Source organism: uncultured Methylibium sp. (genome assembly GCF_902826655.1).
GTDB lineage: Bacteria > Pseudomonadota > Gammaproteobacteria > Burkholderiales > Burkholderiaceae_C > Methylibium.
This window is the reverse complement of the sequence record NZ_CADEFR010000004.1, coordinates 112,888-163,290: the sequence shown is the minus strand read 5'-3', so window position 1 is coordinate 163,290 and position 50,403 is coordinate 112,888. Positions and strand designations below refer to the sequence as shown.

Here is a 50,403-nt window from a genome sequence, read left to right as displayed (position 1 = left end):
GTGCACGTCGCCGCAGTAGGCGTCGGGCAGCAGGGCGGGGGCGTGCAGGTTGATCTCGGTGCCGGTGTTGCCGGGGTTCAGCAGGTCGGCCACGTCGGCGCTGCGGCCGGCCTTGAGCTCGCGCACCGCGGTGGCCAGCATCTCGTTGTAGAGCTGGAAGCCGACCTCCATCATGTTGCCGCTCTGGTGCTCGCCCAGCACCTCGCCGGCGCCGCGGATCTCGAGGTCGTGCATCGCGAGGTAGAAGCCGGAGCCCAGTTCCTCCATCTGCTGGATGGCCTCGAGGCGCTGAGCGGCCTGCTTGGTGAGTCCCTCCACGTCGGGCACCAGCAGGTAGGCGTAGGCCTGGTGGTGCGAACGGCCGACGCGGCCGCGCAGCTGGTGCAGCTGGGCCAGGCCGAACTTGTCGGCGCGGCTCATCACGATGGTGTTGGCGGTCGGCACGTCAATGCCGGTCTCGATGATGGTCGAGCACAGCAGCAGGTTGTGCTTCTGGCCGACGAACTCGCGCATCACGCGCTCCAGCTCGCGCTCCGGCATCTGGCCGTGGGCGACCGCGATGCGCGCCTCGGGCAGAAGCTCGGCCAGCTTGCTGCGGCGGTTCTCGATGGTCTCGACCTCGTTGTGCAGGAAGTAGACCTGGCCGCCGCGCTTGAGCTCGCGCATCACCGCCTCGCGGATCACGCCGCTCATCTCGGTCCTGACGAAGGTCTTGATCGCCAGGCGGCGCTGCGGCGCGGTAGCGATCACGCTCAGGTCGCGCAGGCCTTCGAGCGCCATGCCCAGCGTGCGCGGGATCGGCGTGGCGGTCAGCGTCAGCACGTCGACCTCGGCGCGCAGCGCCTTCATCGCCTCCTTGTGGCGCACGCCGAAGCGATGCTCCTCGTCGATGATCAGCAGGCCGAGGTTCTTGAACTTCGTGTCCTGGCTCAGCAGCTTGTGGGTGCCGATGACGATGTCGATGCTGCCGTCGGCCAGCCCGGCCATCGCTGCCTTGATCTCCTTGGCGGAGCGGAAGCGCGACATCTCCGCGACCCGGACCGGCCACTTGGCGAAACGGTCGCTGATGGTCGAGAAGTGCTGCTCCGCCAACAGCGTGGTCGGCGCCAGCAGCGCGACCTGCTTGCCGCCGGTGACGGCCACGAAGGCAGCGCGCAGCGCGACCTCGGTCTTGCCGAAACCGACATCGCCGCACACCAGCCGATCCATGGGCCTGGGCGACACCATGTCCTGGATCACGGCGTGGATGGCGGCGCGCTGGTCGGGCGTCTCCTCGAAACCGAAGCTGGCCGCGAAGGCCTCGTAGTCCTGGGGCGAGAAGCGGAAGGCGTAGCCTTCGCGCGCCGCGCGTCGCGCATACAGGTTCAGCAGCTCGGCGGCCGTGTCGCGCACCTGTTCGGCGGCCTTGCGCCGGGCCTTCTCCCACTGGCCCGAGCCCAGGCGGTGCAGCGGGGCTTCCTCCGCGCTGACGCCGGTGTAGCGGCTGATCAGCTGCAGCTGCGCGACCGGCACGTAGAGCGTCGCCTGGTCGGCGTACTCGAGGTGCAGGAACTCGCTGGGACCCCCTTCGTCGTTCCCCAGGTCGATGTTCACCAGCCCCACGTAGCGTCCGATCCCGTGGTTCGCGTGCACCACCGGATCGCCGACCTTCAGCTCCGACAGGTCCTTGATCAGCGCATCGACATCGCTGGTGGCCTCCTGCTTGCGGCGCCGGCGCACGGTGGGCGCGCTGTCGAAGAGTTCGGTCTCGGTGACGAACTGGACATCGGATTCGATCCAGTGGAAGCCGGCTGCCAGCGGCGCCACGGTGATCGCGTAGCGGTGGTCGCCGGCCTCGAAGGCGGCCAGCGACTCCACGGCCGGCGGCTCGAGCCTGTGGTCACGCAGCAGCTCGAGCAGGCTCTCGCGGCGGCCGTCGCTCTCGGCCACCAGCAGCACGCGGTGCGCCGTCCTGGCGAGATGCTGCTCCAGCTTGCGCAGGGGGTCGGGCGTGTTGCGCTCGACGGCGAGGTCGGGCAGGGGGCGGGCCCACGCGTCGGCGGCGGCGCCCGGCTCGCCGCCGCGGATCGACAGCAGCGCCTGCTCGCCCGCGCGCGTGAAGAAGGCCTCGGGCGGCAGGTAGATCTCCTGCGGCGCCAGGATGGGGCGCTCGGGGTCGTGCTGCAGGAAGCGGTGGCGCTCGCGCGTCTCGGTCCAGAACTTCTGCAGGGCCGCGTCGACCTCGCCGTGCAGGACCACGGTCGCTGCGGCGCCGAGGTAGTCGAACACCGTCGCCGTCTGGTCGAAGAACAGCGGCAGGTAGAACTCGATGCCCGGGCTGGCGAGGCCCGCGCCGATGTCCTTGTAGACGCGCGACTTGCTGGGGTCGCCGTCCATCTTCTCGCGCCAGCGCGAGCGGAAGGCGGTGCGCGCCGCCTCGTCCATCGGGAACTCGCGCCCCGGCAGCAGCCGCACCTCGGGCACCGGGTAGAGGCTGCGCTGCGAGTCGGGGTCGAAGGTGCGGATCGAGTCGACCTCGTTGTCGAACAGGTCGACGCGGTAGGGCACGGCCGAACCCATCGGGAACAGGTCGATCAGTCCGCCGCGCACCGCGTACTCGCCCGGCGACACGACCTGGCTCACGTGCTGGTAGCCGGCGAGCGTCAGCTGCGCCTTGAGGCCGGCCTCGTCGAGCTTCTGCTTGTGCCGGAAGTCGAAGGTGTAGGCGGCGAGGAAGGACGGCGGTGCCAGCCGCACCAGCGCGGTGGTCGCGGGCATCAGCACCGCGTCGAGGTCGCCGTTCTTGTGCGCCTGCAGGATGCGCCACAGCGTCGCGAGCCGCTCCGAGATCAGGTCCTGGTGCGGCGAGAAGCTGTCGTAGGGCAGGGTCTCCCAGTCCGGGAACACCGCCACGCGCAGCCCGGGCGCAAAGAAGCCCAGCTCCTCGGGCAGCCTTTGCGCGTCGGCCGGGTCGGCCGTGACGACGGCGGTGAGCTGGCGTTCAGCCGCGCGCGCCTGCACGAAGCGCGCGAGCAGCAGCGCATCGGCCGAACCGAGCGGGCGGGGCAGCTGGAAGCGTTTGCCGGGGGCGAGGACAGGGAGGTGCATGGCGCCGGAGAAATGCAGATCGCCCCGCCGCGGGTGCAGGCGGGGCGATGAAGCAGGCGAATTCTAGAATCGGGCTTCGATGACCCTGGACTTGCCCTCGACCCCGCCGCGCTGTTATGCCCTCGTGCCCTGCGCCGGCGTCGGCGAGCGCGCCGGAGCCGGCGGCCCCAAGCAGTACCGCGAGATCGCAGGGCGCAGCGTCGTCGCGCACACCTTGTCGGCGCTGGCCCGCGTGCCGCGGCTCGCGGCGACGCTGGTCGTCGTGGCGCCGGACGACACCGTGTTCGAGCGGCATGTGCCGCAGGGACCGGCCTGGGTGGCCCGGGTCGGCGGCGCGAGCCGCGCCGCCACGGTCGCCAACGGCCTGGGCGTGCTGGTCGAGCGCGGTGCGCGCGACGACGACTGGGTGCTGGTGCACGATGCCGCGCGCTGCCTGCTGCAGCCGGCCGACGTCGAACGCCTGATCGTCGCCTGCGAGCACGACGCCGTCGGTGGCCTGCTGGCGCTGCCGGTGGCCGACACGCTGAAGCGCCAGGCCGACGACGACCGTATCGCCATCACCGTCGACCGCCGCGGCCTGTGGCAGGCGCAGACGCCGCAGATGTTCCGCCTGGGGCTGCTGCGGCGGGCGCTGGCCGAGGCGGGCGAAGGCGTGACCGACGAGGCCAGCGCCGTCGAGGCCCTGGGCCACGCGCCGCGGCTGGTGCCGGGCACGCTGGAGAACTTCAAGCTCACCTGGCCGGCCGACTTCGCGCTGGCTGAACGACTGCTGAGGACGCGCGCATGAGCACTGCGAAAGAGGGGCCCCGCTGCGCGGGGATCGAAGCTGTGCTCGTGCGGCCCAGCGCCGACGGCGCGGCAGTCGATGGTGCACGATCGCCCGGAGGCGCCACATGACGGCTCCGAACTTCCGCATCGGCGAGGGCTGGGACACGCACGCGCTGGTCGTCGGCCGCAAGCTGGTGCTGGGCGGCGTCGAGATCGCGCACAGCCACGGGCTGCTGGGCCACTCCGATGCCGATGCGCTGCTGCACGCCATCACCGACGCGGTGTTGGGCGCCGCCGGATTGGGCGACATCGGGCGGCTCTTTCCGGACACGGACCCGCGCCATGCCGGTGCGGATTCGCGCGTGCTGCTGGCCGAGGCGGTGCAGCGCGCGCATGCGGCCGGCTGGGTCGTCGGCAATGTCGACGCGACCATCGTCGCGCAGGCGCCGAAGATGGCACCGCACGTGCCGCGGATGGTCGAGTGCATCGCCGGCTGCCTGGGTGTGGCGCCGGCGCAGGTCAACGTCAAGGCCAAGACGGCCGAGAAGATGGGGCCGGTGGGCGAGGGGCGCGCCATCGAGGCGCGCGCGGTCTGCCTGTTGGTGGGCCGTGATCAGTGATCTGTGATCTGTGATCACGGCTCACTGATCACCGATCACTGCCCCGTCAAGGCGCCCGCTTCAGGCGGATGTGCGCGACCAGGCCGCCATCGCTGGCGTTGGCCAGCTCGAAGCTCCCGCCCATGCGCAGCACGGTCTTCTCGACGATCGCGAGGCCCAGGCCGGCACCGTTCGCAGCCGTGCGTGCCGCATCCCCACGGAAGAACGGCGTGGGCAGCTGCTTGAGCTTCTCCTGCGCGACGCCGGGGCCGTGGTCGCGCACGCTGACGATGACCCAGGGGCCGGTGCGCGCGTAGCTGACGACGACGCGCGCCCAGCCGGTGTCGGTGCCGCGGCCGTAGCGGCGCGCGTTCTCGAACAGGTTGCCGATGACGCGGCCGAGCTCGGTGTCGTCGGCCATCACGCGGGTGTCGATCGCGACGCGCGACTCGATGCGGATCTGCGTCGGGTCGCGGAAAGCGGCGATCTCGCGGTCGACCACGCTGGACAGGTGCACCGGCACCAGCTTGACCTCGCCGGGCCGCGCGTAGTCCATGAACTTGTCGATGATGGCGTCGAGCTGGTCGATGTCGGCCGCCATGTTGCGCTTGGCGTCTTCGTCGACGACGCTCATCTCGGTCTCGAGCCGCATCCGCGCCAGCGGCGTGCGCAGGTCGTGGCTGATGCCGGCCAGCATCACCGCGCGGTCTTCCTCCACCTTCGCGAGCTCGCGCGCCATGCGGTTGAAGCCCATGTTGACCTCGCGGATCTCGCTGGTCATCGTCAGCTCGTCGAGCTGTGATTCGTACTCGCCGTCCCGGATGCGGCTGGCCGCGAAGGACAGCTGCTTGAGCGGCCGGTTGATCAGGCCGGCGATCGCTGCCGAGCCCAGCGCCGTGGCCAGCAGCGCGATGCTGATCCACACGAAGTAGGTGCTGCCGGCCACCGCCTGCAGGCGCTTGGGGTCGGCCTGCAGCCAGTAGGGGTCGTTCTCGATCGTGAAGCCCACCCACAGCCCGGCGTTGCCGTTGACGCTGTTGGCGACGATGGTCTCGGGCCCCAGCCGCGAGCGCAGCGCCTGGCCGACGGCGCGGCTGAAGCGGTCGACCTCGAAGGGCTCGAACTGGTCCTTCGGCTCGCGCGGCACGACCTTGACGGCCTCCTGGTCGCTCATGGTCTTGACCACGGTGACGCGGTTGATCGCATCGGCGTAGCGCAGCGCGGCGCGCGACAGGTTCACCAGGCTGGCGATCTGCTGGGCCGATTGCACCGCGCGCGGCTCGAACTCCAGCGCCCGGAAGGTCTGCACCCAGGCGAACACGCCGCCGCCCAGCAGCAGGGCCAGCAGGATGAAGGTGCGCCAGAACAGGCTCATGGCAAAGCGCGGCAGGCGCAGCCGGAAGCGCTTCTTGCGCGGCCGCTGCGACACGTGCCGCGAGCTGCCGCGCGAGGCGCGGCGCACGCGCTCGCTCGATGTGGCCGAGTCGGCGGCCATCAGCTCATCTCATGGAGTGCGGAGTGGCGACGGCGCGTCAGGCCGCGCCGTCCGGCACGAACACGTAGCCCACGCCCCAGACGGTCTGGATGTAGCGCGGCTGGGCCGGGTCGGGCTCGATCATCTTGCGCAGGCGCGAGATCTGCACGTCCAGGCTGCGGTCGAAGGGCTCGAACTCGCGGCCGCGCGCCAGCTGCGCCAGCTTGTCGCGCGACAGCGGCTGGCGCGGGTGGCGCACCAGGGCCTTGAGCATCGAGAACTCGCCGGTGGTCAGCGCGATCTGCTCGCCGTCCTTGGTCAGGCGGCGCAGGGCGAGGTCGAACTCGAAGGGCCCGAAGCTGACGGTCTGCGGTTCCTTGGCGGGCGCGCCGGGCGCCTCCAGCGAGGGCCGGCGGCGCAGCACCGCGTGGATGCGCGCCAGCAGCTCGCGCGGATTGAAGGGCTTGGGCAGGTAGTCGTCGGCGCCGACCTCCAGGCCGACGATGCGATCGACGTCCTCGACCTTGGCGGTCAGCATGATGATGGGCGTGGTGTCGTTGTTGGCGCGCAGGCGGCGGCAGATCGACAGCCCGTCTTCGCCGGGGAGCATCAGGTCCAGCACGATCAGGTCGATGGTCTCGCGCGTCATCACGCGGTTCAGCGCCTTGGCGTCCTCGGCCAGCAGCACCTCGAAGCCTTCCTGCGTGAGGTAGCGGCGCAGCAGGTCGCGGATGCGGGCATCGTCGTCGACCACGACGATGCGGTCGGCGCGCTGGTTGTTGGCGGTGGCGTTCATCGCGACTCCATATTTGTAACAGCGGCGATTGTGCGCAGGGGTTTCGGGGTCCGCCGGGGGCTTTTCGCGTTGTTACATATCTTGCGCCCAGGCCTGGCGGGCTGTCGAGGGGGTGCTGCGGAGGGCTGTGCCACAGTGCCGGCCTCGTCCACGAACCCCGAAAGGATCCCCATGCCGAATGCAAGCCGCTCGTCGCTCGCCGGACTGGCCGCTGCGGCCGCGCTGACCTTGCCGCCCGTGCAGGCCGCCGAGCCGGCGCGCGAGAACCTGGTCAGCTTCAGCACCAGCGCCCAGATCGAGGTGACCAAGGACCTGCTCGGCATCACGCTGCAGGTCGTGCGCGACGGCAATGACTCCGCGGCGGTGCAGGCGCAGCTCAAGCAGGTGCTCGACGCCGCGCTGGCCGAGGCGAAGAAGGCCGCCGCGCCGGGCGCGATGGAGGTTCGAACCGGCGGCTTCTCGCTGTTCCCGCGCTATGGCAAGGACGGCAAGATCAACGGCTGGCAGGGCCAGGCCGAGCTGGTGCTGGAAGGCAAGGACAGCCAGCGCGTCGCGCAGACCGCCGGCAAGCTGGGCACGATGAACGTGACCAGCGTCGGCTACAGCATCTCGCGCGAGCTGGCCGAGAAGCACGAGGCCGAGGTCACCGCGCAGGCGATCCGGAAGTACCGCGCCAAGGCGCAGGAGTACGCGCAGCAGTTCGGCTTTGCGGGCTACCAGATCCGCGAAGTCAACGTGCAGGCCGCCGACCAGGGCGGCGGGCCGCAGCCCTACATGGTGCGTGCGAAGACGCAGATGTCGATGGCGAGCGACGCGCCGGTGCCGGTCGAGCCCGGCAAGGGCCTGATCACCGCGACCGTCAGCGGCAGCGTGCAGCTGACGAAGTAGCTACTGGGCGGTCCAGCCGCCGTCCACGGCCCAGGCCTGGCCGGTGACGTTGCCGCCGGCCGCCGAGCACAGGAAGGCGGCGAGTTCGCCCAGCTGCTCGGGCGTGGTGAAGCGCAGCGAGGGCTGCTTCTCGCCGAGCAGGTCCTTCTCGGCCTGTGCGACGGGGATGCCCTCGCGCGCGGCCCGGTCGTCGATCTGCTTCTGCACCAGCGGCGTCAGCACCCAGCCGGGGCAGATGGCGTTGGCGGTGATGCCGCTGGTGGCGGTCTCGAGCGCCACCGACTTGGTGAAGCCGACGATGCCGTGCTTGGCCGCCACGTAGGCCGACTTGTTGGCCGAGGCCACCAGGCCGTGCGCCGAGGCGATGTTGACGACGCGGCCCCAGGCCTTCCTGCGCATGCCGGGGATGGCCAGGCGCGTGGTGTGGAAGGCCGAGCTGAGGTTGATGGCGATGATCGCGTCCCACCTGGCGACCGGAAAGTCCTCGACCGGCGCGACGTGCTGGATGCCGGCGTTGTTGACGAGGACGTCGACGCCACCGAAGTCGCTGGCTGCGTAGGCCATCAGGGCCTCGATCTCGGCCGGCTTGCTCATGTCGGCGCCGTGGTAGCCGACCTTGATGCCGTGCGCCTTGCCGGCCGCCAGCACCTCGGCCTTCGGGCCCTCGGCGTCGCCGAAGCCGTTGAGCACCAGGTTCGCGCCCTGGCGCGCCAGCACCAGCGCGATCCCCAGGCCGATGCCGCTGGTGGAGCCGGTGACGAGGGCGGTCTTGCCTTTGAGCATGGAGTTCTCCGTTCCTTGGTTAGGATGATTATCGAATGGAGCCCCGACATGCATGAACCGCGCCTCGACTTCGTCCACTGCCTCGACGGACAGGGACTGCACCGCATGGCGTTCTGGGAATGGGGCGAGCGCGACAACCCCCGCGTGGTGGTCTGCGTCCACGGCCTGACGCGCCAGGGCCGGGACTTCGACACGCTGGCCCGTGCGCTGGCCGGCGACTGCCGCGTGGTCTGCCCCGATGTCGTCGGCCGCGGCCGGTCGGACTGGCTGGCCGACCCGATGGGCTACCAGGTGCCGGCCTACGTGGCCGACATGGTGAGCCTGCTGGCGCGGCTGGGGGTGCCGCAGGTCGACTGGGTCGGCACCTCGATGGGCGGCCTGATCGGCCTGGGCCTGGCCTCGCTGCGCGACCGCGAGGGCCGGTCGCCGGTGCGGCGGCTGGTGCTCAACGACGTGGGCCCGACGATCAACGCCGCGGCGGTGCAGCGCATCGGCGCCTACCTCGGCCTGCCGCGACGCTACGCCAACGTCGACGAGGCGGCCGACTATCTGTGGAGCATCTCGCAGGGCTTCGGGCCGCACACGCGCGAGCAATGGCTGGCGCTGACGCGGCCTCAGCTGCGCGCCGTGAAGGACGAGCAGGGCGAGGGCTTCGTCTCGGCCTACGACCCGCGCATCGGCCTGCCCTTCAAGGCCGTCACGCCCGAGATGGCCGCCGCCGGCGAGGCGCTGCTGTGGCAACGCTACGACGCGCTCGACTGCCCGACGCTGTTGCTGCGCGGCGCGCAGTCCGACCTGCTGTCGCCCGAGACCGCGCAGGCGATGACGCAGCGCGGTCCGAAGGCGCGCCTCGTCGAGCTGGCCGGCGTGGGTCACGCGCCGACCCTGGTGGCCGACGACCAGGTCGCGGTGGTGCGGGAGTTCCTGGGCGCGCCATGAAGACTGCGTTGGCGGAGTCGGCGCCGAACGCGGCTCCGATCGTCCTGCTGGCGGCCGGTGCCGCCGAGGGCTCGGGGCGGGACGACGACGTGCTGGCGCGCGCCCGCGCCTTCGCGGCGCCGCTGCTGGCCGGTGAGCGCTTCGACACCGGCGAGGACGCGCTGGCGCATGCCGACGGCGTCGCGGCGATCCTGCAGGCCGTCGGTGCGGCGCCGTCGATGCGCGCGGCGGCCTACCTCGTCTACGCCGGTGACTTCCTGACGCGGCCGGAGGAAGTGATCGCCAAGGCGTACGGCGAAAGCTACGCCAGCCTCGTCACGCACACGCGCAAGCTGGTGCAGGCGCAGCGCACCGCGCGCGAGGCGCTGGGCGATGCGCTGCTGGACGCCGCCCAGCAGGCGGCACAGGTGGAGCGCGTGCGCAAGATGCTGCTGGCCTTCTCGCGCGATCTGCGGGTGGTGCTGCTGCGGCTGGCCTCGCGGCTGCAGACCCTGCGTCACTATGCGGCCAGCAGGCAGCCGTGTCCGCAGGCGCTGGCGCGCGAATCGATGCAGGTGTTCGCGCCGCTGGCCAATCGCCTGGGCATCTGGCAGATCAAGTGGGAGCTCGAGGACCTCGCCTTCCGCTTCCAGCAGCCCGAGGACTACAAGCGCGTCGCCCGGCTTCTGGACGAGAAGCGCGTCGAGCGCGAGCAGGGCGTCGAGGCCGTGCGGGACCGCCTCGCGGCCGCGCTGACGGGGGCCGGGCTGCATGCCGAGGTGCAGGGCCGGCCCAAGCACCTCTACAGCATCTGGAAGAAGATGCAGGGCAAGCAGCTGAACTTCGAGCAGGTGCTGGACGTGCGCGCGCTGCGCGTCATCGTCGACGACGTGCCGGCCTGCTATGCCGCACTGGGCCGTGCGCACGAGCTGTGGCGGTCGCTGCCGGAGGAGTTCGACGACTACATCGCGCGGCCCAAGGCCAACGGCTACCAGTCGCTGCACACCGTCGTCTTCGACGAGCAGGGTCGCTCACTCGAGATCCAGATCCGCACGCGGGCGATGCACGACCACGCCGAGAGCGGCATCGCCGCCCACTGGGCCTACAAGGAAGCCGGCGCGCGCGGCTACGCCGGTGTGGCCGCGGCCGGCGACTTCGAGGAGCAGGTGGCGCAGGCGCGCAAGGCCGTGCTGCGCCAGCTGCTGGCCTGGGAGCGCGAGCTGGTCGAGCCGGGCGCCGCTGCGGGGCAGGGTCTCTTCGACGACCGGATCTACGTCTTCACGCCGCAGGCCGCGATCATCGAACTGCCGGCCGGCGCGACGGCGGTCGACTTCGCCTACAGCCTGCACACCGACCTGGGCCACCGCTGCCGCGGTGCGCGCGTCGACGGCGCGATGGTCACGCTGAGCACGCCGCTGCAGAGCGGGCAGACGGTCGAGATCGTCAGCGCGAAGGAGGGCGGCCCGTCGCTCGACTGGCTGAACGCCGAACTCGGCTACCTGAGGAGCTCGCGGGCCAAGGCCAAGGTGCGCGCCTGGTTCAACGCGCTGGCCCAGGCCCAGACGGTGGCGCGCGGCCGCGAGGCAGTCGAGAAGCTGCTGCAGCGCGAAGGCCGCACGTCGGTGAAGCTCGACGAGCTGGCCGAGCGGCTGGGGTTTCGCGATGCCGAGGCGCTGTTCGAGGTCGTCGGCAAGGACGAGTTCTCGCTGAGGCACATCGAGGCGTTGCTGCGCCCGGCCGAGCCGCCGCCCGACGCCGACGAGCTTCTGGCGCAGCGCCTGAGCCGCGGAGCCACGGCGGCGCCGGCGCGCGGTGGCGTGCTGGTGGTCGGCGTCGAATCCTTGCTGACCAGCATGGCGCGCTGCTGCAAGCCGGCACCGCCGGACGCGATCGGCGGCTACGTGACGCGCGGCAAGGGCGTCGCGATCCACCGCCGCGACTGCGCCAACTTCCGGCAGATGGCCGGGCGCGCGCCGGAACGCGTGATCGCGGTGGCCTGGGGCCGCGCCGGCGATGCCGTCTATCCGGTCGATGTGATCGTCGAGGCGGCCGACCGGCAAGGGCTGCTGCGCGACATCAGCGAGCTGTTCGCCAAGGAAAAGATGAACGTCGTCGGCGTGCAGTCGCAGAGCCTGCGCGGGACGGCGTCGATGGCCTTCACCGTCGAGGTCAACGACTCGGCCCGGCTGCAGTCGGTGCTGGCGGCGGTGTGCCGCATCGACGGCGTGCGCAGCGCGCGGCGCCGCTGAGGTCCGGCCATCGTCGCGTGCTAGACTGCGGCCCGCTTCAGGCGCGTAGCTCAGCTGGTTAGAGCACCACCTTGACATGGTGGGGGTCGTTGGTTCGAGTCCAATCGCGCCTACCAACACATGCGGTTGTCCGCGAGAGTGCCCACTAACAGGTGGGCATTCTTTTTTCCCAAATTCCCAAGTTCTTCCCAAAGTTGCTTTTGCCTGACCCCGGGCAGTGGCATCGCGAAACCGGTCGCGGAGCTGTGCCCAATTGGCGTTGCACAAGAGCGGGCTCTGTCGCGTGAGGTCGTGTCCCAGCGCATGGTGTAAGTCCACAGCCCCGGAGAGAGCTGAAGTGCGCGGTACTCAGCGAGCCACAGCGGACAGCCGAGCGGGAACAGTATCGCTTCTATGTGGACCCGGTAGTCAAGCCTCTTTCGGCGGCATCGATCAATGGAGCTTTATGTCGACCCCCCTCATGCAACGCGCGGTACCGTTCTGATCCATCCTGATTCGAGGTGGGGGTGTGATGAGCGTCGAGCCAGTGCTCGGACGAACTTCTATCCGTGCGGGTCGTGCAAGCCCCGCACCACATGCTGCATGCGCGTGAAGCGCACTGACAAACCCTGCTTACCGAGGCGCCCAATCTGAGGGGACGGTCACGCTCAGGTGACCCAACGATACTGCGGGCGCGTCGACCTTTGATCATGATGATTCGATCCAGTGCCGAGTGGTGTTCAGCCGCAGCTTCTCGATGGCTCAAGCGGCAAGCGGGTTGAGTTCGGCCCCAGCCGGGATCTCGCCGCGATCCAGGTAACGCCACAACGCGATCAGCAGCCGCCTGGCCAAGGCCACGATGCCCACGCGCCGCGAGCGCTTGCCGCTGCCTGCAAAGCGCTGGTTGAACCATTCACTCAGGGCGCTGTCGGGCTGGAAGCGCAGCCAGCTCCAGGCCAGCTCGACCAACAACGCCCGCACCCGCTTGTTGCCAGCCTTGCTTATGCCTTGCTCGACTTGGCTGTCGCCGCTGGCGTAAGGTGTGGGGGCCAACCCCACACAGCCCGCCAGCTCGCGCCGGTTGGCGAAGCGCCTCCAACCGAACAGCTCCTTGTCCAGCCGCCAAGCGCTCCTGACGCCGATCGCCCGCAGCCTGATGAGTTGCGCCACGATCGGCCGAACGCCGGCTTCGACTTCGTCATGCTGCGCGGCCACCAGTGCCTTGACCTGCTCCTGGACCAGCGCCAGCCGTGCGATCTCGCGCTCGATCTCGGCGCGAAGCGCCGGAGGCACCTGCATGCCTTGGGCGTCCCACCAACGTGCCCAGTCGCGCCCACCGATGACGGTATGCGAGCGCAGGTTGTGCAGCACGAGCAGAGACCCAATGCTTGTTGTGTGTTGCGTGCGCTCCTTCGATAGCCTGGCCAGTTCGCGGTCCCTGCGGCGCGCATCCTCCTGCTCGGCAGTGGGCTCACGCAGTACCGACCACACGCGCTCGCCGCGGCGGTGGCGCAGCAGCATCGCCACCAGCTTGAAGCCGTCGAGCCGGTCGGTCTTGGCACGCCTGGCACGGCGGTTCACTTCGATGCTGGCAGAGTCGACCACGATGTTGTCGATGCCTTGCTCGATCAGCCATCGGTGCAGCCACCAGCCGTCACGGCCGGCCTCGTAGCACGAGTGCACCTTGCCATGCGGATCAAGCTTGCAGCGCGCCCTGGCCTTGCGCACAACTTCCAGGACCGCCTTCTTGTCGCCGACGTCGACGCTGTACTGGCTCGGCGTGTAGAAACCATCGCTGGCCGTCACCTTCCACTTCTTGTCACCGAGCTCGAAGCTCACGCACAGGTCGCCACGCGTCACCGTATCCCTGCTTTGCAGGATTGCCATGGTCGTAGACATTTCCGGACTCCTTTACGAAACGAAGCTGGGAAATCCGTTGTAGCGCGACGCGTCTCGCGCTGCTTCGCCCTGGATCCTGCATAGCATCTGAGGCAATCGTCGAGGCGGCGTGTCGTCCGTCCATGCGCTTCGTCACCGTGAAGTCAGTTGAGCAGCAGGACATGTTGCCGCCGACCGAAAATTGACCCACCGGGGCTGCGGACGATTTCTTGGACTGGTTAGACCGCCAGACCGAGACTCCTTCGGTGCTCGAGCGGGCTGCGGAAGCCCAATGAGAGCTTGATTCTCTTCTCGTTGTACCAGCGGATGTAGGAGTCCAAGGAAGCGACGAACTCGTCGATGGTCGTGGTCATCCAGTCCCGCGGGTAGAACAGTTCGGTCTTCAGCCGCCCGAAGAAGCCTTCACACGCCGCGTTGTCCGGTGAACAGCCTTTGCGCGACATCGAACGCACCAGCTTCGCTTCGGCGATCCGTGAGAGCCACCCCGGCCACCGATAGTGGGCTCCGCGATCCGAGTGGATCACTGGTCGGACGTCGCTGGCCTCGACCGACTCGATGGCGGCGTCCAGCATCGTGTTGACGAGCTCAGCGTCTGGGCGCGTGCCGATCGTCCAGCTGACCACCATGCCGTCGAAGCAGTCGATCATGGGCGACAGGTACACCTTGCCCGCGGGGATCTGGAACTCGGTGATGTCGGTGAGCCACTTCTCGTTGGGTGCCGCGGCACTGAAGTCGCGGTTCAACAGGTTGGCCGGCGCTGGACTGATCTCGCCCAGGTACGAGCCATAGCGACGGCGCTTCGACGTGGCCGCGACCAACTGCTCTTGCTTCATCAGCCGCTGCACAACCTTCTCCGAGACGCGCAGGCGAAGTTCGCTCAACGACGCCTTTATGCGCCGGTAGCCATAGCAACGGTGATTGCGCTCGAAGATCTCGGCCATCGCCCGACGCACGTCGGCATACTTGTCTGCGACGTCGAGCTGCGCGCGGTGATAGAAGTAGGTGCTGCGCGCGAGGCCCACCTCGTTGAGCAAGTCCGTCAGCGTGTAGGTGTGGGTCAGGGCATCAACCAGCTGGGTCTTCTCCCGGTTCGTCAGGAGGCGCTGGTCGATGCCCACGTCTTTTTTTATGAGTTCATTCGCCTTCTTGAGCACGTCTTGCTCGAGCGGCAAGCGGCGGACGTTCCGGCGAAGCTCATCGAGCTGCTTCTCCAGCTCTGCTCGTTGGATATCTGGGGGGGTGGAGTCTTTCGGACGCTTCATGGATGCGGGTGGTGCCTCGGTACCGAGCAACTGGTTCTTCCAGTTGTACAACGTCGGCCTGCACACGCCAACCTTATCGGCAACCGCCTGCGCACCTCCCTGTCGCATGCACAAAGCGATGACTGCGGCATGCTTCACCTCGGGCGCAGGTGCCGGACGAACCTGGGATCTGCCAACGACGCGCGTGGTCTCCGGGTGCAGTTCCTGAATCCAGGTCGAAAGCGATCCTCGCGCGGGATAGCCCAGTGCCTGGATAGTCGCAGTGAGACAGCGCCCATGCTCCAGGTAGTGCTCGACCGCTCGCGCCTTCTGCGCCTGCGAATACTTCGGCGCTCGCTTGTACCCTGCGGCCAGGTCATGTCGTTGCGCGTACTCCTGATGCCAGCTCTTGAGTGAGTTCTTCGTCGGGTATCCCAACTGACGGATGGTGGGCCCGACCCGCAAGCCCAGCTTGATGTAGAGACGGACCGCTCGTAGTCGATCCTCGTACGAATACATGAACTACCTCCATGAAGTAGTCCAAGATTTCATCCGCAGGCCCACCTGTGAGGCCTGTGCCGACTGAAAACTGACCCAGGTGTTCAACCTACCCTGCCCGAGTTATTCACAACGGGGCGGGGGTATGAGGAGTGATCACCATGGCCATGATTGGCAAGGTCTTGAGGATGCACCGACGCGAGAAGAAGTCGGTGCGCGAGATCGTCAAGGCGACGAGCCTGTCGCGCAATACGGTGCGCAAGTATCTGCGCAACGGCAAGGCTGAGGTGCCGAAGTACCGGCGTCCGGCGGTGCCGACGAAGCTGACGCCGTTCATCGAGACGGTGCAGCAGGCGCTGCTGGCCGACGCGAGGCGGCCGAAGAAGGAGCGGCGCACGGCCAAGGCGCTGCATGCGCAACTGGTGGCTGCCGGCTACGAAGGCGGCTACACCCGGCTGACCGACTACATCCGCCAGTGGCGCGCTGCGCAAGGTGGCGTGGCGGCGGGCGATGCCTACGTGCCGCTAAGCTTCGCACTCGGCGAGGCGTTCCAGTACGACTGGAGCGAGGAGTCGCTGGTCATCGGCGGGGTCTACCAGAAGCTGCAGGTGGCCCACATGAAGCTGTGCGCGAGCCGCGCGTTCTGGCTGGTAGCCTACGCGAGCTGCGGCCTCGCGTCATCGCGATGGAGGCTTGCAGCTCTGCTCATCACTGGGCCCGACGCTTCCAAGAGCTGGGCATCGAGGTGCACCTTATCAGCCCGCAGTACGTCTCACCGTTCGTGAAGACGAACAAGAACGACCGCAACGATGCCGAGGCGATCTCGTCGAAGCCGCGTGCCGCCCGGCGATGCGATTCGTGACCGTGAAGTCGATCGAACAGCAGGACATGCAAGCGGCGCATCGCGTTCGCGAGCTGCTGGTCCATCAGCATACCGCGCTCATCAACCAGGTCAGGGGCCTGCTGGGTGAGCGGGGAATCACGATCGCGCAGTCGCCTGCGGCCTTCAAGCGAGCCTTGCCCGAGATCCTCAAGCAGTGCGACGACGAACTCACCAGCTTCTGCCAGGCACTGATGACGGAGCTGCTTCAGGAGGTGCCAGCCCAAGTGCCCAGAGGTTGATCGCCTCGGCCTACAGCGCCCGCGCAGGCAGCGACAGGCCGCTCTGCTCACCGCGTCGGGCAACGCGGAGCCCATCACGTTCGACTTGGTCATGCCCCATCTCCGCGGTGTAGGCTCACAGCCCGGACAACGCTGAACTGGACTGGCACTCAGTGCTTCTTTAGGTTTGCATGGCTGAGTGATATTGCTGATGGAGACTACTCTTTCGCCTGCGTGCGTCAAACGTCATCCAACGACTTACCGTCCAAATGCGCCACATCGGCCCAGAAATCCAGGCGCCACACGCCGCACTCGTAAGAAAACCCGTTGATGCTTCCGTTAACCATTTTGAACACGCGAGAGCCGACATGGGGCAAGCCCGTCGTGTGTCGATAGAGGCCGTCCAGCACCCCCCCGTGCGTGACGACGAGAATCCGCTGCCCAGCCCGCTGCGCCGCAAGTTCCTCCAAACATCCGAGGCTGCGGTCGAAGGCGGCTTGTGTGCTTTCCCCGCCGGGAATCGCAAAATTGACGTCTTCGTCGCTGTAGCGCCGATAGGCTTCCGGAAACTTGGCCTGCGCCTCCGGGCGTGTGAGGCCTTGGAAGATTCCGTAGTTCCGCTCGCGCAGCCTGGCATCAAACAGGACGGGCAGTTTCGTCTCGGTAGCGATGTAAGCAGCCGTCGCGCTCGCCCGGCCCAAGTCGCTGCTTACGAGCAGGTCGAACTGGATCTCGCCCAATCGCCTTGCGAGGGCCTGAGCCTGGGTGATCCCTTCCAACGTCAACGGGCTGTCCATGTGGCCCTGGATCCTGCCGTCTCGGTTCCACTCCGTCTCGACGTGCCGAACAACGACGAACTGCGTGGCAGCCATGCCATGTGCAACCGGCGCTGCGCTAGCCGGACTCAGCAACGCGAATCCCTGCAGTGGCTTCGTAACCCTTGACCACCGACGTGAAATTCTCTTCGCCCAGCCCGCGCCCAACGGCGTCACTGTACAGTGATGCGATGACCGGCGCGAGCCGCGCCGCGTAGTGTTCCTCGTTGGCGAGGTCGAGAATGAGGTTGATGTCCTTCAGCGCCAGGCTGGTCTTGAAGCTGGCGCCGTAGTCACCTTCGATGACCTTCTGGAACCCGCTGATGAAGTGCGCCGAACGTCCGCCCGAGACGGACAGGATCTCGTACAACCGCTTCGGTTCCATCCCGCACTTCACGCCCAGGACGAAAGCCTCGGCGGCAACGGCAATGTTGCCCAGAGACATCAGGTTGTTCACGAGCTTGACCGTCTTGGCGGTCCCAATGCCGCCGGTGCGGTTGATCTTCTTTGCCAGCACCTGCAGCAACTCGAGATGCTGGTCGATCAACTCGTCGGGGCCGCCCACCTGGAAGACCAGTTCCCCAAGGATCGCCTGCGGCGGCTCGCCGGACAGTGCGATGTCGAGGACTCGGATGCCGGACTTGGTCGCCGCCTGCGCGACCTCACGAATGGTGTTCGGGTCGATGGTGCTGGTCTCGATCAGCGTGCTCCCCGGCCGCGCCTGGGCGACCAGACCCTGTTCGCCCAAGTAGACATCACGCACGATGGCGGGATTCGGCAGCGACGTGACAACGACATCGACCTGCTGCGCGACCGCCGCGGGGCTGACCTGGATCCGGGCGCCGTGTTCCGCGGCGGCTTTCGTGGCCGCCGGCGAAAGGTCGAACCCGACAACGCCGATGCCGCGTTCGAGAAGGCGCCGGCACATTCCGCCGCCGATGTTTCCAAGCCCGATTAGGCCGATCTCTTTCATGGATTAACTCCTTAAGGATTTGTGTCAATTGCTCGTGGCGGCGACCAAACCGGAGCGCCTCCGGCGAGCGGGCCGAACGCGCCCGGTTGCGACGCCTGGCGCCCCAGCAGCAGCCGGGTGGCCGCGAGTCCGTTCATCTCGACGCCGAAGTTCCTGAAACCGCGCTCGGTGAAGAAGCGCACCACCTTCTCGCTGACCCCCCAGCCATAAAAGGTGACGCCGAACTCGCAAGCGTGTGCGCCCGGCGTCAGGGTAGGCATCAGCCGCTCGATTGCCTCGTCCACTTCATTGGCAGGGTCCAGCGGGATGAAGCCGTCGGCGATGTACGACTTCCATGCGTCCTGCGCGAGCATCAGGTCGTCGGGATAGCGGTAGATCGCGGCACACAGCGACCGGTAGTCGATCCAGGCCATGTCGACGTGGCGGGCGATGCGGGGCAACTCCAACAGCCCGTGCGGGCTGCGCGCGGCCACGCCGAGCCTGAGCTTGGTGCCGCCTGCCTCTCGGCATGCGGCCCTCAACGCGATCGCCTCGGCTTCTGTGTTGATGCCGCCGATCATCAGGATCACGTTGTCCGGGTAGCCGGTGGCCTCTTTCGCGCGCACCAGTCCTCGAATCTGCGCGCGCAGCAACTGCGGCGAGCCTAGCGGCAGCCAGATGGCCGGCGAGGGCGCGACGTCGGTGAAATCCGACACCGCCTCGCCTGCGACACCGCTGGATAGGTTGGCGATCCGCGCCGCGAAGGGCTTCGGATAGACGGCCCGCATGACGTCGGCCAGGGCCTCCGCGATCACTTCCTCGAGCGCGACCAGCGCGTTGGAGTTGGAGTCCGCCGATGTCACACCGCGCTTGTAGGCCGACACCGCATCGACCAGCGTTTCGAATCCCGCGGTCGCGGCCAGCGTCTCGTCGATGCGGGTGCCGATGCCGTGGGCGCCGGCAGCGATCGCCTGACGCGCCATGTCCGGCGTGGAGACCCGGTTGAAGACGGTGCAGCCGCTGAGGTCGTCGGCCAGACCCAGGATGGCGCCGATGTGGTTCACCGAATCGGTGCTGCGGGCGCCGGTCGACAACGCCCCTTCGAACACCTCGCCAGTGGAGCCGTCGAGCGAGACGACGGCGCCTTCCGGCAGTTCGCGGTCGGCCACGCGGACCACGCGCCGTTCGGGGTCGATGTCAAGCGACTCGCAGCCGACGATGCACGGCTTGTCGAGTGCGCGCGCCACAACCGCCGCGTGACTGGTCGAACCTCCTCGGGCCGTCACAATTCCCCGCGCGGCGAGCATCCCGTGCAAGTCCCGTGGGCTCGTGAACAGCCGCATCAGGACGACCGGGTCTCCTCCAGAGGCCATCTGCTCGGCCCGATCCGGGTCGAAAACGATGCGTCCGCTGACCTGCCCCGGCGACGCGCCCGTGCCCACCGCCAACCTCGCACCCCCGGCGCGCGCCGCCTCGACGGCCTCCACGAGGAACCGCGGGCGAAGCACTTGGCGCAGATGATCGGCCGTCACGCGCTGCAGCACGGTCTCGCGGTCGACAAGACCCTCCTCGTACAGATCCCACGCGATCCTGATCGCCGCCTCGGCTGTCCGCTTGCCCGGACGCACCTGCAGCAGGTAGAGCACGCCCTCCTGAACCGTGAATTCAATGTCGAGCACGTCCCCGTAGGTCTTCTCGAGCGAACGCGCCAACGAGTGGAACTGCCCGATCAGCTCCGGATAGCGGCGCCCCACATCGTCGAGCGATTCCGGGGTGTGCGTTCCCGCGACGATGTCCTCCCCCTGGCCGTTCTCGAGGTACTCGCCGAACAGCTTCGGCGAACCGTCCCGCGGGTCGCGGGTGAAGGCCACGCCCGTCCCCGACGGGCTGCCGAGATTGCCGAAGACCATCTGCTGCACGACCACCGCCGTGCCCAGATCGTGCGCGATTCCGTGATGGTCGCGATAACGGATCGCACGGCGCGAGTTCCATGACTCGAATACCGCGACCACCGCCTGTCTGAGCTGCGCCCACGGGTCGGCCGGAAAGGTGCCGGACGTACCCACGCCTTCGGCGACGAGTCGGACAGCTGATCGCAGCGACCTCTCGTCCTCGACGGTGTCGAGGCTCGCACCGTCGGCGGCGCTCTCGTCGGCAGCGCCAAGCACGATGTCGGCGAACATGCGCGCGAAACGGGCGAAGGTCTCGGCGGCGAAGCGGTAGCGGCCGCCGGTCGCCTTCGCCAGCGCAACCGTGGTCTCCTCGTTCATCCCGAGGTTGAGGACGGTGTCCATCATGCCCGGCATGCTCACCGGCGCGCCCGAGCGGACTGACACAAGCAGCGGCCGCGGCCCCTTGCCGAAGCCGCAACCGGTCCGGGCCTCGAGTTGATGCACGGCCTGGACGATCTCGCCCCACAGCGCCTCGGGAACCGCACCGTCCTTGCTGACCCGGCAGGCCTGCGTCGTGATGACGAAACCCGGCGGCACGGGAAAGCCCGCGGCCGTCATCTGGACCAGTCCCGCGCCCTTGCCGCCGAGCGCGGCCGCGTCGAGATGCGTGGCCTCGGCGAAGGAATAGACGAAGCGCTCGGCGGCGGCGACACTGGTCATCGACTCTTGTCTCCCTTTAGTCCTAGTTGTCCGCGGCATCGAGCAACTCCCGGATGCGCGCCTTTATCTGCTGCGCGCTGGCCTCGTCGAGTTCAGCCTGCGGCTGCGGATGCAGCCACGCCGGTACGCGTGGGTTGGGCTCGTCCTGCCGGCGCGGGATCAGATGGCAATGCACGTGCGGATCTGCATTGCCGAGGATCTCATAGTTCATCTTGAAGGCGCCGGTCGCCACTTTGATGGCGCGTGCCGCGCGGCTCATGTCCTCGACGAACCCCTGCCGTGCCGCCGCCGAAGCCTCGAACAGCTCGGTAGCGTGCTCGCGCAGCGTGAGGACGCAGCGGCCGGGGAAGCGCCGGTCCGAGACCAGACTGAGCTCGCTGACCCCCAGCCTCGCGATCGGCTCCCCCATCCTGAACCCGCAGCTGGCACAGGCCCAAGCCGCCGGAGCCGGTTTCTGCGCCATCACGGCATCTCGTGCGTGACCAGCGTCGCCGACGGTACGGGCGCGCCGACCTCGCGGGCCACGGCGTCGAGGGCCTCAAGCGTCGTGACCGCCAGCGGCAGCCCGTCCCGCAACCGCTGAGCCGACAGTTCAGCCTCGATCTCGCCGGGCATGTAGATGCGCTGCACGCCCTCGGCGCGCGGCGCGTTGCGCAGAGCCGACGCCAGCTCGCTGGTGCGGCGCAGGAACGCGTCGCGGTCGCCGAAGGCGCCCGGATCCAGCGCTTGGACGAAGTGGCCGCACTTCCACGAATCGTGATGGTCCGCACCCATCACGAGCTTTGGCGACACTTCGAAGCTGAAGAGGGCGCCGGCCAAGGCGCCGCAGACGACCTCGTTGGCGACGATCAGCGCCGAGCCCTTGTGCTGGCCGATGGGCAGCAGGTAGCCCTCGAGTGCGATCTTCGGGTCGGTCGTCGGATTGCCGTCGGGCCCGACAGCCCAGTCGGCCGGGATCGTGCCGCCTCGCTGGGCGGCCAGCCGGATCTTCTCCTTCACGCCGGTGAACGCGGTGTCCACGACGATCGGCAGGCCTTCGAGGGTGGGGAAGGCCCAGCCGACCGGGTCGTTCGACAGCACCGGCCTGCGGCTGCCCCACACCACGGTGTGCGGCGGCCCGTCGGTCGTGGCGTAGCCGATCATTCCCGCCTCCAGCGCCATCATCGGGTAGAAGGCCGCCGGTCCGAAGTGATTACTGTTGCGCACCGCCACAGTGCCGCTGCCGTGTTCGGCGGCAATCGTCATGGCCTCCTTCATCGCGCGGCGCGCCGACAGGAAACCCAGTCCATTGTCGGCATCGACGACGGCCACCGCGCCGCGTCGGTGGACGACGCGGATGTCCGGCTTCGGGTTCAGATGGCCGCGGGCGATGCCGCGGACGTAGCGCGGCGTGAACTGGACGCCGTGCGATTCGACGCCGCGCAGATCGGCGAAGACGACGACCTCGGCGATCTGGTCCGCATGCTCGGCGGACACTCCGACCGCCTGGAACAATGCGGCCACTTTCTTCCTCAGCTCGCCGCTGTCGACGAGAACCTTCTTGATGATCGGTGCGTTCATGGCTGATCTCTCCCCTTGCTGATGAGCTTGTAGACGGAAAGACTATGGTCAAACGGCGGGCTGCCGTCTCTAGCTCGGAGCGAGCAAAACGCCCCTGTGTCTTTGTCCGCGACCGCACATGCCACCGGGCGCGGCGTACGCCGCGCGGGGGCTCAACGGGATGCGATGGCTCGTCCGGTCTTCCAGCGCCGGCTCCCGGGCGGTAATGGGCGCACATCGGCGGTGCCGGTCGACGTCGGCACTGCGATCACGGCGTGCCGGCAGGGAAGCGCTGACTTGTTCGGGCCCTCAAAGCGCGCGCCGACAGCCAGCAACGACCGCATCTCGCCGCGATGACGGCCTGTGCGCGATCAGCCGCGTCATGCTGCGCCGATGTCGTGTTTTTCAGCGCTCTTTAGCACTGCCTGCCAACGCCTGGCGCCGTTTTTGTCCGACTGCGCCAAAGACGTCGCGCCTACCGCTGGCTAGACTGGCTCGGCAAACTGCGGATGGCAAGCCGCCCCGAATTGAGGGCGCTCCGGATTGCGAGGAGATCTTCAGATGGGTAAGATTGAAAGTTTGGCCGCGGCCGGGCAGGGGATGGCCTACAGCGGGTACCAGCTGCGCGACCTGCAGAATGCCGCCCCCACGAACCTGGAAATCCTTCGTACGGGCCCCGGCACGCCGATGGGCGAGTACATGCGCCGCTACTGGCAGCCCGTATGCCTGTCGCAGGAACTGACCGACGTGCCCAAGGCGATTCGGATCCTGCACGAGGATCTGGTGGCATTCAGGGACCGCCAGGGCAACGTCGGCGTGCTGCACCGCAAGTGCGCCCACCGCGGGGCCTCGCTCGAGTTCGGCATCGTGCAGGAACGCGGGATCCGCTGCTGCTACCACGGTTGGCACTTCGACGTCGACGGCAAACTGCTGGAGGCGCCGGCGGAACCCCCCGACACCAAGCTGAAGGACACCGTCTGCCAGGGCGCCTATCCGGCCTTCGAGCGCGACGGCCTGGTGTTCGCCTACATGGGGCCGGCGGATCGCAGACCGGAGTTCCCGGTGTTCGACGGCTACGTGTTGCCGAAGGGAACGCGGTTGATTCCGTTCTCCAATGTCTTCGACTGCAACTGGCTTCAGGTCTACGAAAACCAGATCGACCACTACCACACCGCGCTGCTGCACAACAACATGACGGTCGCCGGCGTGGACTCGAAGCTGGCCGACGGCGCGACGCTGCAGGGGGGCTTCGGCGAGATGCCAATCATCGACTGGCACCCGACCAACGACAACAACGGCATGATCTTCACCGCCGGCCGGCGCCTGTCGGACGACGAAGTGTGGATCCGAATCTCGCAGATGGGCCTGCCGAACTGGATGCAGAACGCCGCCATCGTGGCGGCGGCGCCGCAGCGACACTCCGGCCCGGCGATGTCGCGTTGGCAGGTGCCGGTCGACGATGAGCACTCGATCGCCTTCGGCTGGCGCCACTTCAACGATGAGGTTGACCCGGAGCACCGGGGAAAGGTAGATGAGTGTGGGGTCGACAAGATCGACTTCCTGATCGGTCAGACTCGGCATCGGCCTTATGAAGAGACGCAGCGGGTTCCGGGCGACTACGAAGCCATCGTCAGCCAGGGGCCGATAGCCATCCACGGCCTTGAGCATCCCGGCCGATCGGACGTGGGCGTGTACATGTGCCGCTCGCTGCTTCGCGACGCGGCGGCCGGCAAGGCGCCGCCCGACCCGGTGCGCGTGAAGGCCGAAGTGGGTGGCGGGCAAACGCTGCCGAGATACACCTCAGACAGCCGGCTGCGGATCCGTCGCCGCACGAGCCGAGAAGCGGACAGTGACGTCATCCGCAAGGCGGCGCACCAAGTCTTTGCGATCATGAAGGAGTGCGACGAACTGCCGCTCGAGCAGCGCAAGCCGCACATCCTGCGGCGCCTCGATGAGATCGAAGCGAGCCTCTGATCGACGCCCCGCGCAACCCCTGGCTCGACCCCGGAGCGGTGCCGGCATCCGCTGAACCGACGGCGCAGGCCGGGGCCGAGAGCGACATGTACCAGTTGAGTCACACCGGCAAGTACCCGAAGACGGCGTTGAACCTGCGGGTCCGGCAGATCACTTACCAGGGGATCGGCATCAACGCCTACGAATTCGTGCGCGAGGACGGCGGCGAACTGGAGGAGTTCACCGCCGGGGCCCACGTGGATCTGTACTTTCGCGACGGACGCGTACGACAGTATTCGCTGTGCAACGATCCCGCCGAGCGTCGGCGGTACCTGATCGCGGTGCTGCGCGAGGACAACGGGCGCGGGGGGTCGATCGCGATCCACGAGCGTGTGCACACGCAACGACTCGTCGCGGTCGGACACCCGCGCAACAACTTCCCGCTGATTGAGGGGGCGCCCCACCAGATCCTGCTGGCCGGCGGCATCGGCATCACGCCGCTGAAGGCCATGGTGCATCGGTTGGAAAGGATAGGCGCGGACTACACCCTGCACTACTGCGCGAAGTCGAGCGCCCACGCGGCGTTCCAGGAGGAACTCGCGCCGCTGGCCGCCAAGGGGCGCGTGATCATGCACTTCGACGGCGGCAATCCGGCCAAGGGCCTGGACATCGCGGCGCTGCTGCGGCGGTACGAGCCGGGTTGGCAGCTCTACTACTGCGGCCCCCCCGGGTTCATGGAGGCCTGCGCACGTGCCTGCACCAATTGGCCCGCCGAGGCGGTGCACTTCGAGTACTTCGTCGGCGCGCCGGTGCTTCCCGCCGAGGGAGTCCCCCACGACATCGGCAGCGATGCGCTGGCGCTCGGGTTCCAGATCAAGATCGCCAGCACGGGAACGGTCCTGACGGTACCGAACGACAAGTCGATCGCGCAGGTGCTTGGCGAGCACGGCATCGAAGTACCGACATCATGCCAGAGCGGCCTGTGCGGTACGTGCAAGGTCCGCTATCTCGCGGGCGACGTCGAGCATCGGGATTACTTGCTGTCCGCCGAGGCACGCACGCAGTTCCTGACCACCTGCGTGTCGCGCTCGAAGGGCGCGACGCTGGTCCTGGATCTTTGAAGCCGCGCGCCATGCGAACGCACTGCGATGCACCGGCCTCACCCCAGGCGGGCTCAACCGGCGACTTGGCGCGGCGCCGGGTTCCGCTGCAAGGCGCTGTGAACTTCCGCGACCTCGGCGGCTATCCGGTCGGCGATGGGCGGCGGACGCGCTGGGGCCGGCTGTTCCGATCCGACTCGTTGGGGGCGCTGACTGAAGAGGACTTGGCGCTCGTGGCTGCACTCGACCTGTACCGCGTCGTCGACTTCCGCCTTCCGCACGAGCGCGAGTTGCATCCCAACCGGCTGCCTGTTGGTGCCGGCCCCAAGGTCACGGAGATCGGCTTCTGGCCGGACGGCGTACCTGAAATGTTGAAGGCCCTGCGCGAGTTGCGCATCGACGCCGCAGGGATTGAGCGCGCCGTAACCGGGCATTACCGACGCTATGCGGTGCACCATTGTGCCGAGTATCGGCGCATGCTTGAAGCGGTGGAAGAGGCGGCGGGGCGGCCGACGCTGATCCATTGCGTGAGCGGCAAGGATCGCACGGGTTTCGGTGCGGCGGTCATCCTGATGGCGCTCGGCGTACCTCGAACGGTGATCGTCGAGGACTACCTGCTGACGAACGACTGCAGACGTGACATCGGGCACTTGATGCCGTCCGGAACGACCGAGTCGGTGGCCGAGGCGTTCACCGCCGCCAGGCCGGCCTATATCGAGGCCGCGTTCGAGTCGATCGACACCGCGTTCGGTGGCGTCGACGATTACCTCGCCCGCGGGCTGGGATTTGGCGAGCAGCGCCTGCAGCGCCTGCGCGAGTGCTTGACCGAATCGGCCACGGGCAACGCAAGTCTGCTCTCGCCGAGAAGGGCCGGCAACCCGTGAGAGTGGCGCGTCACAAGAGTGGGTCGCGAACGCGCAGCGCCGGCGTGCCTGATGAGGTCGCCTTCGCCACCAAGACGCAGATCGCGCTCGAGCAACTCCGCAGGCTGCTTGGTCAAAGCGCCCCGCGCCATTGGGTGCTGGCCGATGTCGACTACGGCGTAGACACGGCGTCTGTCAGGCACTTTGCGACATGGGACTCGTTCCGCTGAAGCTGCGGCCGGCAGAACAGCAGGCGTTGCAGGAGGCCGCGCGGATCGCCGAGTTCCCGACCTCTCGCTGAATTCAGCCTCGCGTCCGTGCGGCGCGTGGTGCTAACGAATTGCCCACGAGACGATGGGGCAATACCGTGGTTCGTACGTACTCAAGACCGATAGGAGACAACATGACAAACGATACGATGGTTCGCTGCAAAGGAGCACACGAGCGCAAGTTCGGTGGACTTATCAAAGCACTGACGCTGGCGGCGATGCTGCCGCTGATGGCATCGCTCAGCCAGCCGGCACGGGCGTTGGATTTGGACGCCGACGACTACGCCTCCGGCGCCATTCCCGCGGGAACGAACCTCGCTTTGCTGTACTACCAGCACGCGCAGCGCAACAAGGTCTACAGCGACGGCAACCAGGTCGCCGGAGGCGATCTCAAGTCGGACGTGGGGATCCTGCGTCTGGTCCGTTTCGTGGACATTGGCCGTTTCCGCGCCGACCCGCAGATCCTGTTGCCGTTCGGCAGCCTCAAGGCCAGTAACGACCTTAGCGCCCTGGGCAGCACAAGTGGCGTGGGCGATCTGATCGTTACCGGTACCGTGTGGCTGGTGAACAAGCCCGACCAGGGCGAGTTCTTCGGTGTCACGCCGGCGGTTTGGGTGCCAATCGGCTCCTACGACAAGAACAAGCCCCTCAACCTCGGCGAGCACCGCTGGAAGTATCTGCTGCAGGCCGGCTACACCACGTCGCTCGGATCGAAGGACTTGTCGCTGCAACTCGCGGCCGACGTCACCGGCTTTGGCGACAACGACGACTACGGGCCCAACAGCCAGAAGCTCACCCAGAAGCCGCTGTACCAGTTCCAGGCTTGGCTCAAGTACAACTTGGGTGGCGGCTTCGACCTGCGCGCCGGCACGTCTCACTTCGTCGGCGGCGAGACCTCCATCGACGGCGTTGCCAACGGCGACCGCACCCGGACCACCAACGCCAAGTTCGGCTTCGGGTGGGGCTTCGCGCCCGGCTGGCACTTCGCAGCTCTCTATGGACGTGACTTGTCCGTGCGCAACGGTCTGAAGGAGTCGGACCGCATCAACTTGCGCTTGCTGAAAGCATTCTGAGGCCCCTGGGCCACAATCAGTCCCGGCGTTCTCGAACCGCCGGGATTTCCGCTGTCCTGCTTCAGGGGTAGCTGTAGAACCCCTGCTTGTTCTTCCGGCCGAGGCGGCCGGCGGCGACCATCTCCTTCAGCAGCAGCGCCGGGCGGTACTTGGGATCGTTGAACTCGTCGTAGAGCACGCCCATGATCGACAGCAAGGTGTCGAGCCCGATCATGTCGGCCAGTGCTAGCGGGCCGATCGGATGGTTGCATCCCAGGCGCATGCCGGCATCAATGCCTTCGGCAGACGCCAGGCCTTCCTGCAGCACGAAGATGGCCTCGTTGATCATCGGGCACAGGATGCGATTGACCACGAAGCCGGGGCTGTTGCGGACCGTGATCGGCGCCTTGCCCACCGTCTTGGCAAACGCCATCGTGGCAGCATGGGTTGCGTCCGACGTCTGCACGCCGCGGATGACCTCCAGCAGCAACATCACCGGCACGGGGTTGAAGAAGTGGATGCCAATGAAGCACTCCGGCGCGTCGAGCACAGCGCCCAGCTGAGTGATCGAGATCGAAGAGGTGTTCGTCGCAATGATCGCGTCCTTGCCGACGCACTTGGCGACTTGCCTCAGGATCTTCAGCTTGAGTCCCAGGTTCTCCGTCGCAGCCTCGATCACCATATCGGCGGACTGCAGTGCGCCATAGTCCAGGCCGGTTCTGATCTTCGCCAGTGCGGCATCGCGGTCGCTGGCCGTCAGCTTCTCTTTCGCCACCATGCGGTCGAGATTGCGGATGATGGTGTCCATGCCGCGCTTCAACGCGGCGTCGTTGACGTCCAGCATCGTCACGTTGAGACCGGCCACCGCGCAGACCTGCGCGATTCCGTTGCCCATGGTGCCGGCGCCGATGACGCCGATGGAGCCTGGAGGGTTTGCCATGCGAAGGAGCCTGGATGGATAGAGGAGAAAGTTCGGGGTGCGCGGCCACACTCAGCGGCTTCGGTTCCACTGCTCGTCGACGCCGCCCGCTACCCGGTTCACCAGGCGCGCCAGCACGAACAGCAGATCGGAGAAGCGGTTGAGGAACTGAAGGACAGTTGCATTGACGGGATGCTGTTCGGCCAGCGCGACGACGGAGCGCTCGGCGCGACGACATACCGTGCGCGCCATATGCGCCTGCGCAGCGGCCAGGGAACCACCGGGCAGGATGAACTCCTCCAGGCGCGGCAGCCTCGCATTGGCCTGACGCAGCCACTCGTCCAAGGCCACGACCCGCTCCGCCTTCAGCAGCGTGTAGCCAGGGATGCTGAGTTCACCGCCCAGGTCGAACAGGTCCTGCTGGACGGTGCGCAGCAAGGTCGGCGTCTGCAGGTCCTCGTCGACGTTCACGCCGAGGGCCAGCAGCATTCCCACGGCGGAGTTGAGTTCGTCGACGTCGCCCATGGCCATGACGCGAGGCGCCGTCTTGCTCAGTCGGCTGCCGTCGCCCAGTCCCGTGGTGCCGTTGTCGCCCGTGCGGGTGACGATGCTCGTGAGTCGCTTTCCCATGCTTTCTCGCTTCCGTCCCGGTCCGTACCTGCGGTCAGCCGGGTACGCCGGCACGCAACGCTCGTGCATAGCCTGCATAAACGATCGCGATGTTCGAGATCGCCGCCCGCTTGGCCTCGTTCATCTCGCCGATCGGCCGCGCAGGATCGCCACCCCAGACCCGTCCGCCCGTCAGGTGCTGGCCGGGCTCGGTGACGCTGCCGCCAGCGACGAAGGTGTCGTCGTCGATGCGCGTGCCGGGCGCGATGCGACTGCCGATGCCGACGAGGCAGCGCGCACCGACGTTGCAGTCCACCAACTGGACGTTGTGTCCGATCGTGGTTTGATCGCCCAACGACATCCCCAGGGATCCAGCCCGAAGCACCGAGTTGTCCTGCACGTTGCAGAGTCTGCCGATCGAAATCGGCCCCTCGCGACCATCCAGCCTGCAGCCGAACCACACGCTGGCGCCCTCGGCCAAGTGCACGCGGCCCGAGAGATCGCACGTACCGGCGACGAACGAATCTGGCGCAGCTCCGGTCGGAATCGGTTGGCACGTCCAGCGAACGTCGCCTGCCTCATTGCGCGCTCGCTCCAGTTCGCTTCGGCTCTGCCCTTCATGCAGGCTCAGCCGCCGCACCGGCTTGGCCGGCCGACCCGCGTACAACATGCCAGGCTCCAGCGTACTTCGCGGATAGACGATGCTCCCGGCCTCGACGACGGCGCCGTCACCGACCTTCGCACCGTCAAGGATCACGGATCCCCGCTCGACGACCACATCGTCACCCACGGTGCAGGCATGCACGACCGCATCGGCGCCGATGCACACCCGAGCGCCAATCAAGGTTGGATAGACCTCGTGAGCGATGTGGATCGTCGCGCCTCGGCCCATGTGCAGGTCGTCACCGATCCGCACGTAGTGTCCATCGGCACGGATGACCGCGCCAGCGCCCAGCCATGCGCCGCGACCCAGGGAGACGCGGCCTACGACGGCGTGACCAGGCAGCGCCGCCGCGGGCTGAGAGGCGAGCGCGGGGAGCGTACCCTGGTACGAAATCAGGTTGAGCCCAAGAGTCATTTCACGATGCCGATTCGCGCAGTCCCTGCGCGCCACCGACGCTCGGCGTCATCCCAGGCGGCCAACGCCTGCAGGTCCGGCACCCATGCGAGCCCGGACTTCGCATCCGACGACACGGGCTCGCCGCTCACCAGCACGTCCAGTAACGCGGGCTGTCCCGACCTGATCACCGCCATCGCCCGTTCGATCGCGAGCGGTAGCTGCTCCGCACTCTCCACACGCTCGCCATGCGCGCCGAACGCGCGTGCCATCGCGGCATGGTCGGCGTGCTGCAGCCGCGTGCCAACCACCTTGCCATGCGTGGTCCGCTGGTCGTGCACCTCGATTTGCCAAGCGCCGTTGTTCGCCACCACCACGAGCACCGGTACGCCATGGCGCACGGCGGTATCGATCTCCATGGCGTTTAAACCGAAGGCGCCATCGCCGGTCAGCACGGCGACCGTGCGTTGCGGGCAGGCCAGCGCGGCGCCGATGCCGAAGGACGTTCCCACGCCGATGCAGCCCAAGGGCCCTGGGTCGAGATAGGTGCCGCAACGAATGCCCACGCGCGCGAAGGCCAGGAAGTCACCCCCGTCGGCAACCACCACGGCGTCGTCACCGATCGCGCGCTGCACTTCGGCGAGCAGGCGGTTCGGGTGCATTCGCCCGTCCGACCCATCGCCGGCCGTGGCCATGTCCGAAGCGAGCTGCGCCGATCGTTCCGCATGCCCGGCGCAAAGGCGATCCCGCCAAGCTTGGTCCACCGATGACGCGCGTCCTCGTCCGGCGGCAGTCAGCGCGCGCAGCGCCAGGCGTGGCGAAGCCAGGAGCTCCACCGCTCCGCGTCGGTTGTCCTGTAGTTCCGCGACGTTGTCGGCGATCCGCAACCAGCGCGCCGCACTGAACACGGCGGGAGAGCCGTAGGCCAGCTGGAAGTCGAGCTTGCGGCCGAGGGTGATCACGAGGTCGGCTTCGCCCATGGCCGTGGCGCGCATGGCGTTCACCAGTCCAGGGTGGTCGTCGGCCAGGACGCCCTTGCATTCCCCGGTATCGAGAAACACCGCGCCGCTGGCCGCAAGGAACTCCTCGAGTTCGGGTTTCGCCGCGCGCGCTCCTCGTCCACCGACTACAAGCGGCCGCCGTGCGTGCGAGATCAGGTCCGCCGCCTCTGACACAAGAGTTGGATCGGCATGGATCTCGCTGTGCGTAATTCGGTGCGCAGGTTCGTCCCCCTGCTCGGCGGGCGGAATGTCGGCGCGGAGCGTGTCCGTTGGAAAGTCTAGGAACACGGGACCGGGCTCGTCGCCCGAGTTACCGAGGGCCATAGCCCACGCCTGGTTCATGGCACGTGGCACCAGCTTTGCCTCGTGCACGGTGAGGGCAAAGCGCGTGATGCCCTTGACCATACCGACGTGGTCGAGATCCTGCAGGGCGCCGCGGTTGAGTTGCGGCCTGGGGGGGACGCCCGAAAGGATCATCACGGGAGCACGCGAGACATGCGCGTTGGCGATGCCTGTCATGGCGTTGGTGACGCCTGGCCCGGCCGTTACGAGTGCCACCCCGGGCTTGCCACTGAGTTGACCATAGGCGTGCGCCATGTAGACCGCTGCGCGCTCGTCGCGGACATCGATGATCCGGATGCCTTCCGCATCCAGCCGCATCCAGATCGGCATGATGTGGCCGCCGCACAGGCCGAAGACGCGATCGACCTCAAGCGCCTTGAGCATGCGTGCGATCACGGCAGCGGCGCTGTTCACACCAATAGGGGCCGGGCTCATCGCCGCTCCTTTCGATGTCGAAGTATCAGTCGCTCCGACTTTCCGATTCAACCTGGACGCCGGCGGCCCTGGCGATCGCCTCGGCGTCGGCACGTCGATTCACAGTTCGGGCGAGCGCATGCAGAAGATCGGACAGCCGGTTGACATACGGCAGGCGCAACGAATCCGCGCAAGACTCGCGATCCGCCTCCTCGAGACCGACGAGTTCGCGTTCTAACGTGCGACATGTCGCTCGTGCCTTGAAGCACAGCGCCGCGGCCATCGTTCCGCGCGGCAGGACGATGCCGGCCGCCGGAGGCAAGTCCGCAAGCCACCTAGTCAGCTCCTTGTCGACACGCTGCAGCGCCGCAAGCGTCAAGACGATGCTGCCCGGCGACGACAGTTCGGTGGACAGCGCCACCAGTTCGTCCTGCGTTTCCGACAGCACCACGCGCAGGTCGGAGCCGCACTCCGATGCGATCGCCATGCCGATGAGGCTATTCAACTCATCGACGACACCGATCGCCTGCATGTACGGGCTGTTCTTCTCGACCCGTGCACCGCCGGACAACGACGTCGTACCGTCGTCACCACGGTGAAGGTCCCGCGATATGCCATCGCTGTTCATGCCACCACTCCTTGCGCCTTGCTCAGCACCTCAGCCGATCCATCCTGCGTGACGGAGGACGCGGCGCAGTGACTCGCCCGGCAGACGGCCGGCCACCAGACAGCAGTATTCCTCGTAGGGGGCACACCGCGCCGCGTCGATTCCGTGCAGTGCAAGGTATCGGTGCAGCGCCAGCTTGTCGTGTCCCTTTCGCACACTGTCGGCCAGCAGCCGCTCGGCCGCAGCCGGGTTCGACTCGCGGCGCACCGCCGACTTCAGTTGGCGCACCTCGGCACGTGACAGCATGCTGGATCCCGACATGGCCCGTCGACGCTCAGAAGACCGGCGTCTCACGGTAGGTACCCCAGATCCCCTTCAGCTTCTCGACGATGTCCCCCATCGTGGCGCCGGCCTTCACCAGTTCGATGGTCAGCGGCATCAGGTTCTGGGACTCGTCCTTCGCGACAGCCACCAGTTGGTCGAGCATCGCTTGCACCTTGGCCTCGTCGCGCTCGGCGCGAACGCGGCGCGTGCGGGAAATCTGGCGCTCGGCGGTCGTGTTGTCGTACGGGTGGATCTCGATCTTGACGTCCTTCTCCTCCTCGACGAACCGGTTCACCCCGATCACCGGTTTCTGACCCGACTGCTTGCGCAGTGCCGTCTCGTAGGCGAAGTCGGCAATCTGCTTCTGGAACCAGCCCTGTTCGATCAGCTTGATGGCGCCGCCGCGCTTTTCCACCTCGTCGAGGATCTCGAAGATCTTCTTCTCGTACTCAGTGGTCAGCGCCTCGACGTAGTAGCTGCCGCCCAGCGGGTCGATCACGTCGGCGACGCCGCTCTCTTCGGCGATGATCTGCTGCGTGCGCAGCGCCATCTTCATCGCGTCCTCGGTCGGTATCGCGAAGGCTTCGTCGTAGCCGTTGGTGTGCAGTGACTGGGCGCCGCCGAGCACCGCCGACAGCGCCTGCAGCGACGTGCGCACGACGTTGACCATGTACTGCGGCTTGGTCAGCGTCGCTGCCGCGGTCTGGCAGTGGAAGCGCAGCCGCATCGATTCCGGATTTTTCGCGCCGAAGCGCTCCTTCATGATCTTTGCGTAGCAGCGGCGCAGGGCGCGGAACTTCGCGACCTCCTCGAAGAAGTCGCCTTGCGACACGAAGAAGAAGGCCAGGCGCGGCGCGAACTCATCGACGTGCATGCCGGTCTTCGTCACCTCGTTCACGTAAGTGATCAGGTTGGCCAGTGTGAACGCCGCCTCCTGAAGCGGCGAGGAGCCGGCCTCGCTGACGTGGTAGCCCGAGATGTTGATCGGGTTGTAACGCTTCAGGTTCTTGGCGCCGTAAGTGATGATGTCGCGCACGATGCGCACCGAAGGCGCGATCGGGTAGATGTACTCCTTCTGCGCCATGTACTCCTTGAGAATGTCGGCCTGCACCGTGCCCGAGAGTCTGTTCAGGTCGTAGCCGCGCTTCTCGCCGAGCGCAACGTACATCGCGAGCAGGATCCAGGCCGTCGGGTTGATCGTCAGAGACACCGAGATCCTCTCGAGATCGATGTCGGCGAGCAAGGCCTCCATGTCAGCCAGCGTGTCGATCGCGACGCCCTCGCGGCCGACCTCGCCGTCACTCATCGGGTGGTCGGAGTCGTAGCCCATCAGCGTGGGCATGTCGAAGTCCGTCGAAATGCCGGTCTGGCCCTGCTCGATGAGGTACTTGAAGCGCTTGTTGGTGTCCTCGCCGGTGCCGAAGCCAGCGATCTGGCGCATGGTCCAGTTGCGGCTGCGGTACATCGTCGGGTAGGGACCGCGCGTGAACGGGTAGCGCCCCGGAAGGCCGATATCCTCCAGCGGCGTGTCGGCGATGTCGGCAGCGGTGTAGGTGCGCTTGACCGGGAAGTCCCCGATCGTGTGGAACTGCTCCTTGCGCTCGGGCGCCTTCTTCAAGAAGGCGCCGACTTCGTTCGCTTCCCAGTCCTTGCGCTCCGATTGAAGTTGGGACATTTTCTGCGGCTCAAGCCAGGTCATTCGAGTACTCCTTGCGGATCGTTCGGGCGATGAGTTCGCGTGCTGCGGTGTAGGGATCCGATGCACGGTTGCTGAGGCTGTCTGCGAGCGCACGCGAGAAGGGCTGCGCTCCGGTGGCGAAACGCTCCAGGAGCAGCGTCTCGGCGGTCTTCTGAAGGCGGAATTCGGCTACGCGACGGCGCCGTTCGCGGCCGAGTTCGGTGTCGGACGTCGCCTGTCGGTGGGCGGCGATGCGACCGAGCAGGTCGTCGACGCCTTCGCCTGTGTACGAACTGACACCCACGACCGGGATCGCCCATGCGCGCTTGGGCCCGACCATGGTGCCGAGCGTCAGCATCTGCTTGAGATCGGTGAGCGTGCGATTCGCGTCGTCGCGGTCGCACTTGCTGACAACGTGGATGTCGGCGATCTCCAGCACGCCGGCTTTGATGGCCTGGATCTCGTCGCCAAGGCCCGGCGCCGATACGACGACCGTCGTGTCCGACGCATGCGCCACCTCCACTTCGTCCTGACCGACTCCGACGGTTTCCAGGATGATGGTGCGGTAGCCGGCGACATCCAGCAGGTCCACGGCGTCGAGGGCAGCGCGTGCCATGCCCCCCGTCGCGCCGCGGGTGGCCATACTGCGGATGAATACGCCGAGATCGTTGGCGAGTTCGGTCATTCGGATGCGATCGCCCAGGATGGCGCCACCCGAGTACGGGCTCGACGGATCGATCGCGACGATGCCGACCTTCTCACCACGCTCGCGCAGGGCGGCCGTGAGCTTCGCCACGAGAGTCGACTTGCCACTCCCCGGCACCCCGGTGAGACCGATCACATGCGCCGAGCCGGCGTGCCGATAGACCTCGGCCAATGCCGGCCGCGCCTCGGCCACACCGGCCTCGGCGCGCGAGATCAGGCGGCCAAGCGCCCAGGTGTTGCCGGCTCTGAGCTGCTCGAGCAGGGCGAATGAGGGAACGTAGGTCATTCCAGTCCCTGCCTGCTCAGGCGCTCGATTGCAATTGCTGGTTCAGCGCCCGGAACACTTCGCGGTCGTCGATCACGCGCCGCGCCTTGAAGTCGGTGCGTGCGATCGAGTTCGGCGCGACCAGTTCCACCTTGGCACGAACGCCGAGCACGGTCTGAACACGGTGCGATGCTTCTGCGCGGAACGTCTCCAGCGCAGCAGCCCCCGCCGCGTGAACGCTCTCGCTGGGTTCGACGCGCAGCAAGAGCTCGTCCATCGCCGACTCGCGCGTGATGACGATCCGGTGCTCACCGCCGTAGCCCGACATCTGGTTGAGTGCTGCGTCGATCTCGCTCGGGTAGATGTTCTCGCCGCGTATGGTGAACATGTCGTCGATGCGGCCAAAGATTCCTTGCGGCAGCCGGGGATAGGTGCGGCCGCAGGGATTCTCGTCGTTCGTCCATAGCGTGAGGTCGCCCGAGAGCAGCCGGATCATCGGCTGGCTGGTGCGCTCCAGGTGGGTGTACACTGGCGTGCCGCGCTGGCCGTAGGGCACGCGCCGCATATTGGCCGGGTCACAGACCTCGGTGTAGATGATGTCCTGCCAGCACAGCATGCCGTCGTTGCTCTGTTCGGTGCCGGCGACGTTCATGAAAGGGGACATCTCGGCCATCGAACCGCAGTCGTAGACCTTGGCGCCATAAGCCTCCTCGATACGGTCCTTGACGCCAGGCACCGAAGCGCCCGGCTCGCCGCTGAAGAACAGGCACTTCAGTCCGAAGTCGCGCGGATTCAGCTTCTCCTCGCGCGCTACCTCAGCGAGATGGATCGCGTAGCTTGGCGTGCCGTAGAAGGCCGCCGGCTTCATGGTGTCGAGCCATTGCACCAGGCGGGCACTCATGCCTGGCGCGCCGGCGCCGAAGGGAAAGGCCTTGGCGCGCAACCGCTCCGCGCCGGCCAGTGCACCCCAGCTACCCATATAGAGGCTGAAAACGGCTGCGACGCAGACCAGGTCGCCCGTGCGGATGCCCATGCCCCACATGATCCGGGCGTGCGCGTTGGCGATGGCGCGCCAGTCGGCCCGACCGATGCCGAAAGCGGTCGGGCGCCCGGTGGTGCCGCTGGTTCCGTGGACGTGGAAGATTTCGGAATCGGGCACGCACACGTAGTCGCCAAACGGCGGGTGGGCGGCCTGCGATTCGCGAAGATCCGTCTTCTTGATCACCGGCACGCGCGTCTCGAAGTCCTCCAACGACTTCAGTTGGCTGGGGTGGAAGTTGGCTTCCTCCCACTTGCGCCGGTAGAACGGCGAGGTGTCCCATGCGTACTGGCACACCTGCTGGAGGCGACCGAGGATGGCCTTGTCACGCTCCGCCGCCGGCATCGTTTCGCGTCGCGGAAACCAGTACCGGCTGTCGGCCGGCGGCAAGTAGTTCTCGTCATACTCGACCGGAAAGTTCCACTCTTCCATGGTGCGCCTCCAAGGTCAGCGGGCGCCGCGCGCGGCGACCAAGGAGCGGATCGAGTCGATGATGGCCTGCGGGGGCGTGTCCTGCAGGAGCACCTCGCGCACGCCCAGTTTGCGGATGGCTGCGGCGTCCTCGTCCGGCATCACGCCACCGGCGATCACGATCAAGTCGCCAGCGCCTCTCTCGTCCAGGAGCTTGAAGATCTTGGGGAAAACCGTGAGCTGCACGCCGGACAGGAGGCTCACACCCAGCACGTCCACGTCCTCCTGGATGGCGGTGTTGACCACCTCTTCGGGCGTGCGATGAAGGCCGGAGTAGATGACGTCCATGCCGGCGTCGCGCAGCGCGCGAGCGACGACCTTGACGCCTCGGTCATGGCCGTCGAGGCCGACTTTGGCGAGAAGAACGCGAATCGGGGTTTGGTCCATGGCGAGCTGTTGTTTCCGATGAAGAAGGTTGCAAGTCGCTGAGAATGCGCTTATCGTATGCGACATGCGACATGCGACATTCGGTATTTACCCTAGATCGCAGCGATAATGCAGGCGCCATGAGCATCGAATCCGTTCAGCGCACCAAGCCGCTCGTCGAACAGGTCTACGAGAAGATCCTGGACGCGATCTGCGAGGGGGTTCTGGCACCAGGAGACCCGGTGCGGCAGGATGAACTCGCGGAGAAGCTGCAGGTGTCTCGCCAGCCGGTGTTGACTGCGCTGAGTCAGCTCAAAGTGCAAGGCTTCTTGGTAGACCGCGGAAGACGTGGGCTTCAAGTGGCGCCCGTCGACCGCGCCCGCTTTGACGCGATCTTCGAGTTGCGCTCGGCCTTGGAGCCGCTGGCGGCTTCGCTGGCTGCAGTACGCGCGACGAAGGGGCAGGTCACCGCCGGCAAGGCTATCGTTCAGTTCGGCCTGAAGGTTGCAGCTGCAGGCGACGCGCACGCCGCACTTCTGGCAGACGTGGACTTTCATGAGTGGATCTACCAGGCCAGCGGGAATCCGCTCGTGGTTCAGTCGATGCAGGCCCACTGGCAGCACCTGCGCCGGTCCATGGGTGAAGTGTTGCAGCATCGTGAGTTGGCACGCGATGTGTGGAATGAACATGCCGCGGTGCTGGAAGCCATCGCTCGAGGTGATGCAGCTGGCGCGGCGCGTGCCATCGGCGCCCATATCACCGCGGCACACGACCGCGTCGGGTGCAAAGAATGGCAAGTCGCGCATAGCTGAACGCCGTGCGCCGGACGGGCTGGTGTCGCCATCTTTGTGGCCGTCTCGCAGCACGGCGACTTCGCCGCGCGTGGTCAGCCCGCCCCTTTGCCTGCTACGCCGGCCGACCGGGTCGCGAAGTCGTGCATCAGCAACGCTAGGTCGACCGACATCCGTTCGCGGTGGCGGCGCAAGTCGACGCCCGTCAGCTCCTCGAACTGGGCGAGACGGTAGCGGACGGTCTTCTCGTGGACGAAAAGCTGCAGCGCCGTCAGCTTCAGTGAACAATCGTTGTCCAGATAGGACCGGATCGTCTTCGCCAGGACGCCATGGTGCGCGGAGTCGTACTTGAGCATCGGGCCCAGCATGCGGTCGACGTACTTGCGAAGGTCGTGCCCCTCGGCAATACCGCCACCATTCAATAACAACGTCAGCACGCCCAGATGCTCGTGAATTACCACCGGGCTCTGCGCCGTGCCCAGCTTCCCAACGGCCAGCGCGGCACACTTGGCCTCCTGGTTGGCGTTCGACAGCTGCGACGGCGAATCGAATGGAGCGCTGACGCCCCAGAACGTTCTGACCTTGTCCCTCGCCAGGATCTCCTCGTTCAGCGACTTGAGCTGCCGCGTCACCTGCGCGGCGTCCAGCGCTGGGATGATCGCCACGATCAGATCGCCACGGGAGGACGCCAACTTCAGTCCCGCAGCGCTCAGCGCTCGCTCGCTCGCATCTCGCACGTCGCGCTGCTTGCGCTGCACCGTGTCCATGTTCCAACCCTCGCCGCGCGCCGTCTCGGCCAGGCCCTCGATGGTGCAATGGACGACGCGGTGCGGACCCCTCAGGTCGATGTGGAACTCCGCCAAACGCTCGAGCGCGGATTGCCTGACCGGCGGCGTGCCCTCCAGCAAGTCCCACATCAACGCGCCGAGCGCGGATGCCCGGGCGACGCTTGCAGCACGCTGCTCAAGGCAATACAGCGCGCTAGCGACCGCTCCTTGACGGCTCGCGGCTTCTTGCATCTCGGCCGGCTCACTGTTCGAGCGCATGCATACCCAGCCAATCCGGTCCCCGCCAGCAACGATCGGACGCAGCGAGAGCCAGCCATCGCGCTCTCGGGAGGTCACGCTGGTGTTGTTGGCGTACCCGGGGAACTGCCGCACGGCGGTCTCCACCCGCTCGAGCCAGTCGCCGTTCGAGACCTGCGCCGGATAGGCAGCCATTACCCCGAGATCGGTCCCCAGGATCGCGACCTCCACACCGGCACGGCGGGCGACGATCCGCGCGATCGCCGTGATGCCGCCGCCGTCCAGTAGGGCGCCGATGACGTCGTCCTGGAGTTGTGCCGACACACGCACGACCTCGTGCTGCTGGCGCAGACTCTCGTTGGTCTGTGTGAGCTGCTGCACTGAAGCCTTCTGGCTTTCGTACAGCCGGGCATTCTGGACCGCGATCGCCGTCAGATTGGCGAGCGCGGCGACGCGCTTCTCGTCCTGATCGGTGAACGGCACGTCGCGTCGGCGCCAAACCTCGAGCACGCCGATCACGCCTTCTCGCGCAAGCAGCGGCGCGCCCACCGCGCAGCGGATTTGCTCGTCGCGAACGAGCCAGAAGTAGTCGCGGCTGACATGATCGCTGGCGAGGTAGTCGTCGACCTTGCACGGGCGCCCGGTCTCTAGAACGCGCCCTGCAAGGCCCTGTCCACGCTTCATCCTGAGCCGATCGATGTCCAGCGTGTCGTTGCCGACGCAACTGCGCATCACGAGCTCGTCGCCGTCTCGAAGAAACACCCCGCCGATGTCCGCGCCAAGGAGCCGGACCGTCTCGCGCGCGATCGAGAACAGCACCTCGTCCAGTTCGGATGCGGACAGAATGCGCCTGGCGACCTGCTGCAGGCTGTCGATCTCTTCCATCGCGTCCCTCGTGACGCGATACTGGTTCGCCGCGGTGAGCGCGAGTTCGAAGCCGATCGCAAGGCAGCGCAGCACCTGGGCCCGGTCCGCGTCGACGAGCTGGCAATCCGCCAGGACGCCGATCCCCGGATTCACCGGCACGAAGGTGCCTACACCCGGCAGCACGGAGATGTCGCCCGACGTCGCGACCGACGTCGGAAGCTCAGCAATGAGTTCGCCCGGCCCGCACGCATTCTCACTGGCGCGGCACCAACCTGCGCCCACCCGTTCGATCACGGCCACGCCGCAACCGCCAAGCGCGGCGGCGAAGCACGCTGCCGCCACCTCCTTCACCCGTTGATCGCCGCCGAGCGCGGCGTCGGCCACCGCCCGCAGGGCGCCGCCGATCTGCAGGGCCGGCTCGGGGCTGGGAGCAAGGTGCGGCCAAGGGTCCGGCAAAGCCTCGCCAGCCGAAGGCGGCACGACGGCCAAGTGTTTGCTGCGCTTTGCCCGGTGCATCGACTGCTCCGTCCTTCAGCGCACGCAGGGCCGCTCGATAATGTCTTCGACCTCTTCGTGCGGGCGGGGAATCACGTGCGCGGCGCCCACCTTTCCGACGGTACCCTTCGCGGCCGCGCCGGCCGCGCGCACCGCGCCCACCACGATCGCCGTGATGATGCCGCCGCCCGGCTGCTGCGCCGTCTGCAGGGTCACGTTCGCCGCCTTCACCATCGCGTCGGCAGCGTGCATCCCGGCAGTCTTGCCGATCGTCTCTACCAGCCCCAGCGCCGCCCCGCGCAGGGCATCGGTCATGATCGTCCCCTTCCATCGATTGCCTTGAACCTGAGCACAGCTCTTCGCCCGCATCGAAGCGGCCGCATGCGCGGAGCGCAGCCTTCCCGCCATGCCGCGCGGCTCCCGCGTCAACAAGCGGTCTCCGTGCGAACCGCAGTGTACGTCCATGCAGCGCCGCCCGCCCCCGCCGCGCCCGCTGGACGGAGGCCCAGCGGCGGCCCTGCGGCATCGGCGCGGCGCCATGGCGCAGCATCGGCGGCGCGTACGTTCACGTCGTATCGCGCTTGCGCCCGAGCACCGTGAGGATGTCCTCGTGGAATTCGAACCAGACGTTGTGCACCGAGTCCACGGTCGGGTTGCAGACGAAGTCGCGTTCGCCCAAGTCGACCCTTTCCATGCTGCTCTCCAGACGGCCGACGTAGCCCGCATAGCGGGGGATCGCCGGCATCAGCAGCGCGATGTCCTTGGCCAGCCGTTCGGCCGCTTGCAGCAGTCGGCGCTCGGCGGTCGAGTCCCCGTCGCTCTCCTGCCATTGCGTCACCGCGGCGATGAAGCGCAGGTTCAGCGCCTCGAAGCCGTGGTACCAGGCGGTCATCGCCGGATCTTTGCGCTGTTGGACATAGGCCTCGGCGTAGTGCTTCAACACCTCAGCGGCGCCGTCGTCGAGCACCATCACGCCGTCGGCGCCCATATCCATTACCCAACCCCGCGTCGTCGCGTCCTCGAGACAGCGCGCGACGTCGTCCGCCCCTATGCCCGTCATTTCGACGATCTGCGGTGCAGCGACCATCTTCTTCAAATAGACCGCATTGAAGACGAGGAATTCAGTTTCGGTAAGCATGATTGTCGCATGGCGGCATCGCGCCGCTCTTGTCGCTCCTTCGAGCGTTGGGGCTCCGGCGGCGGTCCGGCCAGGACCGGACGCCGGCCGGATTCGGCAATTACCCGAGCGTCGACCCGGGCGACTGATCCGCAGGCGCTTGCTGCGCCCCCGCTTTCACTTCCATCTTCGCATAGACGCGGCCCAGCTTGCCGTCGCACTCCATCAGCAGCGGCGTGCCGTCGGGAATGGACTCCGCCCCCTCGAGGGTCAGCGTCATGATGATCGGCACGCGGAAGTTGCGCCCCACGATGCCGAGGTGAGATTCGGGCGTTCCGGCGTAGGTGATGATGCCGGCGGGCTTCTTGTACAGCAGCGGCGCGACGAAGGTCGTCGTGCCGCCGGGCGTGACCACCATCGTCTCTTTGATCTTCTGCGGGTCCTTCATCAACGCGATCATCTGTTTCGGATCTGTCACGTTCAGCGCCACGCCCTTGTGGCGGCCGATCGGAACCACGTTGTAGCCCTGTCCGATGTAGCGGTAACCGTCGATCTCGGTCTCGTTAGCCATGTGAGTGTCTCCTGTGGTGAGTCAGATCTTCATCTTGTCCAGACCGCTTTCCTCGGGCGAGAGGAAGAGCCACGGAATCGCGGGTTCCTGAGGCGGGTAGAGGAAGACAACTTCCTTCAGACGCAGCGGGAAGTCGGTCTTGCGCAGCGTCGTCCACTCCCAATCTTCGTCCCACTTGATCTTCGCCGGCTCCTTGCGCAGCTCGTCGATGTCGAGTACGGCCAGTTCCTCGGCCGTGTACCAGGGGGGGAACTTGCCCTTGTACGCGTCCACGTAAGCCAGGAACTCGTCGCCCTTGGACTCGATGCAGACGATCACGCATTGGGCGTAGAAGCCCGAGTTGCAGCGGATGAAGTACTTCGACTCGTTGCTCAGCCAGGTCTCGAACTCGTCGGCCGTCTGGAAGTTCTTGCTCAGGGTCCACTCCTCGTGCGACCAAGCAAACCGCTTCTCGGCGTCCTTCTTCACTTTGATATCAGCCATGTTCAGCTCCTTTCCATTCGACGAAGCGCCGCGTTGTCAGTTGTTGATCTCGTATCTGCCGAACTTGGTTCCCCTGCAGCGGAACCCCGGAAGCTGCGGCGGAGGCGCTCCCAGCCCGGCCGTCGCCTTGCGCTGGACTTCGCCGGCCCTGCCGTAGCCCTTGAGCAGGTACTCCATGCTGCGCAGATCCATGTCCCAGAACCCCATGGAGGCGGCCTCGGCCTCGAGGTCGTGCGCCCGCACGTAGGGCAGCGAGGCAGCGACATAGGTCCAGTTGCCTTCGAGGATCTTGTCGAAATGTGGCTTCATCGCGAGATACGAGTACATCCGCTCGACTGCGCCCTCGATCTTCTCGATGTGCGTCTCCAGCTCATTCAGCGGAATCCTGGTGGTCGTGCCATTCGGGAAGTCGGCGTCGCGCATATAGACTGCCGCCTCGATCAGTGCCTCGTCCTCGTAGTCGGCCGGATCGCAGAACAGCGTGCCGGTGTTGTAGATCGAGAACATCTTCAGCTTGCCGCTCTGGCGGTCGCGCATCATCTTCTTCTTGTCGTAGGTCAGGACCAGCGAGTACGAGAACGGCAGGTCGCCGACGACGTAGGTCCAAGGGAATGACTTCTCGTTGACGAAGCAGTCCCGGACCAGCATCAAGCGGTCGCCGAGGTCGTACGGGCCGGTGTCGCCCAGCCCGAGCCGGTTGTCGTAGTGGTCGAGGAAGCCCATCAGCTGCGCCAGCGAGTTGAAGCGGCCCACGGTGGCGCGCAGTTCCGGGTCGCGCAGCGACTCCACCTTCGTGCCAAGATCTTCGACCACGTCCTGGTCGAGCACCTGCAGCGCATAGCCCAGGTCCATGACCGCGGGCTTCTTCTGCCGCATGTAGCCCTCGAAGACGGTGCGCCAGAAACTGTAGATGATGCGCAGGTTGTCGGTGTAGTCGTTCGGCCCGATCAGACCACCGTCGATCAGGAACAGCCGGCCGAACAGCGCAATCCCGCAGCCCCACTGGATGTTGCACGGCGTGATCGTCTTGATCCCGAACTCCCGGTGGCCGGAGCTGCAGGTTGCGCGGATGCCCTCCATGCCGACCTTCTCGCCCAGCCACATGTACAGCCATGGGTGCTGCAAGAACGTGGTTTGGAACGACAGCATCTCGTATTCCGCGCGCGGAATCAGCGGGTTCACGCCCTCTGTGCCCCGGCGGGCCAACAGGTCGGCCACGTACCAGGAGTTATGCTTGGCCCACTTGACGGTTTCTTCGAGGGGCATCAGTTCTAGGCACTTCATCTTCGTGTCTCCTTGAGGAAGGAACTTCGGTTTTTTGCTGGCCACGTTAGGCGGCGTAGCCACGCGACCACGGGCTTAACTTCAGGGCCGGCGCTACGGCGAGTGGTCGCGCGGGCGGCGCGTGGCGACGGGCTCGGCGCCGGCCCGCCCACCACGCTGCTGCGCCTTCACGCCGGCCTCCGGGTCACGCGGCGCGGCGCCCAAATCACCTGGGCGTCCGCGGCCGTGCGCCGCGGATGTCCCCGCCCGGCGCGTCCTCGCGGTAGGCCGTGCTGCAGTCGCCCGAAAACGCGTTTGAAAAGCAGGGCGCGATGCCGACGAACAGCGCCGCGTCAGCGACTCGAGGAAACTCTCCTCGAAGATGGCAGAGGATGCAAGGCGAGTGGGGGCGCCCGGACCGTGCTTGCTGTTCGTCTGCGCGAACAGCTTCCACGATGCGGCGCGCGTGTCCACCAGGGTGTCATCTGTGTCGAAGAAGATGGCGGGCGGCACGCGAAGCCTCAAAGCGGTTTGGACGCGCGCAACGTGGCCGGGGCGCTGTTGAGCGTATTGAGGACCGGCAACTCGATGAAGTCCATCACCTCGCCCCAGCCGCGCTGCGTGCCGCAGGTCCACTCGCTGAGCGTGTTGAAGCCGATGCTGTTGGGCACGTAGACCCAAGGCATCGTGGTCACGGCGCGCCCATTCAGCTCCCACACGCGATTGGTGCCGTCGGTCAGTCGCAGGGCGATGCTCTCGGGATAGCGCTCCTGCTTTCGCAGCGTCTGGCCGGTGCCGGCCTTCAGCCCGAAGACCTTGCCGCGCTCGAGCACATAGCCGTGCGCGAGCCACAGTTCGCGCCCGTTGTCCTGTGCCGGATTGAAACCGAGGATGGCGTGGATCGCCAAGTCCTTCGAGAAGTGAGCGTGCAGCCAGCTCATCGCGGGCGCGCCGCGCTCGGGGCGCGGGCCCCAGCTGTGGTCCATCGTCGAAACGCAATCGATCGGCACAGTGCGCCCGCGCACCGTGACGCTGCCCTTGAAGGCGCCGGTCTGATCGAAGTGCCCGTTGTAGGCGGTGCCCCAGGCGAACTTACCCTCCTGAGACGCCGACGCGCACATCGGGTCCATCGCCGGATCGTGGATGTCGAAGGCCGGCATCAGCGCTTCGTAGCGAACGTCGATGCGGGTGCCGTGGCCGTCGTCGTAGTCGATCTGCCACTGCCGGTTGGGCGCAAGGCAGCGCACGTGCAGGCCGCTGCTGAGCGCGTAGTCGCGCAGGTTGCGCGGCTGCGGGATCGGCACGGCGGAGCGCATGTCGCAGAAGTCAGCCTCCCAGTGCGTCACCGTGCGGCGCGAGTTCATGCAGACCGAGGTCGTGACCGTGCCGAGATTGGGGCGGAACAGGGCATACACCCCGACGTTGAGATGCTCCTCGGCGTTGTAGAAGCCGAAGTAGTTGGTCTCCGCCCAGGTCGGATGGGCCGGATCGGGTGCGTGAAAGTCTGCGTCGTCGTCGCGAATCACGATTGTCTCCTCAGGTCCGGTCTGTGCCGATTCTGGGCCAGCTTGTTTGCAGCGACTGTAGGGAGCTGTCGAATCCGGAGCTATAGCCATGGCAGACAAAACGAAGCACGACCCGCTGTCCGGGCGCGCCAACGAAACTTGATCCCATGGGAAATACCCTAGGGACGGTCTGCAAGACCTCTGGTCACTTCGACTGTTGCGCCGCTTGATGGCGTAGCACGATGCAGGGCATGGATCAGATGACGTTTGGCCTGGACCCGCTGCCCAAGAAGACCCGCAAGGAGGTCTTCCTCGACGAGGTGAACCAGGTCTTCCTTGGGCCGCGCTCGTCGCGTTGATTCAGCCGCACGCCCGCGGCGCGCACCAGGCACTGGGCGGGCGACCGCCGTTTCCCATCGAGACCATGGTGCGCATTCACTGCCTGCAGTTGTGGTGGAACCTGAGCGATCCAGCCATGGAAGAGGAACTGCACGAGCGTCCTCTGTACCGTCGTTTCGTCGGCCTTGACGGTGCGGCCCGCATGCCCGACGAGACCACCATCCTGCGGTTCCGGCATCTGCTGGAGAAGCACGACCTTGCGCCGCAGGTGCTGGCCACCATCAACGCAGGCCTGGCGCAGCAAGGCCTGATACTCAAGACCGGCACCGTGGTGGACGCCACCATCATGTAGTCCAGCGCCATGTCTTCGGCGCTGAGGGTGTCGTCGTTGCCGTGCACGAGGAACTTGCCGTCGTAGTGCTCAGCGGCCTTGATCGCCTTGGCGTCGAGCTGCAAGGCCCTGGCGCCAAGCGTGAGGTACTTGCCATAGCGGCTGGAGCTGCGCAACGCGGCCACGCGCTTGCTCTGCACATCCTGGGCGGCGTCACCCATCGCCGCCAGTTCGGCTTCAAGGTGGTCAAGCAACTGGCGGCGATGGGCTTGGTGCCGTGCGGCTTCTTCGGGGTTGAAGCACACCACGTAGCGCAGACGACGCTCGCCATCACCGATCACGACCTCCTTGATCTGCAAGCGCTCGTTGACGGTGCGGTAGCGGCCGGCGCGCGAGAGGACCTGCTCGGTCAGCGCGTCGCCACGACGCATCGGCATGCACATGAGGTACTTGCCGCCGCCAGCGGCCAGCGCCTTGAAGTTGGCCGCCGAGACCATGCCCGCATCGCCGACGAACAGACAACGCGTGAGTTGCCAGTCGCGCAAGTCGCGCTTGACCTGCGCCACCGTGCTCACGTCCACCGTGTTGCCGGGGAACACCCAGTGTCGCACCGGGAAGCCTTCGCGCGTGACGGCCATGCCCACGACGATCGTCGGCGCGGCCGCAGTTGTAGACCACGTGCGTCTCGGAGCGCCGCCGCTCGGGCGCCCACACGTTCTCGGCAAGTTGCAGGTACGACACCGTGCTGCCGTCGGCGCGGCGCTGCTTGGATTCGCGCAGGTACATGTGCCCACGGCGTAGGCAGCATCGCCGCGGAAAAGCAAGGGCTACACGGCGATCCATGTATCTAGGCATTTGGCGCCGAGCGACGACGCCACGGCCAGTCAAATCAACGACTTACGCAAGCCCGACGCGCCAGAACCGGGGCCATGTGCCCCGGAACTGTCAAAGTCAGGTCAGAGTGCGCGTCCATGCCGATGTGGGCCTTCATGCCCCTGCCTGCCCTTGCGGGTCCGGTGCATCTCTGGGTCGCGCTGACCTTCGGCGTTTTTCGTCGAACTCGGCGCAGCGACGAGCGTGGCGTCGACCACCGTGCCCTGCTTCATTGCCAAGCCCTTGGCCGCCAAGATGTCGTTAACGACCCACAGCATGTCGGTGGCCAGGTCGTGCTTCTCCAGTAGGTGGCGGAACCTCAGGATCGTGGTCTCGTCGGGCAGTCGCTCAACACCGTCCTCGAGCTTGGCGAACTCGCGGAACACCGGCATGTCGTGCAGCGCTTCTTCCGCCGCCGGGTCCGACAGCGCGAACCACTGCAGGTAGTGGATGCGCAGCATCGTCTCGATGCCGAATGGCGGGCGGCCGGTCTTGGAGCGCGGGTAGTACGGCTCCACGACCGACCTGCACCAGTGCGCCCCAGGGCACCACGCGTTCCATCTCGTCGAGACACTCGCGCTTGCGCGTCCTCCTGGTCGAAAGGTTCAGGCCAAGTCCGAGTTGCTTCATGGTCGCCATCGTCGCATCGGAGGCCCAATCACACTATGCGGATCGGCACCGGGCTTTGCAGACCTTCCCTAGGCCGCTTTCCGACGATCCCGGGCTTCGCGAAAAGGACGTGCCAAACTTCCCGGCCCGGAGGCTCGACGCTCGCCACCTGTCGAGCGGGGTACGCTGTCGCAGCGTGCGTTGCGCATCTGCGCGCCGCGCATGCCGAAGCCTGCAGCGGATCCTCATGGCGCTTGCGATCCGCTCGCTCGACCCTTGCGTTCCTCGGCGGCGCCTCGCGTCGGCTCGACCGCGACCGTAGCGCCGCCGTCAGGTCTTTCGGTTGAGGCCGTAAGAGCCAAAGTAGATGACATAGACCAGCATGACGTAGATCATCAAGTCGACCCAGGTCAGCGGGTCGCCACCGAAGCCTGGGGAGATTTCTTTCTCGTTGAGGACCTGGACCGCGAACCACCGCGTGTAGCCCACGAACGTGGCGACGGCCAGGCCGAACGTGACGACGAGGCGCACCACTCTGTTGGCCGCCGGACCGAGATTGAGCGGAGGGTTGCCCGCCACGTTGGCCCAGAAGATCAGCCAGAACGACATGAACACGCCCAGGTGCGCCGGCCAGATGTTGATCGCGGCGCCGAGCGCCGTCTGCGCTTCCACCGGCATCAGGAAGCCTTTGAGCAACGCCAGAAGGAAGAAGTAAATGGCGGTGCCGATGATGAAGTTGCCGACCAAGGCGGCGAGCGCGGTCTTCGCCCGTGACCCGAGCGTGCTCCATGGCCAGTTGTCCAGGATGAGGAACGTGGTGAGCCACGACACGATCACGCTGTAGAACCAGCCGATGACGGTCGTCAGCGGCAGCACGGTTCGTTCCGGCGATGTCCAGCTGGCGAGGTTCGGATAGATCAGCACCAGGTAGCCCAAGAAGGTGAGCACGAAGCCGAAGAGAAAGCCGCCGATGCCGACCCACGGCTGCTTGAGCCCCAGGTCGACCCAGGGCCAATGCCCCATGCTCGTGCCGAGGATGCCCCAGGTGTAGAAGCCGATGAGGACGATCATCGTCGTCGCGGTATAGCCGCCCTTGCCGATGTCGAAGGCGGGGTCCAGGGCCCCGTAGCCGTGCAGCAGGACGCTCGGGACGACCACCGCCAACGCGGTCGCGAGCATGAACCACGTCACGCCGCCGATCGGCTGAGGCAAGTGACCGAGGCCCCACAGCTGCCCAAGAAAGCCGAAGAACACGACGAACAGGATCGACCAGAACAGCACCACGCCGAACGGCTGCGGATAGGTCTTCCATACCGCTCGGGACGGGTCGGCGAGTAGGGCCCAGATCAGGTAGCTGCCCACCGCAATGACCAACAGGCTCATCACCGAGAAAGTGACAGGTCCGAGTTGCAGGCCGAAGGGAGGCTTCTGCTGCGTTTGCGTGTCCATGAGGTTGTCTCCTATTCGTGCGACGCTCGACTCGGCGGAGCAATCGCTCCCATATCGACGGTCCTGCTGAACTTTCGATCGGGGCTGCCCGCGGTCGCGACTCTAGAGGGTGGCAGGCGCGGGAACTACGGCCCCGGCGGACAAATCGCAGGCAAGCGCGCTGTCCGGTCCGGATAATGACTTCGCCGCCTGTGGGACATATCCAAGCGTTGCGAAAGAAGAAGGCGGAGACAACGCTCTTGCAGTTCGCCAGGTCCGTGGCACCGTCGTCGCTTCGATCAAGGCCAATGGCTTCGCAACACGAGGGTGCAGCACCGGCTCCTTGTGCTCGGCGTCGGTCACCCACTTGCTCAGCACGTTGGCGTTCAGGCTGTGTGCCAGCGCCGCTGCGGTGATCGAGACGCCCGGCCTCAGGCATTCCTCGATCACCGTCGCCTTGAACTCGGCGCTGTGTCGGCGTCGGCGCCGACGACCCATCAGATCCACCCCGTAAGTGTTCACGTGTCCGCCTCTCCTGTCGCGGACACATGTTCACTATCCGGGCCGCTTCAGTGCAAGCTGTGTTCCCCGGGCGTACATGGACGCCCTCGGTTTGCCAAGCGACCAGCGCGCTGCTGCACGAAGGAAGAGAATGCACCCGTACATCCGGACTTCCGATGCGAGACGAGCTCGCTGTCCCTGATGGGTTCCGCTGGTCGGCGCCTCGATCGCTTACACGCACTCTGAGTGCCTCGTCCGGCGCGGGTTGTGCCAACCGCGGTCTGAAGTGAAACGGACCTCTGTGCCGGACGCCGCAGCGCAATTTTAGATGCCCGCTTCGTGCGTCGCGGGTCGCGCGAAGCGCGGTGGGGCAACTGATTCAAGCGGATTGTCCCGCGGCTTTCGTCTTCTGCTTGGCGTCCGGTCGGCGCGGTTACGACGGCTTCAGCAAGCGCCTTATGGCTGCGAGCGATCCAGTCCCGCTGTGCCGGACCTGGCTCTTGTCGTACCGGTGCTCGACGCCGACAGGGCAGGCCTGTCGCGCCGGGCAGGCGTACGCGCAGGGCGAGGCTTCCGAGAGCCGCTGGCGGTGGCAGGCGTTCGTGTCCATGGTCCCCGAGTCGAGCGCAGACGCTGGGCACGTCCCGATGCACGGCTTGGCGGTGCAATCGACGCATGGATGCCCGTGGTCTTCGACCGGTGAAGCCGGAAGTTCCGAGTCCACGATGATCGCTGCGCGGTAGGCAAACCAGCTGCCCCACCTGGCATCGATGCCCGCCATGAACGGGGATGGATGGTGCCAACCCGCGAGCGTCCCGAGGCGCTGGAGACCGACGTGCCGGTTGGATGGTAGTCCCCTGGGGTAGACGAAGCGAATCCGCGCATGGGGCAGCGCAAGGGCTGCCCATTGCTCGACCACGCCTATCGAGTAGGAGTCGATCGGATGCACCGGGTCGGTTGCCTGCTCCTGCAC

The 50,403-nt window shown here is 66.7% G+C and carries 41 protein-coding genes, 1 tRNA gene and 6 pseudogenes (1 of these 48 only partly in view); 15 read left to right on the top strand and 33 right to left on the bottom strand.

Annotated features, from left to right (window positions below; all coding sequences use genetic code 11):
• Positions 1-3,087 (bottom strand): transcription-repair coupling factor (gene mfd / locus QZV97_RS03715; protein ID WP_295638608.1); only part of this gene is annotated, 3,087 nt, incomplete at its 3' end.
• 79 nt (positions 3,088-3,166) lie between these two features.
• Here mfd and ispD point away from each other — a divergent pair.
• Together ispD and ispF are read left to right on the top strand one after the other, a co-directional pair.
• A complete protein-coding gene (gene ispD / locus QZV97_RS03710; RefSeq protein WP_295638605.1) occupies positions 3,167-3,874 on the top strand; it encodes a 2-C-methyl-D-erythritol 4-phosphate cytidylyltransferase in 708 nt (235 codons plus the stop codon).
• Between the two features lie 106 nt (positions 3,875-3,980).
• A complete protein-coding gene (ispF, locus tag QZV97_RS03705) occupies positions 3,981-4,475 on the top strand; it encodes a 2-C-methyl-D-erythritol 2,4-cyclodiphosphate synthase (RefSeq protein ID WP_295638602.1) in 495 nt (164 codons plus the stop codon).
• Positions 4,476-4,521: 46 nt separating this feature from the next.
• Here ispF and QZV97_RS03700 read toward each other — a convergent pair whose 3' ends face one another.
• Positions 4,522-5,829, bottom strand: a complete 1,308-nt coding sequence (locus QZV97_RS03700; protein ID WP_295638617.1) for a sensor histidine kinase — start codon at positions 5,827-5,829, stop codon at positions 4,522-4,524.
• Between the two features lie 157 nt (positions 5,830-5,986).
• Positions 5,987-6,724: a two-component system response regulator OmpR gene (ompR, locus tag QZV97_RS03695; protein ID WP_295638599.1), complete on the bottom strand. Its 738-nt coding sequence runs from the start codon at positions 6,722-6,724 to the stop codon at positions 5,987-5,989.
• A gap of 171 nt (positions 6,725-6,895) precedes the next feature.
• On the opposite strand from ompR, the gene QZV97_RS03690 reads away from it, so the two are divergent.
• Positions 6,896-7,612, top strand: a complete 717-nt coding sequence (locus QZV97_RS03690) for an SIMPL domain-containing protein (protein ID WP_295638596.1) — start codon at positions 6,896-6,898, stop codon at positions 7,610-7,612.
• Here QZV97_RS03690 and QZV97_RS03685 read toward each other — a convergent pair whose 3' ends face one another.
• Positions 7,613-8,395, bottom strand: coding sequence for a 3-hydroxybutyrate dehydrogenase (locus tag QZV97_RS03685; protein WP_295638593.1), 783 nt, complete (start codon positions 8,393-8,395; stop codon positions 7,613-7,615).
• A 48-nt stretch (positions 8,396-8,443) separates the two neighbouring features.
• Between QZV97_RS03685 and QZV97_RS03680 the strand changes: the two genes are divergently transcribed.
• From QZV97_RS03680 to QZV97_RS03670, 3 genes are all read left to right on the top strand, one after another.
• Positions 8,444-9,334 (top strand): alpha/beta hydrolase, encoded by an 891-nt coding sequence (locus tag QZV97_RS03680; protein ID WP_295638590.1) that lies wholly within the window; start codon positions 8,444-8,446, stop codon positions 9,332-9,334.
• The gene (locus QZV97_RS03675; protein ID WP_295638587.1) at positions 9,331-11,562 is read left to right on the top strand and encodes a bifunctional (p)ppGpp synthetase/guanosine-3',5'-bis(diphosphate) 3'-pyrophosphohydrolase; all 2,232 of its coding nucleotides are present in this window, start codon (positions 9,331-9,333) and stop codon (positions 11,560-11,562) included. Before QZV97_RS03680 ends, QZV97_RS03675 begins: the two co-directional genes overlap by 4 nt.
• 39 nt (positions 11,563-11,601) lie before the next feature.
• Positions 11,602-11,678: transfer RNA gene (locus QZV97_RS03670), tRNA-Val, on the top strand.
• Between the two features lie 625 nt (positions 11,679-12,303).
• On the opposite strand, the gene QZV97_RS03665 is transcribed toward QZV97_RS03670, so the two are convergent.
• Together QZV97_RS03665 and QZV97_RS03660 are read right to left on the bottom strand one after the other, a co-directional pair.
• Complete coding sequence (locus QZV97_RS03665) at positions 12,304-13,440, bottom strand: IS110 family transposase (RefSeq protein WP_295638584.1); 1,137 nt, start codon at positions 13,438-13,440, stop codon at positions 12,304-12,306.
• 218 nt (positions 13,441-13,658) lie between these two features.
• Positions 13,659-15,200 (bottom strand): IS3 family transposase, encoded by a 1,542-nt coding sequence (locus tag QZV97_RS03660; RefSeq protein ID WP_295638582.1) that lies wholly within the window; start codon positions 15,198-15,200, stop codon positions 13,659-13,661.
• A 140-nt stretch (positions 15,201-15,340) separates the two neighbouring features.
• Here QZV97_RS03660 and QZV97_RS03655 point away from each other — a divergent pair.
• Together QZV97_RS03655 and QZV97_RS03650 are read left to right on the top strand one after the other, a co-directional pair.
• Positions 15,341-15,838: pseudogene (locus QZV97_RS03655) on the top strand (IS21 family transposase); the annotation flags it as partial.
• Positions 15,832-16,277: pseudogene (locus tag QZV97_RS03650) on the top strand (IS110 family transposase); the annotation flags it as partial. The pseudogenes QZV97_RS03655 and QZV97_RS03650, both read left to right, overlap by 7 nt.
• 242 nt (positions 16,278-16,519) lie before the next feature.
• On the opposite strand, the gene QZV97_RS03645 reads toward QZV97_RS03650, so the two are convergent.
• The 5 genes from QZV97_RS03645 to QZV97_RS03625 are packed head-to-tail and all read right to left on the bottom strand — an operon-like array spanning position 16,520 to position 22,219.
• Positions 16,520-17,152 (bottom strand): histidine phosphatase family protein, encoded by a 633-nt coding sequence (locus tag QZV97_RS03645; RefSeq protein ID WP_295638579.1) that lies wholly within the window; start codon positions 17,150-17,152, stop codon positions 16,520-16,522.
• 22 nt (positions 17,153-17,174) lie between these two features.
• Complete coding sequence (locus QZV97_RS03640) at positions 17,175-18,068, bottom strand: NAD(P)-dependent oxidoreductase (RefSeq protein WP_295638576.1); 894 nt, start codon at positions 18,066-18,068, stop codon at positions 17,175-17,177.
• Positions 18,069-18,079: 11 nt separating this feature from the next.
• Positions 18,080-20,659: a pyruvate, phosphate dikinase gene (locus QZV97_RS03635; protein WP_295638573.1), complete on the bottom strand. Its 2,580-nt coding sequence runs from the start codon at positions 20,657-20,659 to the stop codon at positions 18,080-18,082.
• Positions 20,660-20,681: 22 nt separating this feature from the next.
• A complete protein-coding gene (locus QZV97_RS03630) occupies positions 20,682-21,122 on the bottom strand; it encodes an HIT family protein (RefSeq protein WP_295638570.1) in 441 nt (146 codons plus the stop codon).
• Positions 21,122-22,219 (bottom strand): Ldh family oxidoreductase, encoded by a 1,098-nt coding sequence (locus QZV97_RS03625; protein ID WP_295638566.1) that lies wholly within the window; start codon positions 22,217-22,219, stop codon positions 21,122-21,124. Before QZV97_RS03625 ends, QZV97_RS03630 begins: the two co-directional genes overlap by 1 nt.
• Before the next feature lie 540 nt (positions 22,220-22,759).
• On the opposite strand from QZV97_RS03625, the gene QZV97_RS03620 reads away from it, so the two are divergent.
• From QZV97_RS03620 to QZV97_RS03600, 5 genes and pseudogenes are all read left to right on the top strand, one after another.
• Positions 22,760-24,172, top strand: a complete 1,413-nt coding sequence (locus tag QZV97_RS03620) for a Rieske 2Fe-2S domain-containing protein (protein WP_295638563.1) — start codon at positions 22,760-22,762, stop codon at positions 24,170-24,172.
• Positions 24,173-24,258: 86 nt separating this feature from the next.
• Complete coding sequence (locus QZV97_RS03615; protein ID WP_295638560.1) at positions 24,259-25,272, top strand: PDR/VanB family oxidoreductase; 1,014 nt, start codon at positions 24,259-24,261, stop codon at positions 25,270-25,272.
• Positions 25,273-25,283: 11 nt separating this feature from the next.
• On the top strand, positions 25,284-26,135 hold the full coding sequence (locus tag QZV97_RS03610) for a tyrosine-protein phosphatase (protein ID WP_295638614.1): 852 nt from the start codon (positions 25,284-25,286) through the stop codon (positions 26,133-26,135).
• A gap of 26 nt (positions 26,136-26,161) precedes the next feature.
• Positions 26,162-26,305, top strand: a pseudogene (locus QZV97_RS03605) (transposase); the annotation flags it as partial.
• A gap of 212 nt (positions 26,306-26,517) precedes the next feature.
• Positions 26,518-27,456, top strand: coding sequence for a transporter (locus tag QZV97_RS03600; RefSeq protein WP_295638557.1), 939 nt, complete (start codon positions 26,518-26,520; stop codon positions 27,454-27,456).
• Positions 27,457-27,517: 61 nt separating this feature from the next.
• On the opposite strand, the gene QZV97_RS03595 is transcribed toward QZV97_RS03600, so the two are convergent.
• The 10 genes from QZV97_RS03595 to QZV97_RS03550 are packed head-to-tail and all read right to left on the bottom strand — an operon-like array spanning position 27,518 to position 37,253.
• Entirely contained in the window at positions 27,518-28,375 is an 858-nt protein-coding gene (locus QZV97_RS03595) for a 3-hydroxybutyryl-CoA dehydrogenase (protein WP_295638611.1), read from the bottom strand.
• 51 nt (positions 28,376-28,426) lie between these two features.
• On the bottom strand, positions 28,427-28,984 hold the full coding sequence (locus tag QZV97_RS03590) for a cob(I)yrinic acid a,c-diamide adenosyltransferase (protein ID WP_295638554.1): 558 nt from the start codon (positions 28,982-28,984) through the stop codon (positions 28,427-28,429).
• Between the two features lie 34 nt (positions 28,985-29,018).
• Positions 29,019-30,041, bottom strand: coding sequence for a gamma carbonic anhydrase family protein (locus QZV97_RS03585; protein WP_295638551.1), 1,023 nt, complete (start codon positions 30,039-30,041; stop codon positions 29,019-29,021).
• Positions 30,038-31,798: a thiamine pyrophosphate-binding protein gene (locus QZV97_RS03580; RefSeq protein WP_295638548.1), complete on the bottom strand. Its 1,761-nt coding sequence runs from the start codon at positions 31,796-31,798 to the stop codon at positions 30,038-30,040. The genes QZV97_RS03585 and QZV97_RS03580 overlap by 4 nt, the downstream gene beginning before the upstream one ends.
• A 25-nt stretch (positions 31,799-31,823) precedes the next feature.
• The gene (locus QZV97_RS03575) at positions 31,824-32,405 is read right to left on the bottom strand and encodes a cob(I)yrinic acid a,c-diamide adenosyltransferase (RefSeq protein WP_295638545.1); all 582 of its coding nucleotides are present in this window, start codon (positions 32,403-32,405) and stop codon (positions 31,824-31,826) included.
• A 30-nt stretch (positions 32,406-32,435) separates the two neighbouring features.
• Positions 32,436-32,690, bottom strand: a complete 255-nt coding sequence (locus QZV97_RS03570) for a hypothetical protein (RefSeq protein WP_295638542.1) — start codon at positions 32,688-32,690, stop codon at positions 32,436-32,438.
• Between the two features lie 28 nt (positions 32,691-32,718).
• On the bottom strand, positions 32,719-34,383 hold the full coding sequence (locus tag QZV97_RS03565; protein WP_295638539.1) for a methylmalonyl-CoA mutase family protein: 1,665 nt from the start codon (positions 34,381-34,383) through the stop codon (positions 32,719-32,721).
• Between the two features lie 10 nt (positions 34,384-34,393).
• Positions 34,394-35,377: a methylmalonyl Co-A mutase-associated GTPase MeaB gene (meaB, locus tag QZV97_RS03560; protein WP_295638536.1), complete on the bottom strand. Its 984-nt coding sequence runs from the start codon at positions 35,375-35,377 to the stop codon at positions 34,394-34,396.
• A gap of 16 nt (positions 35,378-35,393) precedes the next feature.
• On the bottom strand, positions 35,394-36,827 hold the full coding sequence (locus QZV97_RS03555) for an AMP-binding protein (RefSeq protein WP_295638533.1): 1,434 nt from the start codon (positions 36,825-36,827) through the stop codon (positions 35,394-35,396).
• A 15-nt stretch (positions 36,828-36,842) separates the two neighbouring features.
• On the bottom strand, positions 36,843-37,253 hold the full coding sequence (locus tag QZV97_RS03550; RefSeq protein WP_295638530.1) for a cobalamin B12-binding domain-containing protein: 411 nt from the start codon (positions 37,251-37,253) through the stop codon (positions 36,843-36,845).
• Between the two features lie 119 nt (positions 37,254-37,372).
• Here QZV97_RS03550 and QZV97_RS03545 point away from each other — a divergent pair, with 119 nt between their 5' ends.
• Positions 37,373-38,044, top strand: a complete 672-nt coding sequence (locus tag QZV97_RS03545) for a GntR family transcriptional regulator (protein ID WP_295638524.1) — start codon at positions 37,373-37,375, stop codon at positions 38,042-38,044.
• Positions 38,045-38,118: 74 nt separating this feature from the next.
• Here QZV97_RS03545 and QZV97_RS03540 read toward each other — a convergent pair whose 3' ends face one another.
• The 7 genes from QZV97_RS03540 to QZV97_RS03510 all read right to left on the bottom strand — a co-directional run bounded on the left by QZV97_RS03540 (position 38,119) and on the right by QZV97_RS03510 (position 45,370).
• Positions 38,119-40,431: a helix-turn-helix domain-containing protein gene (locus QZV97_RS03540; protein ID WP_295638521.1), complete on the bottom strand. Its 2,313-nt coding sequence runs from the start codon at positions 40,429-40,431 to the stop codon at positions 38,119-38,121.
• Between the two features lie 15 nt (positions 40,432-40,446).
• A complete protein-coding gene (locus tag QZV97_RS03535) occupies positions 40,447-40,725 on the bottom strand; it encodes a BMC domain-containing protein (protein WP_295638517.1) in 279 nt (92 codons plus the stop codon).
• Between the two features lie 250 nt (positions 40,726-40,975).
• A complete protein-coding gene (locus QZV97_RS03530) occupies positions 40,976-41,548 on the bottom strand; it encodes a hypothetical protein (RefSeq protein WP_295638514.1) in 573 nt (190 codons plus the stop codon).
• A gap of 100 nt (positions 41,549-41,648) precedes the next feature.
• Positions 41,649-42,098, bottom strand: coding sequence for a PEP-utilizing enzyme (locus tag QZV97_RS03525; RefSeq protein WP_295638510.1), 450 nt, complete (start codon positions 42,096-42,098; stop codon positions 41,649-41,651).
• Between the two features lie 21 nt (positions 42,099-42,119).
• Entirely contained in the window at positions 42,120-42,581 is a 462-nt protein-coding gene (locus tag QZV97_RS03520; RefSeq protein ID WP_295638507.1) for a hypothetical protein, read from the bottom strand.
• Positions 42,582-42,617: 36 nt separating this feature from the next.
• Positions 42,618-43,910 carry a hypothetical protein gene (locus tag QZV97_RS03515; RefSeq protein WP_295638504.1) on the bottom strand — a complete coding sequence of 431 codons (1,293 nt, stop codon included), beginning with the start codon at positions 43,908-43,910 and terminating at the stop codon, positions 42,618-42,620.
• Between the two features lie 455 nt (positions 43,911-44,365).
• Entirely contained in the window at positions 44,366-45,370 is a 1,005-nt protein-coding gene (locus QZV97_RS03510) for a hypothetical protein (RefSeq protein WP_295638501.1), read from the bottom strand.
• 230 nt (positions 45,371-45,600) lie between these two features.
• Between QZV97_RS03510 and QZV97_RS03505 the strand changes: the two are divergent.
• Positions 45,601-46,037 (top strand): annotated as a pseudogene (locus QZV97_RS03505) (transposase); the annotation flags it as partial.
• Positions 46,038-46,354: 317 nt separating this feature from the next.
• Here QZV97_RS03505 and QZV97_RS03500 read toward each other — a convergent pair.
• The 5 genes and pseudogenes from QZV97_RS03500 to QZV97_RS03480 form a co-directional block, all read right to left on the bottom strand.
• Positions 46,355-46,813: pseudogene (locus tag QZV97_RS03500) on the bottom strand (transposase); the annotation flags it as partial.
• A 146-nt stretch (positions 46,814-46,959) separates the two neighbouring features.
• A pseudogene (locus tag QZV97_RS03495) lies at positions 46,960-47,522 on the bottom strand (IS5 family transposase); the annotation flags it as partial.
• Positions 47,523-47,831: 309 nt separating this feature from the next.
• Positions 47,832-48,950: a hypothetical protein gene (locus tag QZV97_RS03490; RefSeq protein ID WP_295638497.1), complete on the bottom strand. Its 1,119-nt coding sequence runs from the start codon at positions 48,948-48,950 to the stop codon at positions 47,832-47,834.
• 102 nt (positions 48,951-49,052) lie between these two features.
• On the bottom strand, positions 49,053-49,451 hold the full coding sequence (locus tag QZV97_RS03485; protein ID WP_295638494.1) for a transposase: 399 nt from the start codon (positions 49,449-49,451) through the stop codon (positions 49,053-49,055).
• Positions 49,452-49,863: 412 nt separating this feature from the next.
• Positions 49,864-50,403, bottom strand: the 3' portion of a protein-coding gene (locus QZV97_RS03480) for a hypothetical protein (protein WP_295638491.1). 171 nt of this gene lie beyond the right edge of the window; the window shows 540 of its 711 coding nt (coding positions 172-711); the start codon falls outside the window, past its right edge — the gene reads right to left on this strand; its stop codon occupies positions 49,864-49,866.

Bases quoted from the DNA above. Each gene is read 5' to 3' on its own strand.
- QZV97_RS03625 (WP_295638566.1), bottom strand. From the start codon at position 22,219: ATGAACGCACCGATCATCAAGAAGGTTCTCGTCGACAGCGGCGAGCTG.
- QZV97_RS03580 (WP_295638548.1), bottom strand. From the start codon at position 31,798: ATGAGCCCGGCCCCTATTGGTGTGAACAGCGCCGCTGCCGTGATCGCA.
- QZV97_RS03660 (WP_295638582.1), bottom strand. From the start codon at position 15,200: ATGTATTCGTACGAGGATCGACTACGAGCGGTCCGTCTCTACATCAAG.
- QZV97_RS03615 (WP_295638560.1), top strand. From the start codon at position 24,259: ATGTACCAGTTGAGTCACACCGGCAAGTACCCGAAGACGGCGTTGAAC.
- QZV97_RS03525 (WP_295638510.1), bottom strand. From the start codon at position 42,098: ATGGCTAACGAGACCGAGATCGACGGTTACCGCTACATCGGACAGGGC.
- QZV97_RS03540 (WP_295638521.1), bottom strand. From the start codon at position 40,431: ATGCACCGGGCAAAGCGCAGCAAACACTTGGCCGTCGTGCCGCCTTCG.
- QZV97_RS03585 (WP_295638551.1), bottom strand. From the start codon at position 30,041: ATGACTCTTGGGCTCAACCTGATTTCGTACCAGGGTACGCTCCCCGCG.
- ompR (WP_295638599.1), bottom strand. From the start codon at position 6,724: ATGAACGCCACCGCCAACAACCAGCGCGCCGACCGCATCGTCGTGGTC.
- QZV97_RS03620 (WP_295638563.1), top strand. From the start codon at position 22,760: ATGGGTAAGATTGAAAGTTTGGCCGCGGCCGGGCAGGGGATGGCCTAC.
- QZV97_RS03690 (WP_295638596.1), top strand. From the start codon at position 6,896: ATGCCGAATGCAAGCCGCTCGTCGCTCGCCGGACTGGCCGCTGCGGCC.
- QZV97_RS03555 (WP_295638533.1), bottom strand. From the start codon at position 36,827: ATGGAAGAGTGGAACTTTCCGGTCGAGTATGACGAGAACTACTTGCCG.
- QZV97_RS03535 (WP_295638517.1), bottom strand. From the start codon at position 40,725: ATGACCGATGCCCTGCGCGGGGCGGCGCTGGGGCTGGTAGAGACGATC.
- QZV97_RS03635 (WP_295638573.1), bottom strand. From the start codon at position 20,659: ATGACCAGTGTCGCCGCCGCCGAGCGCTTCGTCTATTCCTTCGCCGAG.
- QZV97_RS03595 (WP_295638611.1), bottom strand. From the start codon at position 28,375: ATGGCAAACCCTCCAGGCTCCATCGGCGTCATCGGCGCCGGCACCATG.
- QZV97_RS03545 (WP_295638524.1), top strand. From the start codon at position 37,373: ATGAGCATCGAATCCGTTCAGCGCACCAAGCCGCTCGTCGAACAGGTC.
- QZV97_RS03600 (WP_295638557.1), top strand. From the start codon at position 26,518: ATGACAAACGATACGATGGTTCGCTGCAAAGGAGCACACGAGCGCAAG.
- QZV97_RS03590 (WP_295638554.1), bottom strand. From the start codon at position 28,984: ATGGGAAAGCGACTCACGAGCATCGTCACCCGCACGGGCGACAACGGC.
- QZV97_RS03645 (WP_295638579.1), bottom strand. From the start codon at position 17,152: ATGGCTGCCACGCAGTTCGTCGTTGTTCGGCACGTCGAGACGGAGTGG.
- QZV97_RS03550 (WP_295638530.1), bottom strand. From the start codon at position 37,253: ATGGACCAAACCCCGATTCGCGTTCTTCTCGCCAAAGTCGGCCTCGAC.
- QZV97_RS03565 (WP_295638539.1), bottom strand. From the start codon at position 34,383: ATGTCCCAACTTCAATCGGAGCGCAAGGACTGGGAAGCGAACGAAGTC.
- QZV97_RS03630 (WP_295638570.1), bottom strand. From the start codon at position 21,122: ATGGCGCAGAAACCGGCTCCGGCGGCTTGGGCCTGTGCCAGCTGCGGG.
- QZV97_RS03665 (WP_295638584.1), bottom strand. From the start codon at position 13,440: ATGTCTACGACCATGGCAATCCTGCAAAGCAGGGATACGGTGACGCGT.
- meaB (WP_295638536.1), bottom strand. From the start codon at position 35,377: ATGACCTACGTTCCCTCATTCGCCCTGCTCGAGCAGCTCAGAGCCGGC.
- QZV97_RS03490 (WP_295638497.1), bottom strand. From the start codon at position 48,950: ATGGACACGCAAACGCAGCAGAAGCCTCCCTTCGGCCTGCAACTCGGA.
- ispD (WP_295638605.1), top strand. From the start codon at position 3,167: ATGACCCTGGACTTGCCCTCGACCCCGCCGCGCTGTTATGCCCTCGTG.
- QZV97_RS03530 (WP_295638514.1), bottom strand. From the start codon at position 41,548: ATGCTTACCGAAACTGAATTCCTCGTCTTCAATGCGGTCTATTTGAAG.
- QZV97_RS03680 (WP_295638590.1), top strand. From the start codon at position 8,444: ATGCATGAACCGCGCCTCGACTTCGTCCACTGCCTCGACGGACAGGGA.
- QZV97_RS03570 (WP_295638542.1), bottom strand. From the start codon at position 32,690: ATGCTGTCACGTGCCGAGGTGCGCCAACTGAAGTCGGCGGTGCGCCGC.
- QZV97_RS03640 (WP_295638576.1), bottom strand. From the start codon at position 18,068: ATGAAAGAGATCGGCCTAATCGGGCTTGGAAACATCGGCGGCGGAATG.
- QZV97_RS03675 (WP_295638587.1), top strand. From the start codon at position 9,331: ATGAAGACTGCGTTGGCGGAGTCGGCGCCGAACGCGGCTCCGATCGTC.
- QZV97_RS03700 (WP_295638617.1), bottom strand. From the start codon at position 5,829: ATGAGCCTGTTCTGGCGCACCTTCATCCTGCTGGCCCTGCTGCTGGGC.
- QZV97_RS03520 (WP_295638507.1), bottom strand. From the start codon at position 42,581: ATGGCTGATATCAAAGTGAAGAAGGACGCCGAGAAGCGGTTTGCTTGG.
- ispF (WP_295638602.1), top strand. From the start codon at position 3,981: ATGACGGCTCCGAACTTCCGCATCGGCGAGGGCTGGGACACGCACGCG.
- QZV97_RS03575 (WP_295638545.1), bottom strand. From the start codon at position 32,405: ATGAACAGCGATGGCATATCGCGGGACCTTCACCGTGGTGACGACGGT.
- QZV97_RS03685 (WP_295638593.1), bottom strand. From the start codon at position 8,395: ATGCTCAAAGGCAAGACCGCCCTCGTCACCGGCTCCACCAGCGGCATC.
- QZV97_RS03610 (WP_295638614.1), top strand. From the start codon at position 25,284: ATGCGAACGCACTGCGATGCACCGGCCTCACCCCAGGCGGGCTCAACC.